Below are 57,671 nucleotides of genomic sequence, written 5' to 3'. Positions count from 1 at the left end.
TAGTGTTTGTTAATCCAGCATTTGAACAGATGACTGGTTACGCGCTTGACGATGTAACAGGCGTAAGTCCACGTTTGCTGCAAGGTGCTAATACCGATCGCCACGTCTTAGATGACTTGCGCCAACATCTAGCTGATGGCATACCATTTCACGGCGAAGCAATTAACTACCGTAAAGATGGCACAGAATTTTTTGTCGAGTGGAATATTACTCCCATTTGTAACATTAATAGCGAGATTACCCACTTTGTTGCCATCCAAAGAGACATTACTATCCGCAAGCGCATGGAACAAGAACGCGATCGCCTGCTACACCAAGAGCAAGCTTCGCGTGCTGAAGCGGAAGCAGCAAACAGAATTAAAGATGAGTTTTTAGCGATGCTTTCGCACGAACTGAGAACTCCGCTTACTCCTATCTTAGGCTGGTCGAAGCTGCTGCAATCAAATAAGCTTTCAGAATCGCAATTACAAGATGCTTTAGTCAAGATCGAGTATTATGCCAAACGCCAAACGCAATTAGTAGAAGATTTGCTCGATCTCTCGCGGATTGTACGGGGAAAATTAACTCTCAATTTAGCTCCAGTAACACTAATTGCACCGATCGCTGCTGCTTTAGAAACTGTCCGTTTGGCGGCTGAGGCTAAGTCAATTGGTATCAAAACGATGCTTGACGCGACGGTGGGGCAAGTAATGGGGGATGCTGGTAGGTTGCAACAAGTTTTTTGGAACTTACTTGCCAATGCGATTAAATTTTCTTTAGAGGGCAGTTACGTCACTGTAGAACTAGAACGAGTAGAACATTACGCCCAAATTACAGTCAAAGATAAAGGGCAAGGCATTCAGCCTGATTTTTTACCATTTGTGTTCGATCGCTTCCGGCAGGAAGATAGCTCAATTACGCGCAAATTTGGCGGTTTGGGGTTGGGATTGGCAATTTCTAGGCAAATAGTAGAAGCACACGGCGGCAAGCTATTGGCAGAAAGTCCTGGCGTAGGACAAGGTGCAACTTTTATTGTCAAGCTACCACTGCTAACAACTTCCGCTCCTGTTGCAGTAGTTAATAAACCTTTAGAAACAGCAGTAGATTTAAGCGGTATTGAAGTTTTGGTAGTAGAAGACGATCCTGGTACTCAAGAATTTGTCGTGTTTACGCTCAAACAAGCTCAAGCAAAAGTTAAGGCAGCAACATCGGCAATTGAAGCGTTGAAAGTATTGGCAACAACCAAGCCAGATGTATTGATAATTGATATTGGGATGCCGCTAATGGATGGCTATACCTTGATCCGGCAAATTAGAGCTATGAAAGAAGAACAAGGAGGACAAATACCAGCGATCGCTCTGACGGCTTATGCAGGCAAATACGACCAACAACAAGCACTGGCAGCGGGTTTTCAAATTCACGTCCCAAAACCTATCGAACCAGTTGAATTAGTTACAGTTGTAGCTAAACTTGCACGCAAGCAATAACCAAATAATTCGTAATTCGTAAATTACGGTTTCAAGCCCCTGCTCTTTCAAGTATGAGGATTAACTGGTCACTGTTAAAAGCTTTCTACTCGCTAATAGCAGCGCTAGCAGATACGTTGTCTTCAGGGAGAGCATCAGGGTTGCTAGGTAGTTCGAGGCAGTAGCCAGCACCGTAAACTGTTTTGATGTAACAAGGACGACGCGGATCTGGTTCTAACTTAGTCCGCAAGTGGCGGATGTGGACGCGAATTGTCTCAATATCGTCGTCAGGGTCGTAGCCCCAAACTTCTTTGAGGATGTCACTAGGGGATACAGTTTGACCGTGACGCTGTAATAAACAATGCAGTAGCTCAAATTCTAAATGTGTAAGCTTGATTGTTTTCTTAAACCAAATTGCTTCAAAGCGTTCGGGGACTAATGTTAAAGCACCGTAGTTAAGAATTTCGCTATGTTTTGCCGCTTGGGGAATTCTGTCAGTACGCCGCAATAATGCTCGCACTCTAGCTAGTAATTCTTCTACCTCAAAAGGCTTAGTTAGGTAGTCGTCAGCACCAGAGTTAAAACCTTCTACCTTATTTTGGGTTTGACTTAGTGCCGTCAACATTAATACAGGAATTTCTGCAGTACGATCGTCGCGACGCAAGCGCTGGCATACAGTAAAACCGTCTACCTTGGGCAACATCAGATCGAGCATAATCAAGTCTGGCAATAGTTGCAGCGCCAAAGCTTGACCTTTGATGCCATCTTCTGCCTGGCTAACTTCGTACCCAGCCATTTCCAGATTGACTGCTACTAACTCTGAGATAGCAGGATCGTCATCAATAACAAGTATCCGAGGCATTAATAATGATGTTTAACTATTAAGGATAAATAAGAACCTTTGAAGGATACAAAGATTGCTCTACTTATTATAAGGAGCATTCGCAATATAGTCTAACCATTTTCACAAAGCTAGGGAAAGATTAACGATGTAAAACCGCCTTCACTCGACAACTACAGGAAATAATCGCTAGAAGTAATAAAAGTAGCCTCTAATTTGCACTAAATATGTCAAATACTGCCTATATCCCCCCCTGGTGGTTGCAGAATGGATTATTAATGACTGTTTACACTGCTTTATATGCGAGTAAAGATTGGGAAAGCACAACTATACACCCAGAGCCGCCTTATCAAGAAACAATTTTTACAGGGGCGCAAGATGTACCGATTTTTGGCTTGGTTGCTATTCCACCCAATCCACGCGGTACGATTATCGGTACTTACGGAATTATAGGCACTTTAGACAATCAGTGGTATTTGCGTCTTTTGGGACGTAAAGCATACGCTCAAGGCTATGCAGTAGTGTTATTTGACTGGAGAGCGCATGGTAAAACTGCGTTGCTGTCGCCGACTTTGACTTCTGATGGCTTGTATGAAGGAGAAGACTTTGTTTGTATTGCTACCCAAGCAAAAGCAATGGGTTGTCCAGCAAAATTTTGGTTTACAGGGTTTTCTTTGGGCGGACAATTGGCGTTGTGGGCAGTAAAAGCAGCGCAGAGTCTAAATGCTGAAGAATTTGCTGAGATTGGGGGAGCGGCGGTTATTTGTCCGAGTTTAGATTCTATTCGCTCGCTTTCGTATCTAGATAACGATCCTTGGGGTAAGTATTTGGAACAAGCGATCGCCAAAGAACTGCAAAAGTTAGCATTGAGAATCTATGATGCTCACCCCGAACACATCGATTTAGCGGCGATTAATAGAGTCAACAGCATTTGGGGTTTCGATCGCGAGTTAGTTATCCGTCGCTTGGGTTTCCCCACTGTAGAAGCTTATTATCAAGCCAGTAGCGGCTTGCATATACTACCGTATTTAGAAAAGCCAACATTGATAATTTATGCTGCTGACGATCCGATGTTCGATCCAGCGATCGTCCCTGACTTGCAAGCTGCCTGTAAAGATAACCCAAATATTGACTTAGTATTAACTCGTTATGGCGGTCATGTCGGTTATTTAAGCAGCAATTGGGGGCAAGCTCAAGCAGGAGATCCCGATCCTTGGTGGGCGTGGAACAGAATTTTGCAATGGTGCGATCGCGTTTGAAAAAAGAATGTAGAGACGTTGCTCTGCAACGTCTAACCCATGCAAATTAGATCGGATTTGGCATAATCATGGTAAAAAAAGCAGAAGTAGATCGCCAAAGAGAACATCAAGCCAACGAACGGACTTTTTTAGCTTGGCTGCGGACTTCTATTGCTTTAATTGGTTTTGGATTTGCGATCGCACGTTTTGGTCTATTTATCCGCCAACTCCAAGCAACAGTTACTCAACACCCAGTTGCAACTCATCCTATTTTTAACTCGGAAAACTTGGGAGTTAGTTTGGTAATATTTGGCATTATAGCGATCGCTTTGGCAGCTTGGCGTTACAACCAAGTATTTTGGCAAATCGAAAGGGGAGATTATCGCCCCAATCGATTATTAGTTTGGATAATGACTGGGGTAGTAATACTCTTTGGTTTATTAAGCCTTCCCTTACTTTTATGGCGTAACAATACGCCTACTGCTGCACCTATAAAGCCGCAAAAGTCAAAAATTAATTTTCCTGACTAAACTTCTTGCCAAAGCTCCAAATATCTACCTTAAATTAAGTTTATTTGTATTAACGATTACCAGTAATTCGAGCGAGCTTAAGACAACAACAAATCTTCTATCTAATGTCAGAAGTAAATTGCCTATTAGCTTGAATAAGCTAAAAAAGTAAATAACTATCTATTGATAGAGATAGGAGGTAATATCTATGCAGAAACTACAACTCCTCAATCGCAGAAACATAGGCACGATTGGAGCAATCTGCGGTAGCTTGCTTATAAGTATACCAATTAGCTCTATAGCTCAAACAACCCCTAGCAGAGCGCTTAATCCTACACCTAGTATTTTCAAAGAACCACCTTATAATCGTAATTCTACGCCTCAACCAAGCGCCATCACGCCAACATCACCAATCCAGCAAAATTACCCCGTACAACCACCTTTACCAGAACAACAACAAAAAGCGATCGCAATAGTTACTCCAGTAGGGGGTAAAGTTGATGTTAGGCTGAAAAATAATACTAATGCTGTCATCGCTTATGAAGCAATTGAGTACACCAATCGGAGGGTTTTACCCGCTAAGGGAGAAATAGTGCTTAGAGGTTTACCTGCGCCTGTAACTATTACCCTAGTTCGTCAAGATAACGGATTTATTCAAATAATTCCTGCAAGTAGTTCTAGTTCGGGGATGTTGGATATTTCTTTAAGTGAAGCTCCTAGTTTAAACGAGCAACAAGGGACTATTAGAATTCAACAAAACGGTAATGTTTTTGTCAACTAAATGTGTTGATGAGCAGATCATTTTTCAGCGATATTATCCTTTTTAGAATTATGGGGAATTACACTAATTCCCCCATCTGCTTCCATATATGCTATTTTTACCTCTTTGAGTAGCTCTATACCTTGTTGCCTTAATTGACTCATAATTTCTTCTTCTGTTATTAGTTCTTTGGCTAGATTGCGCTCTATTAAACGACCGTTTTTTACTAATAGTAGTGGTGGAGGATTGAGGAATTTTTGCAGTAGAGGAAATTTGTAACCTAGCCAGTTGATTATATAACTCCAAAAGATTACTGTGCCTACAAGCGCTACACCTTCTGTAATTGATGTATAAGTTGTAGCCATTGCATTTTGAGCAGCTTCAGCAAAAAGCACAACTACAAGTAAATCTGTTATGCCTAACATTCCTAATTGACGAGTAGGAATAAAACGCAAAACAAAAAACAATAGTAAATAAACTATAGAACCACGAATAAAAAGTTCGAGAATAGAATTGCTGGGAACAAAAAGTTCATACCAGTTGACTGCAAACCAAGCATCCATAAATTAGTAAGTTTAGATTCTCTACTCTCTTTAATATTAGGAGATAAAACAAAATTTATAACTAGACAATGGATAGTCATTTATTAACTGTTAAACCTATAGCCTGAGATATCGAAGTTAAATTTTGCTCTACTAGCTTTTGCTGCAAACCATCCAAAATACGGCGTACCATAAATGGACCTTCATAAATCCATCCAGTGTAGACTTGGATTAGACTCGCACCAGCCGTAACTTTTTCCCACGCATCAGCAGCGGTAAATATCCCCCCAACACCAATAATTGGCAATTGTCCTTGAGTTTGAGTATAAATAAAGCGGATAACTTCTGTCGATCGCTCGCGTACTGGCAAGCCGCTAATCCCGCCTGCTTCTTCGCTTACAGATTTGCCTGTTGCAGCTATGACTTGAGTTTGCAAGTTTTCGCGGCTAATAGTTGTATTTGTGGCAATAATTCCCGCTATTTGCTGAGTTTTAGTAATAGATAGAATATCTGCGATCGCTTCCCATTCCAAATCGGGAGCAATTTTGACTAAAATCGGCTTGCGTCCTTGGTTTTCTTGTTGCAATACATCTAATATGGCACTGAGGCTAGACGCATCTTGCAAACTCCGCAATCCTGGCGTGTTGGGCGAAGATACGTTGACTACAAAATAATCTCCCCAATCTTGCAACAAACGAAAACTACCCAAATAATCGGCTGGTGCATCTTCTAAAGGTGTAACTTTAGATTTGCCTAAATTAATCCCGATAGGAATTGAACTTTTTGCTAGTTTAAATCTATTGGCTAACGCTTCTGTCATTACCGCTGCACCGCGATTGTTAAAACCCATGCGGTTTAAAGCTGCTTTATCTTGCAGCAAGCGAAATAGACGCGGTTGGGGGTTTCCTGGCTGCGCGTGCAAAGTAACTGTACCAAGTTCGGCAAAGCCAAAGCCCAAATTTGCCCAAATTCCCGCTGCAACGCCATCTTTATCAAATCCTGCAGCTAATCCTACAGGGTTGGGAAAAGATATACCCCATAATTGCTGAGTTAATAAGTCGCTGCTAACACGCAAAGACTTTTGCAGTTGAGATTTTAGCCCCTGAGCAGCCAAATTATTAGTTCGATCTAACCTTGACAAATTACTAATTGTCTGCTGCTGCAACCATTCAGGATCGCTATTTAAGCCAGAAAATAAAATAGGTCTAATTACGGATTGATAAATATCCACCGAGCAATTGTAGAAGTAGTTGAAGCTTATGATTATAACTGGCGATCGCCTCAGTTTGAATAAATCTAGCAGATAGATAATTACTAGCTTTCACTTAATTACAGTAGATTGGAAATACCAGCAAATAAACACGATTTTTGATTGCAATTTTAAGTAGCAATTATTACTGGTATGCAAAACCTGTTTTTGCTCAATTATCATAAGTTAATTTACTTATCAGATCGGGAAATGTCGTAGGTTGTAGGAGCGCAAAGCATTGCGACTACAGAACAATATTCGTAATTAATTAATGATTGCTATATATAAATTGTTTTCTTAATTCTTGAATAAAAAGAGACAATAGAAAAAACTAAGAGTTCTAAAAGAAGGGTAAAAATATTAATGAACTCGTCAAGACCGGAAATTGTTTGCGGTAGTTTATGTCATCTACCTGAAACTAAAGCTATTGTTCCTCGACTAGCATCAGACTATCCTCGTCCGCAATTGCAACGCTCTACTTGGCTCAATCTTAATGGTCTGTGGAAGTTCGCCTATGACGATGAGGGAAAATGTACCTCACCTTTAGATATTCTCCAGTGGGATCGTACTATTGAAGTCCCGTTTGCGCCTGAATCAACAAAAAGCGGAATTGGCGACACGGGTTTTCATCCTAATTGCTGGTACGATCGCGAATTTGAACTAACTAAAGGTGAAGATCGGGTACTGCTACACTTTGGCGCGGTAGATTATTGCGCCCGCGTGTGGGTAAACGGTCAGTTTGTAGCTGTGCATGAAGGCGGACATACGCCTTTTACGATTGATATTACTGCTGTCTTAAACGAAAATGGCGTGCAGCGCGTTACCCTCTGGGCGCAAGATGACCCCCAAGACTTAGCCAAACCGCGCGGCAAACAAGATTGGCAGCTAGAAACTCATAGTATTTGGTATCCGCGCACGAGTGGAATTTGGCAGACGGTATGGCTAGAGCGTGTAGGGAAAACTTATATAGATCGCATTTGTTGGACTCCCCACTTCGAGCGCTGGGAAATTGGTTTTGAAGCTTTTATCGCTGGACAACAAAACGATATTCAAGTCAATATTAAACTCAGCGTTGGCGACCAATTGCTAGTAAACGATCGCTACGATGTATTTAACGGAGAATTGCACCGCCGGATCGCTTTATCTGACCCAGGAATAGACGATTACCGCAACGAATTATTGTGGTCGCCAGAAAAGCCAACGCTAATTGATGCTCATATTCAACTATGGGACAAAAATTGTCAACTATTAGATGAAGTCCGCTCCTACACTGCGATGCGGACAGTGGGAATACAGCGCGATCGCTTTATGCTCAATGGGCGACCTTACTATTTACGCCTAGTTCTAGATCAAGGTTACTGGAGCGATACCCTAATGACTGCGCCCTCAAATGAAGCTTTGCGGCGCGATGTCGAGTTAGTAAAAGCTATGGGCTTTAATGGCGTCCGCAAGCATCAAAAAATTGAAGACCCCCGCTTTTTATATTGGGCAGATGTATTAGGATTGTTAGTCTGGGAGGAAATGCCCAGCGCTTACCGCTTCACGCCAAAAGCAGTAGAGCGCATTACCCGCGAGTGGACGGAGGTAATTAAGCGCGATGCCAGCCATCCTTGTATTGTAGTGTGGGTTCCCTTTAATGAATCTTGGGGAGTGCCTAATTTAGTTGAGACAGCGGCGCACCGCAATTATGTTTTAGCTCTGTATCACTTAACCAAAACTTTAGACCCCACAAGGCTAGTCATTAGTAACGATGGGTGGGAAAGTACCGATACAGATATTATTGCCATCCACGACTACGACAACAAACCGCAGCGGTTATATAAACGCTACGGGCAAGATGTAAAGCTAGCAGATTTATTCGATCGCCAGCGTCCAGGTGGGCGCGTTTTGACGCTTGATGGCTACCCCCATCACGGGCAACCTGTAATGCTAACAGAGTTTGGCGGTATAGCTTACGCCCGACCTTTAGATAATCTCGCAGTTGATAAAACTTGGGGCTACGTACGCTCTGCCGATATCTCCGAGCTACAACTGAGGTATGAGGCACTACTAGGAGCAGTCAACAAAATCGAGATGTTTAGCGGCTTTTGTTATACCCAGCTTACCGATACATTTCAGGAAGCTAATGGCTTATTGTATAGCGATCGCACGCCGAAGTTTCCTATAGAGGCGATCGCCGAGGCAACTAAAGGAGAGGAGGAAGATGTATTCCCAGGAACTATTAAAACCGGATGGGCGCAAGCTGACCCTATACAGTCGCTTCCCCATTGATGAGGGGATTGTTGCCCCTAGTCCTAGTAATGAAAAAGTCGCCGCAAACCCACATTTACGCTGGCATCCTTTACGGGGTGAATGGGTAGCTTATGCCAGTCACCGTCAGGGGCGGACTTTTATGCCTCCGCCTCAGTACAATCCTTTAGCACCCACTAGCGATCCAGAGTTTCCAACAGAACTGCCCCAAGGGCGCTATGACATAGCTGTATTCGATAACCGCTTTCCGTCAATGAGTATAGCGGCGCACGATCCGCCTGCATCTATTGTCGAGACATTACCAGCTAACGGGACTTGTGAGGTGGTGGTATTTACTCAAGATCCGCAAACTGCTCTTAGCTTGTTGGAAGTAGATAGACTAGATTTACTGTTGCAAGTATGGGGCGATCGCACATCTAAAGCACCGCCGCAAATTCAGTACGTTTTGCCGTTTGAAAATCGCGGCGTAGAGGTAGGGGTGACTTTACACCATCCTCACGGGCAGATATACTCTTATCCTTTTGTACCGCCAGTTCCGGCGCGGATGCTGGAGTGTCAACGGGCGTACTACCAGCAGCATAATAGTTCTTTGCTGCCAGATTTGATTCAACAGGAAATAGCTGCAAGCGAACGGGTTATTTACCTGGATGAATATGCGATCGCTTTTGTACCTGTATGCGCCCGTTACCCTTACGAAGTCTGGATTGCACCGATTGCGCCTGTTGCCACATTTAACGACCTTAGTGTAGAGCAACGTTTTGCCCTTGCCAAAGCGCTCAAAACTGTAACTCTCAAATATGACGGCTTGTGGAATCGCCCTTTTCCTTACTTGATGGCTTGGTTTCAAGCGCCGATTGATAGTAAACCGCATCCAGAATTTCAACTGCACGCCGAATTTTACCCGCCATTGCGGACAAAAGATCGGCTCAAGTACCTAGCGGGAACTGAACTTGCAGCCGGAATGTTTGCTAATGACACGCTCCCAGAAGAAAAAGCCAAGGAATTGCAAGCAGTAGTCGTCAATATTGAAACGCCTGTAAAGTTATGAATGCTGAAGTTGCTGCCAAATTAGAGTTAATTCGTCAATTTTTAGTTACAGCCGATGTTATCGGCGTGCGTTTTAAGGGTATAGATTGGTTTGCCTGGGTAACAGCGGGTGCTAGTAATGCTGTGCTGCTGACAGCAGAAACAGGAGTAGCAGAAGTATTAGTTACTGCTGCTGATGCTTGGGTATTAACTGATGAAATTGAAGCCCAGCGCTTGCAGGATGAGGAATTACCTGCATTTCAATTGCACGTCAATCCTTGGGCTGATAGTGCTGCGCGCGAAGCATTTGTACGTGAGGCTACTAATGGCGGGAAAATATGTAGCGATCGCCCAACTACTACTGAAACGCCTTTGCCTGAATTGCTTGTAAACTACAAACGGGTAATGATGCCTAGTGAAATAGAGCGCTATCGTCAGGTAGGGCAAAAAGCCAGCGCAGCAATGACAGAGGTACTATCTAACGCCAAACCTACATGGACAGAATACCAACTAGCTGGGGCGGGTGCTGAGGCATTGTGGGCGCGGGGGTTGCATCCAGCTTTGACATTGGTAGCAGGAGAAAGGCGTTTACCGCTATATCGCCACGCGACACCTAGTAGCGAGCCGATTTCTCAAGTGGCGATGATGGTATTTTGCGCTAGAGGATATGGCTTGTATGCCAATCTCACCAGGTTTGTATGTTTTGGCAAGCAAGACAAATATGCCCAATTGCACCAGCACGTTCGGGAAATTGAAGCTCAAGCTTTGGACTCGTGTAAACCTGGCGTAGCTCTGAATGCAGTCTACCAACAATTGAAACAAGCTTACGAACAACATGGGTATCCTCAAGCTATTTACCAACACCATCAAGGCGGAACTTGCGGCTATTTAGCTAGAGAAATTGTTGCCAATCCTGATACTACTGATACCATTACCGCCAATACGGCTATGGCTTGGAATCCAAGTTTACCAGGAGCAAAAGTTGAGGATACTTGCGTGCTGCTAGAAGATGGCAAATTGGAAAATCTTACTTTCGATCCAAGTTTTCCGAGTGTAGAAATTGCAGGGAGACTGCGCCCTGTTCCTTTAGAAATTGGTTAATTTATGGATTTTCAAGAGATATTTGGCACAAAGCCCGAAACCCAAGCTACTGCACCAGGAAGAGTAAATTTGCTAGGCGAACATACTGATTATAATGATGGGTTTGTATTACCGATCGCTATTCCTCAACGCACAACGGTAGAACTAGGTTTTAGCCCTGATAGCCAGCACCACTTTTATTCCCAAGAACTAGAGGAAATGGTTAGCGTTGCAACGAGCGATCGCACTCCCCAAGGTTTTGCTAGTTATATATTTGGCTGCATCCAACTTTTAGCAAAACAAGGTTACAAAATCCCGCCTGTAAACATATACGTTACATCTACCGTACCGATTGGTGTGGGCTTATCTAGCAGCGCGGCTTTGGAAGTAGCAACGCTCAAAGGATTACGCAGCCTGCTGAATTTGCCTATTGATGATGTGCAAATTGCCCAAATCGGACAACAAGCTGAAATTCAGTATGCAGGCTTAAATTGCGGCATTATGGATCAAATGGCATCTAGCCTTGCCGATACTCATGCGATGCTATTTCTAGACACTCGTACCCTCGAACGGCGCACGCTGGAATTGCCAGCAGGTGGGGAAATTTTAGTTATTGATAGTGGCGTGCATCACGAATTAGCAGCAGGTAGCGGCTACAATCAACGGCGGGCGCAATGCGAAGAGGCGGCGCGACTTTTGGGAGTAAAAGCGTTGCGGGATGTTACCGATCCTCAAGTTGCCCTAAGTTTACCAGAACCACTTTGTCGCCGCGCTCGTCATGTAATTACGGAAAACAATCGCGTGTTAGAGGCGGCGAGGGGAGTTTCGGTGACGCGCTTTGGTGAGTTGATGAATGCTTCTCATGCTAGTCAACGCGATGATTATCAGGTTTCTGTAACTGAAGTAGATGTGTTGGTGGATTTGTTGCAAAAAATTCCAGGAGTGTTTGGCGCACGTCTTACTGGTGGTGGTTTTGGTGGTGCTTGCGTTGCTTTGGTAAGGGAAAGCGCGATCGCAACTGATGTACTGAGACAGTACGGCGAATTAGGATACACGGGTAAGGTATTGGTTTAATGAGGTTGTTTTTGATGGAGGTAACGAGCGATCGCATCATCTAAGCAAGGCATTAATAAGCCTCGGTTGCTGCCAAGTACGCTGTAAGTAGGACGTTGCGCTATAAGTCCTAATTCTCGCGCGTGACAAGCGATTATTTTACTGCTATTTATACCAGCTTGTTTTGCTGCTAATTTGGCTAAATCTGCCCAAGCGATCGCTCCTTGATTTGCTAAATGCCACAAACCACACTCGCCGTCAATGAATAAGTCTAAGCTAGCGTTAACTAAATCGGGAACGTATGTAGGTGAAACGATATCATCTGTCGCAATAAAAGTATTTCCCGCTTCTAATTGGCGCAATGCTAAGGTGACGAAGTTGTATTCATCCCAAGGGCTGAAAAATGCACTGGTACGGACTACTAACGATGCAGGATTGGCTGATAGAACTTTTTCTTCGGCGATCGCTTTACTACGCCCGTACACGTTTAGAGGAGCAACAGGATCGCTTTCGGTGTAAGGAGTAGTTACACTACCATCAAATACTAAATCCGAGGAAAATGTCATTAGGGCAATTTCTCGGTTAACACAAGCGATCGCTAAATTTGCTGCACCCTCTGTATTTGCAAGTAAACAGGCATCTACTTCGCGTTCGGCATCGTCTACGCGGACATATCCAGCAGCATTTATAACTGCCCAAGGATTAAGCTCGCCTAGTGCGGCTTCTACAGATGCAGGGCTAGTAATATCTATCTGTTGGCGCGATAGCAGATAATGAAAAATTCCCCTTTCAGTGCAGGCGCGGGCAAATGCTTGTCCTAACGTTCCTGTCGCTCCGACGATAATAAGTGGTTGAGTAGGTGGTGCTTGTATTTGCTCTAAAATGTCGCCTACAGGTGGATACAAAAGCCGTTCTTCTCTATGCCACCAACCAGGTGTATTTAGTAAAGGATGGTTTGGTTCGATGTCTTGGGCTAAATTAGCGATCGCTCGTGCTAATGCTGTACGACGTGGACGAGGCGATCGCAAATCGAATACACCTGGTTCATAATACCCATCAAAGCGAGTAAGCAAGCTATTCCAATCGTAGGCTCCTAATAGCGACCAAGCAGTTATAGCACGTACATCTACTCCTGTTTGCTTTTGCTCGTTTGCTGCCTGCCACACTTCATACAACCACCGCAATTGTTCTTCGCGGGTGCAGCCAAGATGTACCTCAGTTACAGCCAAGGGCAAATTATAGCGCTGCCACGCAGCTTGGAGCAATTTACCTACTCCCATTGTATTTTGGGCGCAAACTCTGACAGCTTCTACATCAGCGTATGCTTGTTTTGCGTTACCGCCATGAACCGATTTTGGATAGCGCTCCAAACGTTCGTCAAGAAAGCGATCGCTTGTCAGGTAATGATTAATCCCCATAATATCGGGTGGGCAAGGATTATCCAAAAACCAATTTAGTTCGGCTTCTGTAATGCCAGCCGAAAGTAAGTAATCCCATGTCGGGCGATCGCGATTTAAACGTCCGCACAATAGATCGAAGCTCAACCAGCGACGTTCGTTTTCTAATTCTGCTTGATATGCCAATAGCGGCGTACTAAAAATCTGCCCCAAATCGTCAGTTTGCACCAGTTGGGCGTTGGGGTTAATTTCTCGGATTGCTTGCATAGATAGAGCGATCGCCCGACACTGATTGAGCAACGCCCGCGCGAAAGTTAAGTCATCTTTGCCGTGAGGATACCAGTGTCCGTACAAGCCGCTAAATCTAGCTGTAGTCAAAGGTTCATTTACAGGCGTGTAATAGTCGATCCAAGGATAGCGATCGGCAACCATCCGCGCAAAAGCAGCTAGTTTTTCAGGAAATTCTGGATCGACTAGACTTGTATATCTAGGACCGCTACCGTGATGCACTAAACCGACAATCGGGCGAATCCCAAGTGCTTTAAGCCGATGCAACCTTTCATCAGCCCATAACCAATTAGGTTCATCTAAGCTATTAGGAGCAGTCCGCTCCCACAATACGGGGTAACGTATAGCGCTTATTCCCAATTCGGCAAATAAATCTAAGTCTTTTAGGCGATTAGCATGACCGTTTTGTTCTAACTGGTCGCTATATTCATCACCTACTCGATTAACAGTACACTCTACACCAGCCCAGATTTCCAAAGGGAGTGATTTCAAACTCATGAGCCTCCGCTGGCAAACATCTAAAATTCTGGAACCAACTTCAAAGAATATTTTGTTCTGCTCAAGATCGCCCATAGTAACGCAGTATGAATAGACCTCTTGCATAAGTCCATAGTTTAATGGACAAGGAGGACAAGGGAGACAAGGAGGAAAAAGATAGGATTGCTAATTTACAGAGCGTTGCCTACTTTTGCAAGAAGTCTAATTTCCTATCTGCGTTCATCTGCGTTCATCTGCGTTCGTACAAAAAATCTATCCATATCCTCGTTTACAAAAAAAGGCGAAAGGGTTAACACAAATCCCTTTCACCCTTCTTTCTACACACGCCCAAGCACTTTGCTACTAACTTGCTTATACAAAGTCAAAGCCTGAGCGACAACTTGATCCATGTTGTAATACTTATAAGTTGCTAGCCTGCCGACAAAATGCACATTAGGCGTATCGTCAGCTAAAGCCTTATATTGCTTGTAAATTTCAGCATTCTCAGCACGAGGTACGGGATAGTAAGGATCGCCTTCAGCGCGGGGAAACTCATACACAATACTGGTTTTGTTGTGTTCTTGCCCCGTCAAGTATTTGAACTCAGTAACGCGAGTGTAAAGTTGATCGTTGGGATAGTTAATGACTGGCGCTACTTGATGCACCGAAGTATTATGCGTTTCGTGCTTGAACTCCAGCGAACGATAGGGCAACTTGCCATAGCGAAAATCAAAAAATTCATCAACTGGTCCCGAATAGATAGTTTCCCGACAAGAAATTGCCTTCTCAATCTCCCGATAATCAGTATTGAGCATAATCTTGATATTCGGGTGCGACAGCATATTCTCGAACATCCGCGTATAACCGTGCAAAGGCATTGCTTGGTAGCTATCGGTAAAATAGCGATCGTCGCGGTTGGTGCGAGTAGGAACGCGTGCAGTTACCGATCTATCCAACTCTGATGGATCTAGTCCCCATTGCTTGCGCGTGTAGCCACGAAAGAACTTTTCGTATAGTTCCCTGCCAACTTTGCTAACAACAACATCCTCGGAAGTTAGAATTTGGTCTTTAGGTTCGGCTACAGATGCAAAAAATTCTTCGACTTGGAATGAGTTGAGCGACAATCCGTACAGCTTGTTAATGGTGTCGAGATTGATCGGAATGGGTACGAGTTGACCGTCTACACTAGCTAAAACGCGATGTTGGTAATTGCGCCATTCGGTAAATTGCGATAAGTATTCAAAGACTTCGCGGCTGTTGGTATGGAAGATGTGGGGACCGTATTTGTGAACGAGAATGCCTGCATTGTCGTAATGGTCGTAAGCATTACCGCCAATATGCGATCGCTTATCAACTATTAGCACTTTTTTGCCCATCTGATTTGCTAGTCTTTCAGCAAGGACGCTGCCAGAAAAGCCCGCGCCTACTATCAGGTAGTCGAACAAATATTCTCTAGTAACAATGCTAGGTGGCTCAATTGTTGGCGATTGCATATTATCTTGGCGCGTTGCTAAAGATGATTCAATTAACTTCATCATTGATGCCCAACTGCGATCCCAAGAAATCTGCTCTAAAAAAGCATCAACGCGCGATCGCCACCCCGATGCTGTTAGGTCTTCCTGAATCAGCTTTTCAGCCGCAGCGACAAACTCGCTAGTATTGTCAGCGATCGCTACTAAGTTCTCTTGTCCGTAGGGACGCACGACATCGCGAATTGAGGTAGATACTACAGGCTTACCTGCAGCTAGGTATTCAGGGGTTTTAGTTGGGCTAATAAAACGGGTTGACTCGTTACGCGCAAATGGGAGCATGGCTGCATCCCATCCAGCTAAATATGTTGGTAGCTCTTGATAGTCCTTACTACCGAGGTAATGAATGTTCTCGCTTTGTGGTAATTCTGCTGGATCGATTTTTACTACTGGTCCAATCATTACCAAGTGCCAATCTGGTCTAGCAGCAGCAATTCCAGCCAATAGTTCCAGATCCATGCGCTCGTCTATTACACCATAAAAGCCTAAACGCGGATGGGGAATACTTGCTTGATCTATTGGTTCTTCTTGGGCGATTCTTGCTTGAGCAAAGTGCGCTACATCTACACTGCTAGGAAATGCGTAAACGTTAGGATGACAGTCGCGTTTGGCTTCATACAGACTTTGCCCACCTGTAAATACTAAGTCTGCACGGCGAAACAACTCAGCTTCATTATTTTTGAGGGTAGGCGATGCACCTTTAAATGCAGATAGTTCGTCCATGCAATCGTACACGATCGCTAATGGTTGCAAATGCTCGGTAAACGATAATGCCATTGGCGTGTAGTACCAGCAGATATACTGCTCGATTTGGTACTGGGCAAATAAGCCATCGATTAGTAACTTTTGGGCGCTGGCGATCGCTTCTTCACTAAGCCCTTCATTTAGGTGCGGTACAATTACCCAAACTCCGCTTTCGTGCTGGCTAATATCGAGTCTTCCTACCGGATCGTTGCTCAAGATCGGTTCTTCAATAAAAAATACTCTTCTTCCTTGAGCGCAACGGCTAAGTAAATGTTGAGGTCTTTGGAATACAAAATTCCACCGCAAATGAGATAAACAAACTAAATCTGGCGTTTGTATAAATGTTGCTGCTTGATTTTTTTGCTTAAATGCGGATTGTGATGAGTCAGATAACCCTATCAGGCTATCTTCACACATTTTCACCAATTCAACTTTGTTACTACCATTATTGTCTGTTTTTGCTTTCTGTTGCGGCATATTTTGACTCAACTATTTGTTTTCTGGTTCGAGGCTAACGAGTTTTTGTTAATGTTTTTCAGCAAAAGTTCAGTAGTTTTTAATCGAACTTATACGATGAAAATATAAGTCCATCAAAAAACTACCTGTAATTTATGCAGGTAATTTTTTATTGCTATGACATACAAAGATGTGTTTCCTGCTAATTGTGAGATTTTTTAGTTAACTATTGCTAAAAATTAGTCATATCATGAAGCATAGCGATCGCTATTCAACGATTACATCTTCCACTAGAGAGACAAATAATTATACATACAGGAATAATTGATTTGTAAAAACAGTTGATAACTTTAAACACATAGTTTATTAACCTCAACTGTCTACCATTAAGGATAAAAGTATTATTTAGACTTGAATAAAAAAGAGCTATTTCGTAAAAATAGCTCTTTATCTAATGCAAGTTAATAAATTAGTTGCCGCCAGACTGAGTAGATTTATTGTGAATATTAGTGTCTTCTGGTTTCAACTTCCATTCGCCGCTACTTGTTCTTTCGTAGCTGTCCTCAATACTATTCCAACCGACGCTAAGGGCTGCTTTTTCGCTCATTCCATCTTCTTTAGCGCTATTAAAAGCAGCCATAAAAATTTGTTGAGCGTGTTCGGGGAGTTGTCCGACATCTATAGGTAATTCAGATGGTTGATTCTGAGCCATAAAGCTAGTTATATCGTTTGAACTAAGCACCAATGTAATAAAGTATTTACAGACTTTCCTCTTTCTAAGTTATTAGACTAATCTAAAAAATAATAAGTCTTAAGCACTACTTAAAATTAATTTTCTTGGTATTTGCGGATACAAGAGTTACTAAATGCTATTGCTTCTCGCTACTGCCTTATAATAAATCATTTGGATCGCACCTTTTGAGCTTCTTCCCAAGAAATCCAGACTGCAAATAAATCCTCTTCTACAATCCCTCTTTTGCGAGAACTTATAGCATAATCTACCAAAACTTTAACTGTTGACATATAAGCATTATCAACGATTTGATGTCCATAACCAATGACTTTACCTAAGTTACCAGTCTTCTGATTAAATACATAATCGCCAATATTGAACATACCTTGACCTTAATACAATTTAACTGTAAATATCATCAATTGTATATGAGTAAAATTTAATATCTTCTCTCCTAAAGGTAGTTATAGCATCTCTAATGCTCTATCTACAGCATAGAATAATATTAGATAATGTAACCAACGCTACATTAAACTGTTATAAAGCCATCTTTAAAATTTCATTTACATATAATTGATGTAGTTTTCAAGCCGAACCAAGTGTAAACTGCAACTATTGTGTTTTCTCTCACAAACAGGGTGTAAAAATACTAACATTTATTGATTTTTAAGTTTCTTGCTAATCTTTTAAAAATAGAAAGTATTTCAATTACAAAAATTATCTCTTAGAGAGTAGCAGCTAGATATACACATTTTTTAGTTTTTGACAAGCTGCTAGAATAATACATTTTAAAAATCAAAAGTTTGATTAAAAGCAAAATAAATATAGATTATACTTAGCGTACTAATCATTAAAAGAATCGTCATAACTTTGCTCCTCGATCTCATAGCTGGAAGGAAATTGTCAAAAGGTTAGGCAATGTGAAGATGCAACATTCAGATTCTAGTGAAAACAAGGATGAAACCAGACTAGAGCAGAGTATTGAAGACGATCGCGTAGTAATTGCGATCGCCAGCCCCGAAAAGCAGGAAAAGATAGAACAGATATCAGACAAGAAAAAGCGCTCGTCGAGCAAAAAGCGTACCTGGATAGGCATTTTAGGTGCAATTTTATTACTAGCTGGTGCTGGTATTGGTTTGCGCTGGTTGCATAGCAACGCTCAAAGCGAAGGAGCAACAGGAGGGCAACCGCCAGGAGTATCCGTAGTAGTAGCACCTGTACAATTGGGGACAATTGCCCAAACCTCTGACTATGTAGCTAGCATTCAATCGCGCAAATCTGTCACGTTGCAGCCGCAGATTGATGGGCGGATAGAAGAAATATTCGTTCAGCCAGGAACGTTTGTTAAAGCTGGAGCGCCAATTATGCAGATAAATCCTGCCGAACAACAAGCAGCAGTGAGAAGTTCATCTGCTGCGGCTGATGCTAATAGAGCCGCAATTGAAAATCAACGATCTACCCTCAACTCCTTGCAAGCAGAAAGGCAATCGAGCGTCTCTAATTTAAGCTTTAGCCAAGAACAATACAAGCGCTATGCCAGCTTATATCGAGAAGGAGCAGTAACAAGGCAGCAGCTAGATGAATATACAGATAGACTGCGAGCAGCGCAGGCAAGTTTAGGACAAATTGATGCCAGAATCAAAGCCCAACAAGCAGCGATCGCCCAAGCTAGGCAAACATACGAGCAATCTTTGGCAGATGTCAAAGAGCAACAAGTCCAGTTGCAGTATTACAGAGTTACAGCCCCTTTTGGCGGCACTGTAGGCAATATTCCTGTCAAAATAGGCGATCGCGTTACAACTGAAACAAATTTAGCTAACCTTACAGAAAATCAAAATCTAGAAGTAAACATTGCCATCCCCATCGAACGCGCCCCAGACTTGCGCGTGGGTATGCCTGTAGAACTGCTAAATGCTCAAGGTGAAGTCGTCGGCACAAGCAGAGTATTTTTTATCTCTCCCAACGTCAACAACGATACCCAATCAGTATTAGTCAAAGCATCATACGCAAATGACTCAGGCAATCTACGAGCAGATCAATTTATCCGCGCTAGAGTAATTTGGGATAGAAGCCCAGGAGTATTAGTACCCACAACAGCAATTTCGCGCATAGCCGGACAAGATTTTGTCTTCGTTGCCGCAAAAAACGAAAACTCGCAAATGGTAGCGCAGCAAAAACCAGTCAAACTAGGTGAAATTCAAGGCAACAACTACCCAGTCTTAGAAGGATTAAAACCTGGAGATGAGATAGTTACATCTGGTATTCAGAAGCTATCTAATGGCGCTCCTATAGTTCCAGAGTCCTAGTAAAGACAAGGAGAATTTTACTAATTCGTAATTCGTAATTCGTAATTACAAAGAGACAAGGAGGACTACAGGGGGATCAAAACTCGATTGTTCAACTCAAAACTTAAAACTCACAACTATTTTTAAATGTTTGTTGATTTCTTCATCAAGCGCCCGATCTTTGCTACTGTCTGCTCTCTCATCATCATATTGATTGGGGCAGTTAGTTTAGTAACGCTACCAGTCGAAAACTATCCAGATGTAGCACCAACAACAATTACCGTTACTTCCAACTACACCGGAGCAAGCGCGGAAGTTGTGGAAAGTGCTGTAACGACAGTTCTAGAAAGGCAGATCAACGGTGTTGAGGGGATGGAATATTTGTCCTCTACTAGCACTAGCGACGGTGTAAGTACCGTTACAGTCACGTTTGAGCAAGGACGAAATAAAGATATTGCGGCTGTTGACGTGCAAAACCGCGTCTCTATTGCTTCTCCCCAACTACCAGCAGAAGTAAACCAAACAGGCGTAACAGTTGCTAAAGAATCGGGCAATATTCTTTTGGGGATAGGCTTATATGCCAAAGATGGGCAGTATGACAACTTATTTATTAGCAACTATGCTGATTTGTATTTGGTAGATGCCTTAAAACGTTTGCCAGGTGTGGGAAACGTGCAAATCTTTGGCGAACGGCGCTATGCTATGCGGCTGTGGCTAGATCCCAATCGGCTAGCAAGTCGCAATTTGACTGCTCAAGATGTGGTGGATGCTTTAAGAGAGCAAAACTTACAAGTAGGGGCGGGGCAAATTGGTCAGCAGCCAGCACCAGAGGGACAACAGTTCCAAATTAATTTGCAAGCTGTCAGTCGGTTGAAAGATACCGCAGAATTTGCCGATATTGTCCTCAAAACAGGCAACGATGGCACTTTAGTTAAACTCAAGGATGTTGGACGGGCAGAACTTGGAGCGCAAAGTTATAACGGTTTTCTACGTTTTAGCGGTCAAGAGGCTGTTGGTTTAGGTATTGGGCAACTTGTTGGCAGCAATGCCTTGGATGTGGCGAGGGAAGTCAAGGCAGAAATGCAAAGGTTGTCGCGTACCTTCCCGCCTGGGCTTTCGTATCAAGTTGCGTTTGATACTACCGAAGCTGTAGAAGAATCGGTAAAAGAAGTATTGATTACACTTGCGATCGCAATTGTTCTAGTCATACTTGTAATTTATCTATTTCTGCAAGATTGGCGCAGTACCTTAATTCCGTCGGTGACGATTCCTGTCTCTTTGATCGGTACTTTTGCTTTTATCAAGTTTTTCGGCTTTTCCATCAACAGTTTGACTTTGTTTGGTTTGATTCTGGCGACGGGACTTGTAGTAGATGATGGCATCGTTGTAATTGAAAATATTACGCGCCTGATCGAAGAAAAAGGCATGAACCCGTTGCGGGCGGCTTCTGAAGCAATGGCAGAAGTAACGGGGGCTGTAATTGCTACTTCTTTAGTGCTGATGGCGGTGTTTATCCCAGTAGCATTCTTCCCAGGCGTAACAGGGGAACTCTATCAACAATTTGCTCTAACGATCGCTTTTTCGATTGTTTTATCTACTTTTAACGCCTTAACGCTTACGCCTGCACTTGCAGCGCTGTTATTAGGCAGAGAAGCAAAGCCGCAAAACTTCTTTTTCAATGGCATCAATTGGCTGTTAGATAAAACCCGTCGGGCTTATGCCCGCAGTCTGCGCTTTGTTACCCGCGCTAAAGGTTGGGTAATGCTAGCATTTGCACTCTTATTAGGGGCGACGTTTTTCTTATTTCAAATCGTGCCTAGTGGATTTGTTCCTGATGAAGATCAAGGCTTCTTTGCTACTATCATTCAAGCGCCTGAAGGTGTCTCCCTAGAGTACACCAGCGACATTATGCAAAATGTGGAAAAGCAACTATTAGCTGTTCCAGAGGTTACAGGTACTTTTGCCGTTGGTAGCTTTAGTTTTGGTGGCGGTGGTGCTAATGTCGGGACAATTTTTACTACGCTCAAAACTTGGTCGCAAAGAGAGCGTTCTGTAGATGAAATTATTACCGCGCTTACAGGTCCATTTTTATCTATTCCTGGGGCAATCGTTTTGCCGATTAATCCGCCTCCAGTACAAGTAGGTAGTAGTTTAGGTGGTTTTGATTTTCAATTGCAAGATAGAGCTAGTGCTGGTTTATCAACTTTAGCTGCGGCGACTCAAGATTTGGTTGGCAAAGCTAATGCAACTGGTAAACTGGTGCGCGTCAACAGCACCTTTGCAGTAAACGCGCCGCAATTACTAATCGAAGTAGATCGCAATCGGGCAAAAGCTTTACAAGTTTCTTTAGAAGACATATTTAACACCTTGCAAACTTTCCTCGGCTCGGCTTATGTCAATGACTTTAACTTGTTCGAGCGCACTTATCGCGTGTACGTGCAAGCAGACGAGCAGTTTCGCTCCAAACCAGAAGATATTCAACTGTTGTACGTGCGATCGCAAAATCCAGACAATCCGCAGATGATCCCGTTGAGCAATTTAGTCAAGGTTACGCCCACTGTGGGACCGCAAATTATCAATCACTACAACTTATTTCGCTCTACGCAAATTACTGGTTCGCCTGCACCTGGTTCTAGTTCGGGACAAGCGATCGCTTTGATGGCACAATTAGCTGATGAAAATTTGCCTGCAGGAATGGACTACAGTTGGTCTGGTTCTTCTTTGGAGGAAATTAAGTCGGGGGGGCTTGCACCCTTGATTTTTGGTTTGGGTTTTGTGTTTGTATTTCTAGTTTTAGCGGCTCAGTACGAAAGCTATTTCGATCCTTTTATCATCCTCATGGCTGTACCCTTGGCAATTTTAGGCGCTTTGTTGGCGCAGTTGTTGCGCGGTTTGCCTAATGATATTTACTGCCAAATTGGTTTAGTCATGCTGATTGGTTTGGCTAGTAAAAATTCCATCTTGATTGTAGAGTTTGCCAATCAACTTAGAGATCGAGGCTACTCCATTACCAAAGCCGCTGTAGAAGCCTCCCAGGAGCGTTTGCGCCCGATTTTGATGACAGCGCTATCCTTTATTTTTGGTATTTTTCCCTTACTAATAGCTGAAGGCGCGGGGGCTGGCGCTCGTCGTTCTCTGGGTACGGCGGTGTTCGGCGGAATGGTTGTTTCTACTTTCCTCAGTTTGTTTATAGTTCCAGTGCTTTACATTATTATCGGCACGCTCCGCAATCGCTGGCAACACAAAATAATTCGTAATTCGTAATTCGTAATTCGTAGTTAAATATGGATTGGAGAATAATTCGTAATTAAATATGGATTATTGCTGTTTCAATTTACGAGTAGAAGTGACTAGGATTTTTCCTATTTCGTTTGCTTCTTGTAATAGTGCTTGAAATAATTCAGGCTTCACAACTTCTGACTCTAGTAAAACTTCAATCCAATACTGACTTTCACGACACTCTTTTAAAGCTATTTCTAACTTACTAATAAAATCTTTGTTGCTTTGCGCGCTCTAGGCTTCTCTGACATTTGCACCTATGCTAGTACCGCTCCTTAAAAGTTGCTTGCTCAAAGTTCTTGCTACTCCAGGTTTTTCGTCTAAAAAAGCGCAAGCTTTAACTATTCTGACAGCAAACTTTTTAGTTCTGTCAGTAATTGGAGCATTCATAAATCAATGATGTTCCTTAATTACGAATTACGAATTACGAATTATTACAAGGGGCGTTTTTTAATAATGATGGACTGACAAAATCGCCGGAGTTACCATAATCGTTGAGGGCAAATTGAACTTGCAACATTAAGCGATCGCTTTTTTGCGGTGGTGTCGCTTTGTGATAGCAATACACGTCTTCTATAAAGCCAGATCCAGCTTTGCCACAAATAGGTATTAAATTTTCCTCTCCGTAATAGTCAATTATTTCCTGGTCGGAACGCAGTTTAAATAGAGATAATAGATACTTTAGCTTTTTCTTGATATGACTGCCTCTGACATAGACGTGAGGACCATCAGATAAGCTCACATCTGTAATGTAGAAAAACATCTTTAAGCACTGGTAATCGTCTAAATCGTAGTGGAAGAAGTAAGCACCTTTATTCAAGTCGTAGTCTGTTTCGTTGACAAATAACCACCACAATCTGCTACCACTAACTACAGCATCGCCACCCATATATTTAGATGCGATCGCCAATAATTTAGGATCGCTTGCTATTGTTTTAATCGCCGGACAATTTAATAGTCCATTAAAATAATCTGCTCTGACAAATTGCTTTTTGTAGTTGGCTTCTATCTCTACTTTATCTGCATATAAAAAGCCCATATTGTATTCTGCATCACCGTAACATGGTGAGCTTCGGCTATATTCTATTATTTCTTGCAGTACGCTTTCGGGTAGTTTAATTCCTGCATAACAGCCATCTTCTTTTAGCGCTCTAACTGCTGTATCTAAATCTATATCTGCAAATATAGATTCTTCAACTTTATAGCTTGATGCTGAACTTTTAGCTAAAAAAGCTGCAAGCGATCGCACCATCCTAAATCTACCTATAACAAACATCAGCAGCCATTGAGGATTTTTAACTGCCCTTTTATAATAACGCTGGAGAACTGACTTAGTTTGCGACCAGAACCCACGATAAAATAAAGGTTGTGTTTGTTTTTTATTGATAGCTACCACTTTGTAATAACCTTAAATAGATACCGAAAATAAGACATTGGCTGCCAGCAAGCAGCTTTTATTAAGCATTTAATGCTATTTATTTTGCGTCAAGATACCTTTAGTTTAAAGTTATTGATTAACTTTAAAACTATATTACAAACTATAATATTGCTAATATCTCAACTAATATTCTATCCAACATTAATTAAACCGCAAACTTTTAGCAATAAAACTATTCTTCTGTATATTTAATAACAAAACAGTTAAATTGTAAAGATATTTTATTTAAGAATAATTTGTTGACAAATTTGACTAATTATTATATAAGATGTATAAGCAATAGCAGCTTTGCGAACGCTTGAGCAACAATTGCTTGAATAAATTTAGCTACTTTTTGACTTTACAAAAAATAGAGATGTTTTTCAGCAATTGATAGTTTGCAATCAAATACGTCGATATATACATTTACTAGCAATAGTACGTAAATAAACTAAGTATCTCTTAGGGAAGATGAAAATATAAATTATCTCCTAAGATAAATTTTCTCTAGTTCCAGTGCAGGCAAGTACGTAGTAGCAATAAATCGGCATAATAGAAATAGCATTGCTACCAACAAAAACTCAGCAGTTATGAAAGTATCTGAAGGTAAGCTCGCCCGCTCGTATAATCAAGAAGATATTCAGCAAATTTTGCAAATTGCGATCGCTCGTCAAGCTGACGATACGGAATTTTCTCACGAGCAGCTTGTAGAAATTGCCCAAGAATTAGAGATTACGCCAGAATGCTTGCAAATTGCCGAAAAAGAGTGGTCATCGCAGCAAAGCAGCATCCGCCAGCGTCAAGACTTTAATTTGTACCGTCGCAGTAGATTGCAAAAGCGATTCGGTAATTATGCGATCGCTAATTCTTTTTTCGTCTTGCTAAACTTAGCGAACGCAGGAGAGCTTACTTGGTCGATATATATTCTCCTATTTTGGGGTTTAGGAGTTGGTCTTGATGCCTGGAATACTTTTCAATCCCAAGGCGATGACTACGAAAGAGCATTCCAAAAGTGGTATCGGCAAAATCAACTCAAACAGTCAGTTTCTACTTTTGTAGACAAAATCGACAAATGGCTCAAAGCCTAAAACAGTGACCAGTGACCAGTGACCAGTGACCAGGTTTCAAATGGAGATTTGACTCCACTTAGAATAGCGCCACCTAACAGGTGCGACCAATTCTGACTCCCAAATGATATACAACAAAAAGTTTCGCGCGATCGCTAGTAACTGTTGAGATCCCCCTAGTCCCCTGATAATTACGAATTACGAATTACGAATTACGAATTATGATTCTGGCTTTGCATATTCCTAACTATGTTTGTAACTGCATTTCTAGGCATAAATCTCACCGATGCAGCTAGGATTTGATTTTTCCAACCAGGAACTACAACCGTTTGATTTTGCATTAACCCCCGATAGCCAGCTTGAGCGACTGTTGCAGCATCCATAGTTTTTTGATTGCTCACTAGCTTTGATTTTTCCATACGAGCGCGTTTTTGAAAGCCTGATGCTGTTGGTCCTGGACATAGCGCCGTCACTGTTATGCCAAAATCTTGCAATTCATTAGCAAGTGCTTCAGAAAAAGATAAAACGTAAGCTTTGCTAGCATAATAAACAGCCATCAACGGTCCTGGCTGGAAAGCGGCTGTAGAAGCAATATTTAAAACTTTTCCAGCTTTGCGCTTCACCATTTCGGGGACAAATAGTTTAGTTAAATGAGTTAGCGCCACTACATTTACTTGCAACATTTGCAATTCTGTGGCTACGTCAGTTTCCGAGAACAAGCCATAGGTAGCAAATCCAGCATTATTAACTAAAGTATCAATAGCGATCGCTTCTTGCTGCACTGCTTGAAAAATCTCTGCTGGGGATGTGGGTAAAGCTAAGTCAAGAGCAATGATTTTGATAGCAATACCAGATTCTTGCTTTAGTTCCTCTGCTACTTGTGCTAGCTTCTGTTGGCTTCTAGCCACTAATACTAAGTTATAGCGATCGCGGGCAAACAATTTAGCAATTTCTAAGCCAATACCACCAGATGCACCTGTAATTAATGCGTAGCGACTGTGAGAAAAAGCAACGCTCATTGACTTGCCTCCTGATGTTGTACTACTAACCAGCTTGCAAACCTTGCACCCCGTCGAGTTCGTCTAGGAAACTATCTATTTTTTGCTTATCTATGTTTTGCATAACTATAATATGCGCCCAATCTTCCAAAACGGCTAGCTGCCATCTTTTGATTAACTGTAATGAAGGTTTAGCAAAAACTACTGTATTGGAAAATTCGTTCAAAAGACAGGGATATCTTCGTAATTTAAGCTGTTTGTAAAGATATCGCGCATTTTCAATGCAAGTAGCAGCTTCTCTAGCAAATCCACTATAGCCTCTTGTTTTAATAGCGTGCCACAAAATCAAAGAAGAGTGACCGTTTCTAGAACCGAGAATAGTTGTATCTTTAGAGCCTATGTATTCAATCAGCGTTTCTACCTTTTCTACATAGTGCTTTTTGGTTAACACAACACCGCAAGGCAAAGGAGAACCAATAAATTTAGCCGAAATGGCAACACTATCAATAGGTTGATTGAAGTTAATTTCTGGAGCGCCTTTCAGAAAGGGTAACATCATCCCAGACAGCGCTCCGTCGCAGTGGATGTAATAATTTTGAATTTTATTTCTGTTTAAAATATCAACAACAATCTCTAAATTATCAATAGCGCCTTTAACTGTAGTCCCAATATTTAAACAAATAATTGCTGGGCGATCGCTTCTTGCCCGAATTAGTTGCTCAAAATGCTCGTAATCCATTTCCCCATTGAACTGCGAATCTGTAACCAAGTGTTCCATTCTATATAACCTGGCGGCTTTGGCGATCGAATAATGGGAATCTTGGCTAGAGTATAAAACCCCGTTGGGATATACTTCTCTCCCTAAAAAAATGCCGTAGAAGTTTCCTTCCGTACCGCCTGAAGTGACGTAACCCCAAAAATTTTCTGGTTCGATGCGATAAATGTCGGCAAAAAATGCTAAAACTTGTTGTTCAAATTGGCGCGAATGCAATCCAAAATCTGGCTCAACAAAAGGATCTCCAGCATTATTTAGCAAAAAATTGAAAAATTTCGTAAGCGTACTATAGTCGCAACTTAGATTGTATGGATAGCCTGCGTGGAGAGCCGTTCGCTGTTCTAACTGTTGCAGGAAAATTGATAGCTCGTCGGCTATGTTTTGAGAGAACATATTTTTATTCGCCTAGATTGTATTAACGGCTAATCTTTACGAAAAAAATATAATTACGCTTCCGAGACATCGCGGAATAAATAATATCGCTTAACAATAATGTCAGTATTTATGCGGTAGTTTGGCAACAAAAGTTAAGGTATCGATCTAAATAGCAATAACTTTTAATTCGAGAAAAAAGGCAAACGCCCTAAATTCATGTGGATAAATATCAGCGCACCTCCGCATTACTGCCAAGAACTTTAAGTTCTCTTCAAACTTGGGGCTTTGGTCTAACAGGTCATGTAGGCTGGATCGGTACAGCACCCGCAATTCATGCGGCTCTAGGAAGCAAAGCTATTTTAGTTTGGTTGCCTGGGGTAGTTATTTCGGTCATGCTCAACCTGCAAGTCCAACAGCTAGGCAAGCAGTGGCAAGACATCGCTGGAGGAACGCCTAACTACGCTGCAAGGCTATTAGGTTCTAACTTAGGGCGATACGTAGCGATCGCCTACTTTTTTAGTTGGGCAGCAGCGCCAGCAATATATGCAATTATTCTGACTGAATTAATTAAAGTAAACTTAGCGCCCTTGGGCATTAGCTGCCCAGAAACTTTACTCAAAATCGGGTTTACGGCGATCGCTTTTATTGTGGCGTTTAGCGGCAGTCGGGCTTTAGCAATATTACATTTATTTTTTCTGATTCCGGCGATCGCGTTTGTCTTAGCATTTTGCTTGCAAGGTATGGGGTGGGTAGCTATCAATGCGATCGTTCCTGTACCTAATACCGAGCATCTTAGCTTTGGCACGTGGGCAAAATGGTTCTTTGTTGCCACCTATTCAGTTTATGCTTGCGAAACTGCGTCTTCTTTTGTCGGCGATAGCCAACGCCCCGATAAGACATTGCAGTTTTTGACTGTGGCTGCTTGGCTAATTCCCCTAGTATTTCTGGGCGGTTCTTGGGTACTGCTATCTTTAGCTCCTAATTCAACTTCTGACAACACATTTTTAAATTTATTTCAAGCGTCTCAACCTTTTTGGGGCAATGCAGCTTCGTTTCTCGTCACGCTATTAATTTCTTTTTCCTGTTTGCTCAGTTGCGCTACTGCCGTTGCTAACTCGCCGCGCATTTTGTACCAACTTGCTCTAGATAAGCAGCTAGCGCCTGTATTTACGGTTGTTTCTCCTCAAGGAGTGCTAGCACCAGCGTTAGCTTTTACATTGCTTATTAGCTTGCTGTGTTTGGCTTGGGGCGATCTAACTCAAATTGTCTTAGTAGCAGGCACGAGTTACTTGATTTCGATTATGGGGCTGCATTTAGGATTGTGGTTGCATCGAACTTCAAAAGCAGCCCGATTCGCTGAGTTGTCACTAGCTTTTTTGCTATTAGAGGCAGTTGTCTTTGTCGTCGGCGGTTTAGCTTGGGATTGGCGCGATTTAGTCGGTGGGATGTTATTTCCAGTAGTTATATTAGTTAGCGATGCTGCCATCCGGCAACTAAAATTTCCCCCATTTCAACCTCAGTGGTGGCTCAATCTGCGCTTCGACTTTTGGGGAAATAAGTTCAAAGATGTTGTCGCGCTGCAAGCAATTGTTTTGATTATCTTGGTATGTAGCGCTACTACTATCGGCTGGTTGATTAGCAGCCAGTTGAATAACACCATCGATCAAAAGCGGATCAATCTTTTAATAATTTTGCTAGTAACGCTGTCTTTTGTGGCAATGGCGATCGCTTGCTGGACGACATTACCCCAAATTGCCGCTATTGATAAAGCTCGGCTGGAAGCAAAAAATTTATTAACTGCTGCTCTAGATACAATTCCCGACACCATTTTAGTTCTAGAAGCAAGTGGGATTATTCGCCAAATTAATCCCGCTGCAGAGGAGCTTTTTCAAACAAGTTTCCAGCACTTAATTGGGCGAAACCTGCATGATTTTTTCCCCAATTTAGTAGGGCAGCCGCAGCAATGGGAAAATCGCAGCGAACAGATCCTTAAACTGGCTCGCAGCCGGATTTTAGAATTAACTCTTTCTCAACCATCGCCGCAACAGTTTCCCGAATATGTAGCAATTTTAAGAGATATTACCGAGCGCAAGCGATCGGAAGCATCATTGCGCTCTAGCCTAGCGATCAATCGCGCCTTAGTTAATGCCATTCCTGATGTTATTTTCCGCGTTAGGGTTGATGGAATTATTATTAGCCTCAAAGCCCCAAAAAATTATTTTCCTTTGCCGATCAGCAAGGTTGTAGGCAAACACATTGAAGAAGTATTACCGCCTGAATTAGCCCATTGCGCCCGTAATTGCATTCAAAAAGCATTTTCTACTAATGAAGTGCAAATTTTTGAACATCATTTAACATTCGATGAGCGATCGCACCATTATGAGGCACGCGTTGTTGTTAGTAATGAAAACGAAGTAATGGCAATTGTCCGCAACATTACCCAACGCAAACAAGCAGAAGCAGATATGCGCCACGCTTTGGTAAAAGAGAAGGAACTAAGCGAACTAAAGTCACGCTTTGTGACTATGACTTCTCACGAATTTCGCACGCCATTAACTACAATTCTGTCTTCAGCCGAGTTAATAGAAAAGTATGGACACAAATGGGCTGAAGAGAAGAAACAGCAGCATTTAATTAGAATTCAAGTTGCTGTCAAACAAATGACCCAACTTTTAAATGATGTATTGTTAATTGGCAAGGCAGAAGCGGGAAAACTAGAGTTTAAGCCACTTCAATTAGATTTAACTAAATTTTGCAATGAGTTAGTAGATGAAATTCAAATTAGCAACCGCGATCGCCAAATTATTTTTGATAACCAGTTCGCCTTACCCCATGCTTATTTAGATGAAAAATTGCTCCGACATATTTTGAGCAATCTACTTTCAAACGCTGTGAAATATTCTCCCCAAGGCAGCCCAGTTAAGTTTGATTTGACTTGCGATGGGCAGACACTTACTTTCCGCGTTCGAGATGCTGGAATTGGTATTCCTACTGCCGATTTACCTAATTTATTTGACTCATTTCATCGCGCTAGCAATGTAGGCACGATCTCCGGTACGGGGTTGGGGCTTGCAATTGTCAAGAAGTCAGTAGACTTACACGCAGGCAAAATTGCCGTCGAAAGTGAAGTTGGAGTAGGGACAACTTTTACAGTCAATCTTCCATTTAATCAACCGATATAAGACAATGACAAAAATTTTAGTAATTGAAGACGAACAGTTAGTTAGAGAGAATATTTTAGATTTGTTAGAGGCTGAAGGGTTCGATGCTATTGGCGCGGAAAACGGTCATGTGGGCGTTACTTGGGCATGGGATCGCAAACCTGACTTAATTATTTGCGATGTGATGATGCCAGAACTCGATGGCTATGAAGTTTTAAAATTACTGCGAAAAGAGCCAATTACAGCCACAATTCCGTTTATTTTTTTGACTGCTAAAGCTGATAAAGGTGACTTGCGCCAAGGAATGCAATTAGGAGCAGATGACTATTTAACTAAACCCTTTACAGCTAGTGAATTATTATCGGCGATCGCGACAAGGTTAGAAAGGCAAGCTGCCAATGTCAGGCAATCAGAAAAAAAGTTAGAGGAATTACGCCAAAGTCTAACTAATAAACCTAAATATATCAATACTGCTGTATTTGACAATCAGTTTGCCGCGCTTAAGCAATCGCAGTTTACAGGACAATTATTAGTCAAAGGCGACCCTAAAGAATGGTCATTTTACTTTTATTTGGGGCGAATTTTGTACGCTACAGGCGGCACGCATCCGATGAGGCGCTGGCAGAGAAATGTATCGACTTATTGCCCGCAAATTAAACTAGATAAGTTAAATCTACCTACAGAGCTTTCCGGCTCGGCTTGGGAATACCAAACACTAAATTTGTGGTTGAAGCAAGAGCTAATTAACCGCGAACAAGCAAGCCAAGTAATCGGGGCAATTGTTGCTGAAGTGCTATTTGACAGTATGCAAGCGGGGCAAGCGAGTTATCAAATTAAGCCAGAAGCACCTTTAACAGCGCAATTACTATTAATCGATGCCGATGTTGCGACTTTGGCTGCTAGAAAAAGCTGGCAAGTCTGGCAAAATGCTAAATTTAGCGAGATATCGCCTAACCAAGCGCCAATTATCAAGCGCCCAGAAGACTTACAGCAAAAGACTTCTGCCGCCGCCTATCGTCAGTTAACAGTATTACTAAACGGGCAGCACAGTCTGCGCGATTTAGCCGTACTTATGAAGCGCCAAGTTATAGAAATTACTTCTTCGCTCTTACCTTATATTCAGTCAGGCGTAGTGGAGTTGGTCGATATTGTCGACCTGCCAAGTCTAATTGCTTCTCCCCCATCAACACCGCAACTTAGCTTTGAGCAACCATTAATAGCTTGTATTGATGACAGTCGCTTGGTTTGTCAAACGATGGAAAAGATTGTCACAGAGGCAGGCTATCAATTTATTGCCGTCGAAGATCCGCTTAGGGCGCTAGCAACATTATTAAATCGCAAGCCAGATTTAATCTTCTTAGATTTAGTCATGCCCAATCTCAACGGCTACGAAATCTGCGCTCGTTTGCGAAAGATTCCTAGTTTTAGCAATACACCGATTGTCATTTTAACTAGCAACATCATCGATCGCGTCCGCGCCAAAGTTGTCGGTTCTTCCGACTATATGAGCAAGCCAATCAAAGCCGAAAGTCTACTATCAACAATCTCCAAGCACCTATCATGTGCTGTAGACGAACCCCAGGAGATTGCCCTTTAAAGAAGCAAACAGCGACCAGTTCAGCAACTAAACTAATAATTCTTTAACTGGTCACTGGTCACTGGTCACTGTTTATAAAGAGCGGTTGCGGCAAGACTTCCGCTCGCTATCTAACTGCGGTTCTTGCCAAGAAAAGGCAAAGTGACTGACGCTGTTAACTTGCGGTGTAGTTTGGCGAATTGCTTGCATCTGTGCTTCTAAAGAAGGACGATTGCTAATTGTTTTGCCCCAGACTCCAGCGATCGCAGGTACAATTTGCACGTTTGCTGGTGCTTGCTGAACTACGCGCTGAACTAAAGCGGTAATGCACTTGGTATTACCGCAATTGGCATAAGACATTGCGTGCCACTCTAAACTTGGGGGAAATCGATGCCAAGGTTGCAAGCGCGAGTCGTAGCCTTGACCGATAGTTTGATTGGCATCAGGAAAAAATACCGCTCCTGCTTTAATTCCTTGTCTCTGTACGGGCCAAGCTGCTACTGCTAAAAAGTCTAATATGCCTTGAATAGCGTGAGCGACGCTTAATTGCCACAACTCCCATTGCAACCTGGGTTGTTTTTGGGCGGCACTCAGTACAGGCGCAGCAGTTGATTTTGATGCTGGCGAGGCGGCATCTACTAGGGTAGGTGATGGTGACGGAGGAGGCGAAGGTAGGGTGCGTCCTTGCCACATCGGTTCGCTTTCTTGGGGATATTGGCTATCTACGGCGGCTACATCTGCCACTGATATTGACCCTTTGCGAGAGTAACGCGCGATCAAATCTAGCCCTTTGGAGTTGTTGGCGCGTTTTAATAAAGCTTGCCTGGCTGCATCGCCATAAATCCATAAGTCTTGCACTTTGGTAATGACTGAATTAGCGCCTAACCCGCGTGGATAGCGGACGTAATCGAATAACACGCCATCTGGTCGGCGGCGCACGATTTCGTTAACTAATTTGTAATAGTCTCTTTTGGCTTGGATGTTGTAAGGATCGATAAATACTTGGCTTTCGTTGTCGACGAAATATAAACTCGTTTCTCCTTTGCCGTTTCGCGCTAACACCGACTGGCGATCGCTACGTTGTCCGTAGGAGTAGCCAAAGTTCATCATAAACATCCAAGCATATACCTTTAAGCCCCGCTGGTGTCCTTTTTGGATGGCTTGAGCCAGCAAATCTACTCTTTCTGTGCCTGGCGTACGGATTACTGAGGGCCATGCTGTCGCATTCGCTGCCGCAGGCAACAATACCTGTCCGTCGGCAAAAACTTCGATATAAACTTTGTTGTAGCCCCGATCGACAATTCGATCCATGATTTTGTCTAGCATTCCTGGCTGCAAGTCGCAAGGATACAGGCGCAACCAAATAGATTGATTTTGGGGCCAAGTCTTACTGCGGCACTGTTGAAGTTGCTGCGCGTGTCGATTTAGCAGGTCTTGATAGCGATTTTGAGCGTCTCGATCGCCTTTTAATGCAGATTGACGTAAACTTTCTTTTTCCTGCATTGCTGCTGCTGAAAACTGGCAATAAGCATTTGTTTGAGCAAAGGTTGGCTTAACTCCATTGGCGCTAATTAAGCTACCAGCGATAACAGCAGCGATCGCCCTGCGCCCAGCTAATTTTGATTTTTTAAATTGGATAGAATGGTTGGTCATGCCCAAAAGCAATAAATTAAAGACAGAAGTTATCCGCGTTCGGTAAATTTAGCGATCGCCAGAGCTAGCATAAACTACTTGCTGATTTTTGGCTGTTGCTTGCCCTAGCGATCGTTTAGCTACTCGGCAGTTTATATCTGCCAACTGCCCAAGCTCTTGTTCCAGACTGCTGAAGCTACACTTATGTTTCCCAACCATCCTTTTTAACAGTGACCAGTGACCAGTGACCAGTAACCAGTGACCAGTATTGTTCGCAAGCGAACGTCTTAAACCTGGTAACTGGTCACTGACAAACTGGTCACTGTTTTAACCACCACGCGAAAGCGAAGCTTCAACTTGTTTAAACTCTTGTTGCAAGCGTTGTTTTAGCTTTTGGGGTACTGGACGATTGGGATAAGAACTATAATGCCCAGCTAGAGAGTTTAAAGCTGTCCGCATAGTAGTAAAGGAATTGAGGGCGGCAACTGATGAGTCTCTTTGATAACGAGCAGCAAATTCATTAATTGTCTCTCGCGCTACTGCTTGAGCTTCAACTTTATTGGGGTCATCTTCTGGTAAATCTAGGGCAGTTCTCAAAGTATTGACTACGCTTAAGGTATCTTGGCGATAATCTCCTGAAAGCGAACTTGAGCCATTTGCCGAACAGCCCATTAAGCCTATGACTACAACCAAAACTAAAGCAAGCAGACGTGACCAGTAGCGCTTCATAATATTTTTAGTAAAAGTAGACACTAAATCAACGTCTATCCTATCTTGGATTTGCACATTGGGGATCGTTTTATTGACACTCCCCATGCGTGAACGCAGGGGATTCTTCTCTCACGGACACTTACCTAGACTAATATTGCTATTAGCCCCCAATAGTACGTCTCCAGAAGCAATTTGACTCACGGGCTGTCCGACCGCAAGAATACCACGTTGCAAGATTACCTGAGCAGCGGCTACATCCCTATTGGTTGTGTAGCCACAGCTAACACAACGATGCACTCTCTCACTCAAGTCTTTTTTACCTGTATGCGTTTGACAATTAGGGCAGATTTGACTTGTGTAGTCTTTGTTTACTTTGAGAAAAAACACATCCCGTTTCCAGCAAATATGAGACAAGATATTGAAAAATTGTCCGTATGCTGCATCAAGCGTATGTTTACCAAATAGCCCTTTTGCCCAAGCTTTGAAGTTAATATCCTCAACAAATATTGCTCCAGCTTTGTCGCATAAATTATGGGCTAACTTAAAATGCCAATCTTTACGGGTATCATTGATTCTTTGATGGATTTTAGCTATTTTATTTTGAAGTTTTAGCCAATTACTAGAACCTTTTTTCTTATGCTTTAGTCTTCGTTGCAGTAATTTCAACTCGCGGTGAAGTGCATTAAAAAATCGAGGTCTAGAAACTAATTCTCCGTCGCTAGTAGCTATGTATTTGTCTAGCCCAATATCTACTCCTAAAAAATGCCCGTGAACTGGAACGTCTGGCACTTGCACGCCTAATTGATAAGTAAGCTGGGCGTAATAACCAGAAGCACGTTTTATTAACCTCATTTGCTTGAGAGTAAAACCCTCTGGCAACGGGCGAGACATTCTCATCCTTACCCAACCAATTTTAGGCAGCTTCACTCTCCCTGATTCAACTGCGTTTTGTTTTACATCTGGATAGACAAAAGAACGCATTTTTTTCTTGAATCTAGGGAAGCCGTGACCGCGCTCCCACATCGATACAAACGCTGCCTCTAGTTGACGCAATGTTTGCTGTAAAACATGGATGTGTGGCTTAGTTAGGTCAGTTATATTTTTCTTAGCTGAAGTTAGCGCCTTGCATTGGCTGTAATAAGTTGGTCTGGGTGTATCAGCAGGAAGTATATATTCAGATACTAGAGAACAAGCATTAACAGGTGATTTACGAGAATTAACCCAATCCTTTCGTTCGCGCAACGCATAGTTATAGACTTTCTTGCAGGTAGATAGCCATGCATCAAAAGTCTTGATTTGTTGCATTGAAGGTTTAAGCTTGTACTCGTAGTTTACTGTTATGCTCATAACAGTATTATAATATAATGAATAAATTATAGGTACTTTATTCACGGCGATTTTAATCGCCTGCCGCTAACCCCCATAAATGAATTTAGGGCGCGAGTTTTCGGGATAGAATCCTCTATCCCGAAAACTCGCTTGGCTTGAGCGCGGCGACGCACTCGGTCAGTGACCAGTGAGCAGTTGTTTCTTTAGTTAGGCGGTCAATTTATGCTATAAAACTACAGTATTCCTACCGATAAACAGGGAAATTAAAATAAAGTATAAAAAGTGCTTAAGATAAAAGCTAAATTTATACATTGCGCCCTTCATATTCATGCAGAGGTTCCGTCGTGGGCATTGTTGTTGAAAACGTATCCAAAAAATTTGGCAGTTTCCAAGCAGTAGATCGAGTTAGTCTAGAAATTGAAAGTGGATCGCTAGTTGCCTTGTTAGGACCATCGGGGTCGGGTAAATCTACTTTGCTCAGGCTGATAGCAGGCTTAGAAATGCCAGATAGTGGCAAAATTTGGCTTACGGGCAAAGATGCTACACAGCAAAGCGTGCAAGAACGCAATATTGGCTTTGTCTTTCAACATTATGCTTTGTTCAAGCACATGAGCGTGCGCGAAAATATCGCCTTTGGTTTAGATATTCGTAAGACAGGCAAAGCCAAAGTTAAATCGCGGGTCAACGAACTATTAGAATTAGTTCAGCTTACAGGACTTGGCGATCGCTATCCATCCCAACTTTCCGGCGGTCAAAGGCAAAGGGTAGCTTTAGCCAGAGCGCTAGCAGTACAGCCGCAAGTATTATTACTAGACGAACCTTTTGGCGCTCTTGATGCCAAAGTCCGCAAAGACTTACGCGCCTGGCTGCGAAGGCTGCACGATGAAGTTCACGTTACTACAGTATTTGTCACCCACGACCAAGAAGAAGCAATGGAAGTGTCTGACGAATTGGTAGTAATGAATAAAGGCAAAGTCGAACAAATAGGAACCCCAGCCCAAATCTACGACCATCCAGCCACAGCATTTGTGATGAGTTTTATTGGTCCGGTCAACGTATTACCTAGCTCATCGCGCATTTTTCAGGGCAATGGGTTTGACTCCGCTCATCCGGAAATGTTTTTGCGTCCTCAAGATGTAGTTATTGAACGAGAACAAAACGGTAGCACTGTACCAGCTAGAGTTAGTCGACTAATTCATTTAGGCTGGGAAATTCAGGCAGAACTAACGTTAGACGACGGGCAAGTAGTTACAGCGCACCTAACGCGCGATAGATTCGACCAACTAAATTTGGAACCCGAACAAAGAGTTTACGTCAAGCCCAAAGAAGCTAAATCGTTTCCGTTGTACTATTCAATTTAATTTAGTTGCAATTCTGTAAAAGATTAAAACATGATCGATTGGCTTGACTCGTCTATCCGCCGATGGACATCATTAGGAAAATTTTTAGCTTTAGCGTCTTTATGTTGCTTGCTAGTTGTTAGCTGCACTCGTCCCAATACCCAACAAACAACTACACCAAACGCAGCAGGTAGTAGTCGCTTAACTGTAGGTACGACTTTAAGACCGCGCACATTGGACCCTGCCGATAATTACGAACTTGCAGGCAATAATGTGATGACAAGTTTGAGCGATCGCCTTTACACTTACAAAATCGGTACGGACGAACTAGAACCCCAACTTGCCACTGCTTTACCAAAAGTTAGTCCAGACGGGCTTAATTATATAATTCCCCTGCGTCAAGGCGTTATTTTCCACGATGACACGCCTTTTAATGCCGAAGCAATGGCATTTTCTCTCAACCGATTTATCCAAAATGGCGGCAAACCAGCAGCACTATTATCTGATGTTGTTGAGTCGGTGACAGCATCGGGAGATTACGAACTCACGATTAAGCTCAAAAATGCTTTTGCAGCCTTTCCTTCTCTGCTAGCTTTTCCAGGAATGTGCGCGATTTCGCCCAAAGCTTATGAAATTGGTGCTGGCAAATTTAAACCTAATATTTTTGTCGGTACAGGTCCTTACAAATTAGTGCAATTTACGCCACAATTAGTCAGGATGGATGCTTTTCCTAAGTATTGGGGGACAAAACCACCAAGCCCAGGAATTGACTTCCAAATTCTTACCAGTTCTGCCAATTTATACAATACTTTCCGTACAGGTGGAGTAGATATTGCTTACCAAACCTTCGATCCCGAACAAGTAGAAAGCCTGAAACAACAAGCAACCAAAAACGGCTGGCAAGCACTAGAAGAACAAAGTAATGTAGTGACACACATGATGCTAAATGTCAAGCAAAAGCCGCTAGATAATGTGGTAGTTAGACAGGCATTAGCAGCAGCGATAGATCGCTCAATCATCACCGAGCGCGTGTATAAAAAGCAAGCAGAGGCGCTCTACAGCATGATTCCCAGTACCGTGAGCGGCTATCAACCGACATTTCAAACTCAGTACGGCGATGGCAATGTAGCCAGAGCAAAAGAACTGTTAGCGCAAGCAGGATATAACGCCACTAATCCATTAAGGTTAGAAGTATTTTATCCAGCTAACTCACTCACTAGAGAACAAATTGCTAGCACATTGAGAGAGTACGCCAGCCAAAGACTAGAAGGCATAGTGCAAATTCAGCCGCAAGCGGAAGAATCGACGACATTTTTTGCCAATATTGGTAAAGGACTTTATCAAATTGCCTTACTTGACTGGTATCCAGACTTCGGCGATCCTGATAACTACATTCAACCATTTTTAAGTTGTACCAAAGGCAGCGCCGCTGCTGGTTGTACAGAAGGAGCAAGTCAGAGCCAAGGATCGTTTTATTATAGCGATCGCATGAACAAACTAATCGCCCAGCAACGCCAAGAACAAAATCCCCAAGCCAGACAAAAAATTATTGGCGAAATTCAACAATTAGTAGCAACAGATGTACCCGCCGTTCCCTTAGTCCAAAGTAAAGACTATGCTTTCGGGCAAAAAGGATTGCAAGGCTTACAAATAGATCCGATCCTCAAGCTCCCTCTTTGGCAAATCAAAAAAGGATAAGTATGTCTAGATCCAAATCTCTGCAATACTATGTCCTCGTGCGCTTATTATTAGCACCTTTAATGTTGCTAACAATTACCACAGTAGTATTTTTGCTCCTGCGAGCGACACCAGGAGATCCAGTTGATGCCGTACTTGGAGTCCGCGCCCCCGAAAGCGTTAAGCAAGAGTACCGCGAACGTTTAGGATTATTAGACCCCTTGTGGCTGCAATATATTCGTTACTTAGGAAATCTGCTGCGCCTAGACCTTGGAACCTCCATTACTAGCCAAGGGGAAGTAGTTTGGGATACGATTGGGCAATATTTTCCCGCCACTGTAGAACTAGCTGTCTGTAGTATGGCAGTTGCTTTGTTAGTTGGTATCGGTGTCGGCGTACTTTCTGCTTCTCGCCCCAACTCTTTTTTAGATGTAGGTGGGCGATTGTTTGGAATTATTACTTACGCCCTACCTTTATTTTGGGTAGGAATGCTCGTTCAGTTAATTTTCTCAGTACAGCTAGGCTGGTTTCCTTTAGGCACTCGCTTTCCTTCATTTTTAGTCCCGCCACTAGGTCCTACAGGTTTATACACTATAGACAGCTTACTTAGTGGCAACTTGGGTTACTTTTTCACAGCTTTGTACTACTTATTTTTGCCTAGTGTTACTCTGGGGGTTCTCCTCAGCGGCATATTTGAGCGCATTGTCCGCGTCAACCTCAAGCAAACTCTTAAAGCTGATTACGTAGAAGCAGCCCGCGCTAGAGGTATTGGCGAACGGAAAATAATCATCTCCCACGCCTTGAAAAATGCCTTGATTCCGGTAATTACAATTTTGGGACTAACATTTGCTTCCTTACTAGGTGGGGCAGTATTAACAGAAGTAACATTTTCTTGGCCAGGTTTAGCAAATCGCTTGTATGAAGCAATCTCATTACGCGACTATCCTACAGTACAGGGGATTTTAGTATTTTTCGCCGCTATAGTAGTGTTCGCTAGTATTGCGATCGACATTTTGAATGCTTATATAGATCCCCGCATTCGTTACTAAATCTACTATTTGAACGTGGTGGCACTCTATTATTGGCATCTGTTCCCACACGCTCGTCCGTGAATGCGATAGACTCAAGTTAGAGACGAATCGCCCTCGATTCGCTCTCAAAAACTTCTTAGAAAATCTAATTTCTCAGGAAGTGGGTATCCGCCCGCTTTTTTTATGGCGTAAAATGGCTCACCCTTTGATCCCCCAAATAATTGAATTAGCGACACCAGTAGCCGAACAACTGCAACTAGAGGTAGTTGGCGCAGTTTTTCACACCAATCAAAACCCGCCCATCTTGCGCGTAGATATTCGCAATCCTCAGCAAGATACGGGGTTAGATGACTGCGAACGCATGAGTAGAGCGCTAGAAGCCACTCTTGACGAGGCAAACATTATTGCCGATGCCTATGTATTAGAAATATCTAGTCCAGGGATTTCCCGTCAATTAACAAGCGATCGCGAATTTATATCCTTCAAAGGGTTTGCTGTTATCGTCGCCACGTCCGAACCTTTCGACGGACAGCAAGAATGGACAGGACAACTAATTCGCCGCGACGACAACTTTGTGTACCTCAATCAAAAAGGTCGAGCGATCGCTATCCCCCGTTCCCTAATTAGCAAAGTCCAACTCAACGAACGCCGTTAAAAAACAGTGACCAGTTACCAGTGACCAGTTACCAGCTACCAAAACTCAACTGCTAACTATTAAATCTCTCCCTGCTCCCCATTCATTCCCTACAGAGGTCTACGTTATGTCAATGGTCAGTCTTCCTGGACTTCAAGAATTAATAGATAGTATTAGTCGCGATCGCAATTTACCCAAACACGCTGTCCAAGCAGCTTTACGAGAAGCCTTGCTTAAAGGTTACGAACGCTATCGCCGCGCTCAAAATTTAGATAAACGTACTTTTGATGAAGAATACTTTGACAACTTTGAAGTAGAACTAGATGTAGACGATGAAGGCTTTCGCGTGCTTTCGACTAAAACTATCGTCGAAGAAGTTAACGATCCCGATCACCAAATTGCTCTGCGCGAAGTGCAAGAATTTGAAGCAGAGGCACAACTAGGCAGCGAAGTTATCCTCGATGTTACCCCCGAACAACGCGACTTCGGACGCATGGCAGCAATGCAAACCAAGCAGGTGTTAGCGCAAAAACTGCGGGATCAGCAACGTCAAATGATCCAAGAGGAATTTCAAGACCTCGAAAGCACTGTGCTTCAAGCTAGAGTGCTGAGATTTGAACGGCAATCGGTAATTATGGCAGTAAATAGCGGCTTCGGTCAACCAGAAGTAGAAGCCGAACTACCCAAGCGCGAACAGTTACCCAACGACAACTATCGCGCCAATGCAACTTTCAAAGTCTATCTCAAAAAAGTCAGCCAAGGTCAGCAACGCGGTCCGCAGCTATTAGTTTCCCGCGCGGATGCAGGTTTGGTAGTATATTTATTCGCCAACGAAGTCCCAGAAATTGAAGATGAGGTCGTTAGAATTGTCGCTGTAGCTAGAGAAGCCAATCCGCCATCGCGTTATGTTGGTCCTCGGACAAAAATTGCTGTAGATACCTTAGAAAGAGATGTAGACCCAGTAGGAGCGTGCATTGGAGCTAGAGGTTCGCGGATTCAGGTAGTAGTAAACGAATTGCGTGGCGAAAAAATCGACGTAATTCGTTGGTCGCCCGATCCCGCAACATACATTGCCAATGCTTTAAGTCCAGCGCGAGTAGATGAAGTGCGCCTAATGAATCCAGACAACCGCCAAACACACGTATTAGTTGCCGAAGATCAGCTTAGTTTAGCTATTGGTAAAGAAGGGCAAAACGTCCGACTAGCAGCGCGTTTGACTGGTTGGAAAATCGATATCAAAGACCGTGAAAAATACGATCGCGCTGCCGAAGATACCAAGTTTGCCGAACTAGCAGCACAATACCAAGCACAAGCCGAAGCCGAAGCCGCAGAAGCCGCAGCAGCAGATGCGGAAGCTGAATCAGACTACGAAGACTACGAAGAAGACTACGAAACCGAGCAAGAAACAGAGCCAACCGATCTTCCAGTTTGATTAGTCAAAAACGGGGGGAGACAAAAAGTCTCTAGCTACTACCAGCAACACCCTCAAGCTATAATAACGATCTCCCTCCTGCTCCCCCTTGACACCATCCCCAATAACTCAAAATTCAAAATTCACTGGCTCAAAACTACTAAATGAAACCCAACTACCGCCGTTGTATTAGCTGTCGGCGGCTAGCATTGAAACAAGAATTTTGGCAAATTGTGCGCCTCTATCCATCAGGGAAGCTACAATTAGATCGGGGCATGGGACGATCTGCTTATATTTGTCCGCAAGTTGATTGCTTGCAAGCGGCGCAAAAGAAAAATCGATTGGGGCGAAGTCTTCGTACATCGATACCGCCAGCAATTTATGATACATTGTGGCAACGTCTAAACTAGAGAGCAATCTGCCTGGGCAACCAAATTTACAAACCCACAAACTAATCCTGACATTTGTTGATGACACGAAACAACTTGGCACTTCTGGCAAAATCTAATTGCTTGTCAATGTCTGTTAACTACTTTCATAGTAGGTTAGTGCCAAAATAGTAAAATAGAAAAAATTAGTAAATAATCCAGCGTTAAAATCAACAATTTTTAAGAAGGTTAGTGCAAGAACTAAAAAGAAACCATGCATACACAAGCATCCCTATAACTTGGCTGCCAAAACGACGGCTAGAGGCTAAAAATATGTCCGCTAAGGCAAAATTTTGGCTAAAAGTATGGCAGCAACAAGTGACAGCGCGAGGCGTTATCCCCAGCAAACCAAAACCCAGTCGTCAAGCGGGTGACAATTGCGATCGGGTGTGCCTTTCAAGCAACGAAAAACATCTCTCTTTCTTTGTTGGAGGCACGGGCAAAAATTTGAACGGCAACCAATAACACAGGACTTAACTGAATGGAAATGTCACAAAACCAGGCGACCATTCACACCCAACCGTCAAGTAAAGAGGAAGAGTGGATGAACAACGGCAAAGTCAGAATATACGATTTATCAAAGGAATTGAATTTGGATAACAAAGATATATTATCCATTTGCGACCAGCTAAATATTGCAGTCAAAAGTCATAGCAGCACGATCTCAGAAAGCGAGGCAGAGCGCATTCGTTCGGCAGCAGAAAAACAAATGAAGCAGCCTGCAAGCGTTGCCTCTGCGCGGAAAGAATCAGCAGTTCATGCCAAAAACATACCAGCAGCTAATATCAATAGACCAAAACCCGCCCCCAACAAGCAACAAATCTTAGAAATTCGCAAACCCAAAATTGTAGAACGCGCCAACCAAGACGGCTCGGAGCCGCAAATTGCTAATAGCTCAGAATCTCAATTAAAAGCCCCAAGCCAGCCGCGTCCTCATAACCCACCTCCAGCACCAATCAAACCAGCACAACCCAATCGCTCGATTAGCCCAAATGCTGCGCCAAAAGAAGCATTAGAAACTCAAAGTGCAGCGCCAGACAATCGAGTAGCACCAATAAGGGAAAGAGAGCGTGAAATTGCCCAGCCTCCGCAACCAATTGCCCCACCCAATCGTCCAGCAGTGGCAAAAGTAGCCCAAAACGTGCAGTTGAACATTGGCGATCGCCCGATCCTGAGAAAACACCAGCAGCAAAATGCTCCTGAGAGCGCAGTAGGAACAAGAACAGAGACACCAGAGCGCCCAACACGTCGCCCTCCTGGTAGTCCAATTGGTACGAGAACAGATGCACCAGTAGGCAGAGGTCAACCAGGGACAGAAACAAATAGACCAAAAGTAGGTCGCGTTTTAGAACCAATAAGTCCAAAACCAGTCCGCCCCAAAGCTCCAAGTATTGAAACGGAAATTGGCGCGATTGATGAGGATATCGACGGCGATAGACTTATTGACGAAACAGAAGAACTCCTGCAACGCCCGACTTTACCTCGCCCAGTCAAAGGTGGCGTGAAGAAATGGCAGGAAGAGGAAATTGATGAAGGGCAAGATTCAATCAAACCTGGCAAAGCCGCAGCTAAACTCAAGCGCCTCAAACCGATTATCGATCTAGAAGAGGAAGAGGAATTAGCAGACGAGCTAGGAATTGATGCCCCCGTTCAAGTTAGTTTATCTGTTGCCCGTCCACCCAAACAAAGAGCGCCCAAACAAGCGCAGCAATCAAGTCCAGCCGCACCAACTACTGCAGCAGTTAAAAGCAAAAAAACTAGCTCGCGCAGTGATAACCGCCGCCGTAGCGAACCAGAGCAAAAACGCGATCGCCCAGAGAAAATTATAGTTACAGGCACGATGACAGTCCAAGAACTAGCTAATGAATTAGCAGTTCCAGATACAGATATTGTCAAAATCCTGTTTATCAAGGGCATGGCGGTGAATATTACCCAAAACTTGGATATTCCCACCGTGATCATGGTTGCTGGAGAATTAGGCGTAGAAGTCGAAACTGCCGAACCAGAAGCGGAAGCTCGCAAAGTTACCGAAATGGTCGAGGCAGAGGATTTAGAACACCTGCAACGCCGTCCACCTGTAGTTACGATTATGGGACACGTAGATCACGGTAAGACTACCCTGCTAGACTCGATTCGCAAAACCAAAGTCGCTCAAGGCGAAGCAGGCGGCATTACTCAGCATATCGGTGCTTACCACGTCGATATCGAACACGACGGCAAGCCACAGCAAATCGTTTTCCTCGATACACCAGGTCACGAAGCATTTACAGCCATGCGGGCGCGGGGTGCAAGAGTAACAGATATTGCTGTATTAGTAGTAGCTGCAGATGACGGCGTACGTCCGCAAACAATTGAAGCAATCAGTCACGCGCAAGCAGCGGAAGTGCCAATTGTAGTTGCTATCAATAAAATAGACAAAGAAGGCGCTCAACCAGACCGAGTTAAGCAAGAACTCACTCAATACGGCTTGACACCGGAAGAATGGGGCGGCGAAACCATCATGACACCTGTAAGCGCGATCAAAGGCGAGAATCTAGATACCTTGCTAGAGATGCTTTTGTTAGTAGCAGAAGTAGAAGAACTGTCGGCTAACCCAGATCGTCTGGCAAAAGGAACTGTAGTAGAAGCTCACCTCGATAAAGCTAAAGGTTCTGTAGCGACATTGCTAGTTCAAAATGGCACGTTAAGAGTAGGCGATGTTTTAGTTGCTGGCTCTGCCTTTGGTAAGGTTCGGGCAATGGTTGACGATAGAGGACAGCGCGTAGATGCCGCTAGCCCATCCTTTGCTGTAGAAGTGTTGGGATTGAGCGAAGTACCCGCTGCAGGCGATGAGTTCGATGTATTCGAGAATGAAAAAGAAGCGCGAGCGATCGCCTCAGATAGAGCCGACAAACAACGTCAATCTCGCTTGATGCAAGGACGCGCCACCTTAACAACGCTTTCGGCTCAAGCTCAAGAAGGCGAACTCAAAGAACTCAACTTAATTGTCAAAGCCGACGTTCAAGGTTCTTTAGAAGCGATCGTCAGTTCGCTACGCCAACTACCTCAAAACGAAGTGCAAATCCGCTTGCTATTAGCCGCTCCTGGGGAAATAACTGAAACAGATATTGACTTAGCCGCAGCTAGTAATGCTGTAATCGTGGGCTTCAATACTACCCTGGCTAGCGGAGCTAGACAAGCCGCCGATGAGGCAGGTGTAGATGTCCGAGAATACAATATCATCTACAAACTCTTAGAAGACATCCAGGGAGCTTTAGAAGGGCTGCTAGAGCCAGAGTTGGTAGAAGAACCCCTCGGTCAAACCGAAGTACGTGCTGTGTTTACAGTTGGTCGCGGTGCTGTTGCTGGTTGCTACGTGCTGTCAGGCAAGCTAGTCCGCAACTGCAAAGTGCGCGTCAATCGAGGCGGCAAAGTTGTGTTTGAAGGTAGTCTTGATTCGCTCAAACGCATGAAAGAAGACGTGCGTGAAGTCAATGCAGGCTACGAATGCGGTATCGGAATCGATAAATTCAATGACTGGGCGGAAGGCGATATTATTGATGCCTATCAAATGGTCACGAAGCGTCGTACCCTTACTCTCGTAGCCAAATAAAGCAGGTTAAAGGGTAAAAGATTATTTAAGTAATCTTTTGCCCTACTGCTCATTTTTTCCCCCTAGAGAGGCTGTTAATTTTTTTCCTAGATTGTCAAACTGTTATTAACAGACAAATTTGCAGGCAGAAGTAGACAATAATAACTAAAGAAAGACTATTGTCTCATTCTCTAACTCATCACACACGCAAAAATCAGGACTGAAGACATATGGCTGTTTTCTTGACTGCTGGCGATCGCCAATCTTCTTCCAAAAATCACATTTGGGAGCAGCTAAGAGCGGCAATCTCCGCTAGTTCGGGCTTCCAACGCTGGCAACATGAAAGTTTTAGCTTAGATCGTCAACTGCAAAACTTGAGCTTAGATCGTCAAGTCCAGCGCTACTTGCGCGAAACTTTGGAAACCCTAGCTTACTAAATAGAAATGCGCCGGAGTAAATCGGGCAATCCTCTTTCAAATTGGCGCAGTTGACGGTAAGCACGCTCTAAGCGATCGCCGTCAACTATAACTTCTGCTGCCGGATAATTTTCAATTACCTCGATTAGACTGATATTGCGATCGCTATTAGCGCTACCCTCTGGGTAATCTTGGGCAGCAGATAAAACTAATGCTGCCCGCAACGCTTGTCTATCGGCTCGGCGAGAAGGCGTATGAATAGCTTGACTAATTTCATCAAGGACAATATTACCAACAGGACTATTTAACACCCGATCTAGTAAGACTGGATTGACGGTTACTGATTCTGTTAAATAGCGGCGGATTACCTTGGGATCTTGTCTTGCTAAAGCTAAATTTACCCGCAGCGATGAAGAAAGTTCGCCCTTCTGAGCAAAAGTAGACATTTCCTCTACAGAAATTGATTGCCGGAAAATACGGTACGTCAACACCACTTTCTCCGCAGCTAAAGCACTACCGCTAGATAAAGCGATCGCTAAAGTAGTTGTTAAGCATAAAGCACTACGAAATAGTCGTGGTAATAAACCCATTTTCGATCCATTGAACTTACTGATAGTCAAGACGATAACTAAGAGTTATTAGTTGCTCCTCTGGCTATAGCAATAACTTAAAGGCAATGGAACTTAAGCTAGAACGTGGCAGTAAAGTAAACTATCCTGGGCTTGTGTCTGCTCTAATCGTGCAAAAACTCGATTGTCATTTCTTATTTTTAAGAAAAGTAAAAACCTTTTGCCTTTTTGCCGAATCAACGTACTTTAATTCAAGACCAGATACTTATTAAATCAACAAGCAAAATGGTTAAATCGGGTTCTCGCCGTAGTCAAGCTCAAATTAGCACTTCTAAAATATCTGTACGGGCGTTAGCTAGCGCTGCCTTACTTATTGGTGGGATCGTCCCGCTTGCCAGTGCGATCGCTTCTACGCCCAAACTTGCTCAAGTTACAGTGCCTACTGTACCAACAACAACGCCAACGGCAACACCCAGTCCGGTTGTAGTCCCGACAACAACGCCCACAGCAACCCCCAGTCCAGTTGTCGTACCAACATCATCTCCATCTCCAACGCCTAGCCCCACACCGACAGCATCTCCAACGCCTACAGCAACGCCTAGTCCAGTTGTCGTACCGACATCATCTCCATCTCCAACGCCTAGCCCCACACCGACAGCATCTCCAACGCCTACAGCAACGCCTAGTCCAGTTGTCGTACCGACATCATCTCCATCTCCAACGCCCAGCCCCGCACCAACCTCATCCCCAACACCAACGCCCAGTCCTACATCAACTCCTACAACTAATCAAGCGCCTACTACTGGCACAGTTCTTTACGTCGATCCAGTAAATGGCGCAGACAATCAAAGTGCTGGTAGTTCAGCCCAAGCGCCTTACAAAACTATTTCCTACGCCCTTAGTACAGCAGGTGCAGGAACAACAATTCAGCTAGCTCCTGGTGTCTATACCGCCAACACTGGGGAGGTATTTCCCCTAACGATTAAGCAAGGTGTAACGCTCAGAGGCGATGAGGCTACCAAAGGTCAAACTAGAGTAATTGTTGGCGGTGGAACTTATGTCAGCCCTACCTTTGCCCGTCAAAACGTTACTATCAGAACTGAAACAGGTAGTACCGTTAATGGCGTAACGATCGCTAACCCGAATACGCGCGGAACCGGATTGTGGATTGAATCAGCAAATTCTACAGTTACAAACAACACTTTCACAAGCAACAACCGAGACGGTGTTTTTATTACTGGAACTGCTAATCCCACAGTTGAAAATAATGTATTTACTCAAAACAGTGGTAACGGCATTTCTATTGCTCGAACCGCCCAAGGACAAATTCGCAACAATTTATTTTTAGATACTGGTTTTGGCTTGGCTGTAGGTGGTAGTTCTACTCCCTCGATTACTGGAAACCAAATTTACCAAAATAGAGCAGGGCTATTTATTTCTGACTCTGCTCGTCCGACGCTACGTAGTAATACGATTGAAAATAGCAAACAGGATGGTGTTGTTGCTACAGCTAGCGCTCAACCCGATCTCGGTACATCAGAAAATCAAGGTAGCAATTTCATTCGCAACAATACTCGGTACGATGTCTACAACTCTACCCGCGCCAATACTATTAGCGCTGTTGGCAATGATATCGACCAGCAAAAAATCTCTGGAAATGTAACTTTTGTCGCTGCTACTGTACCAAGACCCACAATTAGGCAAGGTACGTTCCGTGATATTCAGGGTTATTGGGCGCAACCTTATATCGAAGCGCTTGTTGCTCAAGATATTATTGCTGGTTTTCCTGATGGCTCTTTTAGACCGACCGATCCAGTTACTCGCGCTCAGTTTGCGACGATTATTAGCAAAGCTTTCAATCCTCAATCGCAAAAACCAGCGCAGCAGTTTAAGGATGTTAATCAAAAATTCTGGGCTTATCAAGCAATTCAAACTGCCTATCGCGGCGGGTTTGTAGCTGGTTATCCAGGCGGGTTATTTCAACCACAGCAAGCAATTCCTAGAGTGCAATCGCTAGTTTCTCTAGCTAATGGTTTGGGCTTAAAGGCTAACAATCCTGGCGTGCTATCTGTGTACGCTGATGCTGCCCAGATTCCCCAATATGCTAACGATCCTGTTGCAGCGGCGACAACACGGCAATTGGTAGTTAATTACCCCTTACCTACACAATTAAACCCTAACCGAGATGCTACTCGCGCTGAAGTTGCAGCTTTTGTTTATCAAGCATTAGTTAACACTGGGCGCGTTCAGCCGATCGCTTCTCCTTTTGTTGTCCGAGTTCCTTAGACAACGCCGTAATTTAAAATGCCAGAGCTTCTAATTAGAGGCTCTGGCATTCTATGTTTGTTTTTATTATATTCAGGGTCTATATATATTTGACCCCTTTGAAACAGTTGCTTTTTATAGTCAGGGTCTTTAAATTAGCTGACCCCGTTTCAACCATCTTTAGTTTGTCAGCAATACTGGACTTATGTAATTTTCCTAATAATTTCTTTATCTTTTCGATCTCTAGTTGAAGTTTGCTTAAGCTTGTTAAACAAATGCGATCGCTATCATCTTTATGAACGTTTATCTGCTCCTTTATCCCAACGAAATAAAAACACCATTAAAGTAATAATACCTACTTGCAGGGCAAGGTTGACAAATTGATTGTTGTCGTTGTTGCCTGCGGCTATTTGGGCTAAAAAAACCATTGCGCCAATAAATCCAGAAGCACCGAAAGCTATATAGACAAACTTTCTCAAGCCTCGGTAAGGTGCTTGAGCTTCTGCTTTCAAGCGAGCGTACTGTTCGGGAGTAAAACGGCGATCGCCAGAATTTTGTGGATTTTGCTTTACCATAGTTTTCCTGTTATATTAATAGATTGTCATGCCGATGTGGCTCAGTGGTAGAGCAATTGATTCGTAATCAATAGGTCGCGGGTTCAAATCCCGCCATCGGCTTTATAAAATCCCCTCGATATCAAGCATTTTTGGTACAAGTTATCAAACTTTAAGTTTAAAATAACTCTCTTATCCTGACTGAATTTTGTCATTTTGACTATCGTTTGACTATCATCAAAGTCATGATACAGTAGAACTGTTGAGTAAATAGTCAAAAATGCAATCAGTTAAAAAATCTAAGGGTAGTGTTGGATTAGAGGTGTTTCGCGGTCGCTTGCGCTTGCGCTTGCCTCGATCGCTTTTTAATGGCAAGCAAACTTACTTAAGCTTAGGAATTGATGATACTAAGCTTAATCGTAAGCTTGCCGAACAGAAAATAAGCCAGATAGAACTAGACATTCTAAGTGATAACTTCGATTTTACATTAGCTAAATACAAACCACAAACTCATTTAGCAATTGTAGAAGCGATCGCACCTAAGCAAGACAATCTCAACAGGTTATGGCAGGAATATTGTAACTTTAAAAAGCCTAATTGCGCTCCTGGAACTTGGAAACACGGATATTTAGCTCAAACTAGATATTTAGAAAAATGTCCTCATAAGCTTTTAGCAGATGCTCAAAAAATTTATGCTTGGATTGTAGAAAATATACCAGCCGATAGCGCTAAAAGGTTATTAATCCAACTATCCGCTTGCTGTAATTGGGCTATCAAAAATAAGCTTATCACTGCAAATCCATTTGATGAATTGACTAAGGAGATTAAAATCAAAAAAATTAGCACTGAGGATAACGATATTAATCCCTTCAATAAAGAAGAGAGAGATGCAATTATTGCAGCATTTAAAGCTAATCGTTACTACAAGCATTACGCTCCTTACGTGCAATTTTTATTCTTTACAGGCGCAAGACCTTCAGAAGTAATAGCGTTGCAGTGGAAACATATTAGCAGCAAGTCTATTAGTTTTGAGCAAGCGGTAGTTGATAGCGTTAATGGATTGGTGCTTAAAGAAGGACTTAAAACTCAAAATAAGCGCTTATTCCCTGTTAATGCTCAACTGCTAAATTTAATTGATGAAATTAAAAGCGATCGCCCTAATATCAATCCTAACGATTTAGTATTTCCTAGTCCTGAAGGTAAATGGATTGACACTCACAACTTTAGAAATCGTGCTTGGAAAGCAATTATGAACTCACTTGGCATTGAGTATCGTAAACCTTATCAAACCCGCCATACATTCGTTACTATGGCATATGAAGCTGATGTAAGTATTCCACAAATTGCTAGGTGGGTTGGTAACTCTCCTGAAGTAATTATGAAGTGTTACGCAGGAAAGATTAGGAAAGTTGCTGTGCCTGAATTGTAAAACCATCCCTTAACCGCTATAAAAAAACTCCCCTTTCTGTAACCTCTAAATAATTGCCATCCGTAGCCATTGCGGTAATAGACGATCTTGGCAAGGTTTCCTTGCTAGTCCAACTTGACGTTACCCAATGCCTCAAGTGTGGAAGGGCGATGCGATATCACCAGAACTAGCACAATTGCAAGATTGCATCTCTAACCAGTCGGCAAGTTCTAACAGTTGAGCTACATCAGTCTTAGTTAAGGAAAGCATTGTTAAGTAGTTGCAGGAGTTTCGGCATCTCTATTTAAAGTTATCTCGATCGTCTTATGCTTACAAAAAATCCATCGTTGCCTAGCTTCTGCATTGCTAAATAGCTATCCATAGAAGACGTGACAACATACCCTGCCTCGACGCAACTATCGCTAAATTCTTCTAGCAACTCCTCAGTAAAGTTTCTCAAAAACTCATTAGGCATGCTTTCAATTAAATTCTCAGTGGCACTAGCGAAACCCCAGGGTTTATTGCGGTCGGCAAGCGCCTTATTGATTGTTGCTGTACCAGAACTTTAGAAAGTTTCAAAGCGCTCGCCATCATCAGTTAAGTAGATTTACACTTAACTCAACTGTATAAATACCGATCGCGATCGTCTCTTCATATTTAAATCTTTAATTAATAACTTGAAGCGGAAAAGTAGCTTTCAAGTCATACCTGTATTAAATGCGATCGCATCCATAATGTAACGCGATCCCTTAAATAAAAGCAGCCTTTTGAGCCAGACAACTATCCTGTCAGCCGTAGAATTACGGATACAGGCTTTTTTTGCTGGAAAAGATCGGTAGATTCCTAGATGAATAAACTTGGAATTAATTTTAAAAAATTAACATAGCCAATCTCAAGTTTTATATTTCAGTCGAGCGCATATTAGGCTAAAAAGCCAGAAATACAAGTTACTCATTTACAAATAGGAGTAGTTACATACATGGTCGCCACTTCAACGCATAAATTTATTATTCCTAAAAAGGAGCTAGATTTAACAAACAAGCACTGGGCAAAACAACAATTTCCGCAAAAGAACGCTCACTACGGTTTTACAGATTTCTTCCATTTTCACTCCGAGCAAGGAGTAGTTACCGATTGGAATGAAAGCCGCAACCTATTTGCCAGCGAAGACTTCATTATTGGTTTAATCGAAGGCTTAGAAGAGGAAGTTGGTTCCGCCTCCAGCGTAGTTATGTATAACATCGGCTACCAATGGGGAATGAGAGACGCTAAATTCTTCCAGCAGTGGTTTGAAAAAGAGTATGGCAAAAGCATCCGCGAAGTTAACTCATTATTCATGCTAGAAGCTTGGTGGTGGCCCTTCACAGCACAAGGCTGGGGTAACTGGGAAGTAGACATGAGCGAATATAAAAATGGCTTTATGTTTGTCAACATCTTTGATTCAGCAGTAGCGCGGACTCTAGGCGATGTGGGCAAACCAGTCTGTCATATTTATGCGGGTTTATTTGCAGGCTTCTTTACTGACTTAGTAAGAAAATCTCTAAGCTGCATTGAAATTCAGTGCTACTCAATGGGAGAGACTTACTGTAAATTCCTGTTAGGTAGTAAAGACCGCATCGACGCTGCTAACTTCTGGCACAACGAAGGCGCAACAGCCAAAGATATCGAAAAGCGTCTGCGTCATGGGGAACTATTGCGATGAGCAATTTGGCTTCCTTATCCTGCCTTAAGGTAGCGGAATTTTTTAAGCTGTGCAATTGGCAATTATTACCGCAAGCCAAGCCTAGCTTGCAACAGTTAGCTCCACCAAAAACTACAGTATTGCCGCAAGTTAAACCTGTTGCCTCATCTTGCCTAACAGTCAAAGAATTTTTCGCGTTGTGCAATTGGCAACTATTGCCGCAAGCATTGCCCAACTTGCAGCACTTAGACCAAACCTCAAGTGCTAGTTTGCAACAAGTATCGCCGTCTTGCTTGAGCGTAGAAGAATTTTTCAATTTGTGCAATTGGCAACTCTTGCCCCTAAACAACTGCTACTTGCCACCCCAAGTAGAGCAAATCAACACAACGACATTGACATTACCAGTGCAAGAGTTTTTTCAGTTCATACCTTGGGATGGTAGCCCAGAAATCGGCTCCCTACCGCAACCGACTGTAATGCTAGAACCGATTGCTCAAGAACGTGCGCCCACATTTAACGATCTATCTAACCTATTTTAGAGCCGACAAATATGCACCCAAATATTCAAACATTACTTTATGGAGCAGAAGCACGCTATCTCAAGCGAGGAGAAATCGAAGCATATAAAAGCTATACAACTTCTCTCGCCCAGCGCCTAGAAGCCTACGAACTGCTCAGAGATGGCGAAATAAATATCTTTCAACCGATCGCCGACAAACTGCTGCGAACCTACCCCGAACAGCAACAAATGCTGGAAAAGTCTCTAAAAAACTGGATCTCAGCGCTCCGTCACTGCGCTATGGCAATGCTACTAGATAATCCAGAATTTTTGCAAAGACGAGTTTTAGAGTGGCTCACAGACGCAGTTCAAGCACATCAGACACGCGCAATTGATACATCTTTATACCAGTTATTGCCAGCGCAAATGCAGCAAATACTAACCAAAGACCAACTAGCTTTGTTGCAACCATTCTTGAACCAAGCAGCAACGACAATGTTAGCCACAGAAAATTTAGCTCAATTGCCAGGATAATTTAACCCCTTAAATCGGTGGAGATGTATTTATGATTGCTATAGGTGATTTACTTAAAGACCAACGTTTACCAGGCAACTACTTTGCCCACGACGCTTATATAACAGGTGATTTTGAAGCAGGACTGATCGAAAACCGTCAAGGCGATCGCTTGCTGGCACTACCTCATACTTTTGTTGAAGGTATTTATGCTGGTTTAGAACAAGAACTCGGACAAGCTAGCGGCGTTGTGCTGTTCAACTGCGGGCGGTGGTGGGGAAAAAACTTTTATACCCGCTTTGTAGAAGAAGTTAGTAGCTACTACAAAAAGCCTGTAGCCGAAATGGAAATGGTTGAGTTTATCCAATGCTTGAAACAATGCTGGAAAACTCACGGCTGGGGTACTTTTGCCCTCGATATGGATCGCTACCAGCAAGGCTTTTTAGTCGTCAAAAACTGCAACTCGCCCTTTGCTGCTGCTGCACCTCAAAGCGATCGCCCCGCCTGTTTTCTGGAAGCTGGAATTCTCAGCGCTTTCTTTAGCCAACTAACCGGACGGCAATTGCACTGCATACAAACAGCTTGCGAGTCTATGGGGGCTGATTGCAACTACTTTATCTTAGGTCTATCCGAGCGCCTCAATGCTGTAGATGGTTGGCTCAAAGAAAAACAAGACCATCAAGCAATTGTAGAGCGGTTAGCGCGATCGCAATCTACCAGCAATTAATAGCTATTGCCAATTACTCACCAATCCTAAAATGCCTAAGATTATTAAGCTAGAACCCATCAACCAAGAAACAGTTGTCCAGACTAATGCCAATATTCTGTCAGCTTTATTGGAAAACGAACTCGATGTTTTGTCCGAGTGCAATGGGCGCGGGATGTGTTCTACCTGCCACGTTTTTATCAAAAGTGGAATGGAAAGCCTTTCGCCAATTAACCGCCGCGAACAACGGACTTTAGAGGTAATTACTACAACTCAAACCAATTCTCGTCTGGCTTGCCAAGCGCGAGTTATGGGTGAGGGTGTTGTTGTTGAACTGCCTGCAGGAACTTATGTCAGCGCCATTGATGATATCGAATCGTTAATTGGTCGCCGCGCCGAACAAGCTATTCTGCACCCACTCAATGGCAAGGTTTTAGTAGAAGTTGGCAAGTTAATTACTCGTTCGATGATTACTCAGTTGGAAGATACTCGCACTCAAGTAGGACAGTATCTTTCGCAAACTACAGACGCTTAAACACAAATATTTTTACTGACAAAGAACTAAAAAATGTTAAAACAACTAGCCCGCCTCAGTGTAGAAGCCGATGGACGCTACGCCACTGCCACAGAACTCCAGTTTCTCAAAGACTACCTTGATTCTGTAGATAAGCGCATCAGTGCTTACGAGAAAATCCAAGCGATGGAATCGCAAATTGTCAGCAAGATTGATGAAACTAGACGTGCTGCTGAACCTGAATTGTTTGCTAAGACTTCTCAAGTTGACGGCACATTGGTATGCAAACGCGATTTTACTAATATTTTGCGTTATTCGGCAGCCGCATTATTATTCGACGATTGCGATCGCGTACCTGATAACTATTTACTTTGGTACAAAACGATTGTGCGGACTTTTAAGTACGATCGCGCTGCTGGCGTAACTTATAAAGTTGTGCAAGATGTAACCAAACAGTATCTAACTCCCCAAGAATCAGCTTTATTTAGTCCGATTTTAGAGCTTAACCAAGTCGTTCTCGGTCAATAGTTTCGAGCGCAGCAATTAATTAAAAAGAGATACTTTGTCCTATGTCAGAAAATTTAACTGCAAATCCTAAAAGTCACGCCTGGTTAGATATTGTTGAAACTCTGTCGGTGGTTGGTTCTGTTGGTGGTTCAATCGCTGCGGCTGTTACTAACCAAGTTGCATTAGCTTCTATTCCTTTATCTGTGTCTGTGATGCTCAATTTGGTAAATCGCCGGATGCAGCTAGAAGCAATGACTAAAAATCAGCAAAGCGCGATCGCTCAGTTGATTCAAGAAGATGTCAAAACTTTAGCTAAAGTTGATGCTAATAGCGAGCAAATTAAAGGTTTACAGCAATTAACGTTTGACTACAAGCAAGTTAGAAGCAACGTGCAGCAAAACGCCGAGCGCATCCAAAATAACTACAATGCGATCGCCCAAATTGTGCAACAGCAAGCGGAAACTGAAGCAAGACTTATTCATATCAACGCCCAAATCGAGCAATTGCTGCAAGATAGTAGCAGTTTTGCTAGCAGCATCCCCGAACACGCCGAACTGTTGCAAAGCAATCAAATAGCGATCGCCGAACTGTTGCAAAATAAAGCCGAACACGGAACTAAATTTAAGCAACTGACCGCCGATTTGGCAGAAATTCAAGAAATTATCCCAGTTTTAGTTGAGGGTAATAGTAATTTGATGGACTACAGACGACTTCAAGACTTATATGAAGAACAGTTAGAAGTTGTCAAGAAAGTAGATTGCTTGCGAGAAATTGAAACTCAAACTCAAGCTATTTGGGTTTCACCTGATAAAGCTGATAGCTATTACCAGCGAGGTCTGAACTATCAAGGAATCGGTAACAAAGAAGGTAGTATTGTTGATTTTACTGAAGCTATTCGCATCGATCCGAATCACGCCAAATCATACTATAGTCGCGGCTTAGTCAACTCAGAAATGGGTAATAAACAGCAAGCAGTTCAAGACTTGCGTACAGCAGCAAAACTATTTTTTGAGGAAGGAGATATTGCTAACTATCAAGTAGCCAGAGACTTGAGCAAGCAATTACACTCTATAAACTCTCAATCTGAAGACGATTTTGAGCAAGTAACTGTCGGAAGTTTATTTGCATAAATACTTTTAGTTAATTTCACCGCACAAACTTATGTTAATGCACGCTAAAGACCAAGTTTTTCAAGTTACTTTAGTTGATTGCCAAGGAGAACAAATTACAATTGATGTTCCTGGCGACGAGTATATATTAGATGCAGCAGAACAACAAAATATAGCCATACCTGCCGCTTGTCGCGCTGGTGCTTGTGTTGTTTGTACTGGTAAAGTATTGTCAGGTTCAGTTGACCAGTCGGATCACTCTTTCTTGCGAGATAAAGAACTCAAAGCAGGTTTTGTGCTTACTTGTAGAGCTTATCCTACTTCTGATTGCACGATCTTAACTCACCAAGAAGAAGAGCTATTTGAACTCCAATAATTTATCTGCTGCAATTTTTCTATAATAGCACGATTGAAACTACACAAACAGTTATGACTATTGCTGCTAAGTTCAGCGATTGCCGATATTAAGTATAACAATTAGCAACGCGCGTTTTAGTATGAATGAGCCTATTAAACAAGTGCAGCAATTATCGCAATCTAAATACCGAGTTTTAGAATTAGTAGGACACGGGCAGTTTGGCAGAGTTTATCGTGCTATTCATCAACCTAGTGGCAA

48 protein-coding genes, 1 tRNA gene and 1 pseudogene (2 of these 50 only partly in view) are annotated in these 57,671 nt (G+C 42.9%); 34 read left to right on the top strand and 16 right to left on the bottom strand.

Translation table 11 applies throughout. The annotated features are described in order from the left end of the window. Positions 1-1,466, top strand: the 3' portion of a protein-coding gene (locus UH38_RS15530; RefSeq protein ID WP_082065405.1) for a hybrid sensor histidine kinase/response regulator. It extends 250 nt beyond the left edge of the window; only the last 1,466 of its 1,716 coding nucleotides appear in the window; the start codon falls outside the window, past its left edge; the stop codon is at positions 1,464-1,466. 85 nt (positions 1,467-1,551) lie between these two features. Here UH38_RS15530 and UH38_RS15525 read toward each other — a convergent pair whose 3' ends face one another. Further along, positions 1,552-2,307 carry a response regulator transcription factor gene (locus UH38_RS15525; RefSeq protein ID WP_045055575.1) on the bottom strand — a complete coding sequence of 252 codons (756 nt, stop codon included), beginning with the start codon at positions 2,305-2,307 and terminating at the stop codon, positions 1,552-1,554. Positions 2,308-2,513: 206 nt separating this feature from the next. Here UH38_RS15525 and UH38_RS15520 point away from each other — a divergent pair, with 206 nt between their 5' ends. From UH38_RS15520 to UH38_RS15510, 3 genes are all read left to right on the top strand, one after another. Then, a complete protein-coding gene (locus tag UH38_RS15520) occupies positions 2,514-3,545 on the top strand; it encodes a YheT family hydrolase (protein WP_045055574.1) in 1,032 nt (343 codons plus the stop codon). Positions 3,546-3,613: 68 nt separating this feature from the next. Further along, on the top strand, positions 3,614-4,054 hold the full coding sequence (locus tag UH38_RS15515; protein ID WP_045055573.1) for a YidH family protein: 441 nt from the start codon (positions 3,614-3,616) through the stop codon (positions 4,052-4,054). 187 nt (positions 4,055-4,241) lie between these two features. Then, positions 4,242-4,814, top strand: coding sequence for a hypothetical protein (locus UH38_RS15510; RefSeq protein WP_045055572.1), 573 nt, complete (start codon positions 4,242-4,244; stop codon positions 4,812-4,814). 17 nt (positions 4,815-4,831) lie between these two features. On the opposite strand, the gene UH38_RS15505 is transcribed toward UH38_RS15510, so the two are convergent. Together UH38_RS15505 and UH38_RS15500 are read right to left on the bottom strand one after the other, a co-directional pair. After that, the gene (locus tag UH38_RS15505; protein ID WP_045055571.1) at positions 4,832-5,356 is read right to left on the bottom strand and encodes a DUF421 domain-containing protein; all 525 of its coding nucleotides are present in this window, start codon (positions 5,354-5,356) and stop codon (positions 4,832-4,834) included. Positions 5,357-5,432: 76 nt separating this feature from the next. Beyond that, positions 5,433-6,566, bottom strand: coding sequence for a quinone-dependent dihydroorotate dehydrogenase (locus tag UH38_RS15500; protein WP_045055570.1), 1,134 nt, complete (start codon positions 6,564-6,566; stop codon positions 5,433-5,435). A gap of 381 nt (positions 6,567-6,947) precedes the next feature. Here UH38_RS15500 and UH38_RS15495 point away from each other — a divergent pair, with 381 nt between their 5' ends. Genes UH38_RS15495 through galK form a run of 4 tightly spaced genes read left to right on the top strand, consistent with a single transcriptional unit; the run spans position 6,948 to position 12,014 of the window. Then, positions 6,948-8,855, top strand: coding sequence for a glycoside hydrolase family 2 protein (locus tag UH38_RS15495; RefSeq protein WP_082065404.1), 1,908 nt, complete (start codon positions 6,948-6,950; stop codon positions 8,853-8,855). After that, positions 8,788-9,882 carry a galactose-1-phosphate uridylyltransferase gene (galT, locus tag UH38_RS15490; RefSeq protein WP_045055569.1) on the top strand — a complete coding sequence of 365 codons (1,095 nt, stop codon included), beginning with the start codon at positions 8,788-8,790 and terminating at the stop codon, positions 9,880-9,882. Before UH38_RS15495 ends, galT begins: the two co-directional genes overlap by 68 nt. Next, on the top strand, positions 9,879-10,961 hold the full coding sequence (locus UH38_RS15485; protein WP_045055568.1) for a M24 family metallopeptidase: 1,083 nt from the start codon (positions 9,879-9,881) through the stop codon (positions 10,959-10,961). The genes galT and UH38_RS15485 overlap by 4 nt, the downstream gene beginning before the upstream one ends. Before the next feature lie 3 nt (positions 10,962-10,964). Next, complete coding sequence (gene galK, locus UH38_RS15480; protein WP_045055567.1) at positions 10,965-12,014, top strand: galactokinase; 1,050 nt, start codon at positions 10,965-10,967, stop codon at positions 12,012-12,014. Here the strand turns inward: galK and UH38_RS15475 are convergent. The 4 genes from UH38_RS15475 to UH38_RS15460 form a co-directional block, all read right to left on the bottom strand. Further along, on the bottom strand, positions 12,011-14,176 hold the full coding sequence (locus UH38_RS15475) for a family 1 glycosylhydrolase (protein WP_045055566.1): 2,166 nt from the start codon (positions 14,174-14,176) through the stop codon (positions 12,011-12,013). The genes galK and UH38_RS15475 overlap by 4 nt on opposite strands. Positions 14,177-14,493: 317 nt before the next feature. Beyond that, the gene (glf, locus tag UH38_RS15470; RefSeq protein WP_045055565.1) at positions 14,494-16,905 is read right to left on the bottom strand and encodes a UDP-galactopyranose mutase; all 2,412 of its coding nucleotides are present in this window, start codon (positions 16,903-16,905) and stop codon (positions 14,494-14,496) included. A gap of 448 nt (positions 16,906-17,353) precedes the next feature. Continuing rightward, on the bottom strand, positions 17,354-17,596 hold the full coding sequence (locus tag UH38_RS15465; RefSeq protein WP_045055564.1) for a ChaB family protein: 243 nt from the start codon (positions 17,594-17,596) through the stop codon (positions 17,354-17,356). A gap of 188 nt (positions 17,597-17,784) precedes the next feature. Then, positions 17,785-18,000 carry a hypothetical protein gene (locus UH38_RS15460; protein WP_045055563.1) on the bottom strand — a complete coding sequence of 72 codons (216 nt, stop codon included), beginning with the start codon at positions 17,998-18,000 and terminating at the stop codon, positions 17,785-17,787. Positions 18,001-18,543: 543 nt separating this feature from the next. On the opposite strand from UH38_RS15460, the gene UH38_RS15455 reads away from it, so the two are divergent. Together UH38_RS15455 and UH38_RS15450 are read left to right on the top strand one after the other, a co-directional pair. Continuing rightward, entirely contained in the window at positions 18,544-19,923 is a 1,380-nt protein-coding gene (locus UH38_RS15455) for an efflux RND transporter periplasmic adaptor subunit (protein ID WP_082065403.1), read from the top strand. A gap of 126 nt (positions 19,924-20,049) precedes the next feature. Beyond that, the gene (locus tag UH38_RS15450) at positions 20,050-23,166 is read left to right on the top strand and encodes an efflux RND transporter permease subunit (RefSeq protein ID WP_045055562.1); all 3,117 of its coding nucleotides are present in this window, start codon (positions 20,050-20,052) and stop codon (positions 23,164-23,166) included. A gap of 54 nt (positions 23,167-23,220) precedes the next feature. On the opposite strand, the pseudogene UH38_RS27680 reads toward UH38_RS15450, so the two are convergent. Both UH38_RS27680 and UH38_RS15440 read right to left on the bottom strand, forming a co-directional pair. Further along, positions 23,221-23,571 (bottom strand): annotated as a pseudogene (locus tag UH38_RS27680) (four helix bundle protein). A 34-nt stretch (positions 23,572-23,605) separates the two neighbouring features. Further along, positions 23,606-24,577 (bottom strand): phytanoyl-CoA dioxygenase family protein, encoded by a 972-nt coding sequence (locus UH38_RS15440; RefSeq protein ID WP_052672405.1) that lies wholly within the window; start codon positions 24,575-24,577, stop codon positions 23,606-23,608. Positions 24,578-25,188: 611 nt separating this feature from the next. Between UH38_RS15440 and UH38_RS15435 the strand changes: the two genes are divergently transcribed. Continuing rightward, the gene (locus UH38_RS15435) at positions 25,189-25,686 is read left to right on the top strand and encodes a 2TM domain-containing protein (RefSeq protein WP_045055561.1); all 498 of its coding nucleotides are present in this window, start codon (positions 25,189-25,191) and stop codon (positions 25,684-25,686) included. Between the two features lie 191 nt (positions 25,687-25,877). Here UH38_RS15435 and UH38_RS15430 read toward each other — a convergent pair whose 3' ends face one another. After that, complete coding sequence (locus UH38_RS15430; RefSeq protein ID WP_045055560.1) at positions 25,878-26,684, bottom strand: SDR family NAD(P)-dependent oxidoreductase; 807 nt, start codon at positions 26,682-26,684, stop codon at positions 25,878-25,880. Positions 26,685-26,709: 25 nt separating this feature from the next. Beyond that, positions 26,710-27,831 carry a histidine decarboxylase gene (locus tag UH38_RS15425; RefSeq protein WP_045055559.1) on the bottom strand — a complete coding sequence of 374 codons (1,122 nt, stop codon included), beginning with the start codon at positions 27,829-27,831 and terminating at the stop codon, positions 26,710-26,712. A gap of 200 nt (positions 27,832-28,031) precedes the next feature. Between UH38_RS15425 and UH38_RS15420 the strand changes: the two genes are divergently transcribed. Then, positions 28,032-30,995 (top strand): ATP-binding protein, encoded by a 2,964-nt coding sequence (locus UH38_RS15420; protein ID WP_052672404.1) that lies wholly within the window; start codon positions 28,032-28,034, stop codon positions 30,993-30,995. A 4-nt stretch (positions 30,996-30,999) separates the two neighbouring features. After that, on the top strand, positions 31,000-32,571 hold the full coding sequence (locus tag UH38_RS15415; protein WP_052672403.1) for a response regulator: 1,572 nt from the start codon (positions 31,000-31,002) through the stop codon (positions 32,569-32,571). Between the two features lie 72 nt (positions 32,572-32,643). On the opposite strand, the gene UH38_RS15410 is transcribed toward UH38_RS15415, so the two are convergent. From UH38_RS15410 to UH38_RS15400, 3 genes are all read right to left on the bottom strand, one after another. Continuing rightward, on the bottom strand, positions 32,644-34,203 hold the full coding sequence (locus tag UH38_RS15410; RefSeq protein WP_082065402.1) for a family 10 glycosylhydrolase: 1,560 nt from the start codon (positions 34,201-34,203) through the stop codon (positions 32,644-32,646). Between the two features lie 306 nt (positions 34,204-34,509). Next, complete coding sequence (psb27, locus tag UH38_RS15405; protein ID WP_045055585.1) at positions 34,510-34,911, bottom strand: photosystem II protein Psb27; 402 nt, start codon at positions 34,909-34,911, stop codon at positions 34,510-34,512. 111 nt (positions 34,912-35,022) lie between these two features. Beyond that, a complete protein-coding gene (locus tag UH38_RS15400) occupies positions 35,023-36,240 on the bottom strand; it encodes an RNA-guided endonuclease InsQ/TnpB family protein (RefSeq protein WP_045055557.1) in 1,218 nt (405 codons plus the stop codon). 326 nt (positions 36,241-36,566) lie between these two features. On the opposite strand from UH38_RS15400, the gene UH38_RS15395 reads away from it, so the two are divergent. From UH38_RS15395 to UH38_RS15355, 9 genes are all read left to right on the top strand, one after another. Then, positions 36,567-37,583, top strand: coding sequence for a sulfate/molybdate ABC transporter ATP-binding protein (locus UH38_RS15395; RefSeq protein WP_045055556.1), 1,017 nt, complete (start codon positions 36,567-36,569; stop codon positions 37,581-37,583). A 30-nt stretch (positions 37,584-37,613) separates the two neighbouring features. After that, the gene (locus UH38_RS15390; RefSeq protein ID WP_045055555.1) at positions 37,614-39,260 is read left to right on the top strand and encodes an ABC transporter substrate-binding protein; all 1,647 of its coding nucleotides are present in this window, start codon (positions 37,614-37,616) and stop codon (positions 39,258-39,260) included. 2 nt (positions 39,261-39,262) lie between these two features. Further along, positions 39,263-40,288 (top strand): ABC transporter permease, encoded by a 1,026-nt coding sequence (locus UH38_RS15385; RefSeq protein ID WP_045055554.1) that lies wholly within the window; start codon positions 39,263-39,265, stop codon positions 40,286-40,288. A 175-nt stretch (positions 40,289-40,463) separates the two neighbouring features. Continuing rightward, a complete protein-coding gene (rimP, locus tag UH38_RS15380) occupies positions 40,464-40,925 on the top strand; it encodes a ribosome maturation factor RimP (protein ID WP_045055553.1) in 462 nt (153 codons plus the stop codon). Positions 40,926-41,031: 106 nt separating this feature from the next. Then, entirely contained in the window at positions 41,032-42,336 is a 1,305-nt protein-coding gene (gene nusA, locus UH38_RS15375) for a transcription termination factor NusA (protein ID WP_072044932.1), read from the top strand. A gap of 143 nt (positions 42,337-42,479) precedes the next feature. Then, positions 42,480-42,725 carry a YlxR family protein gene (locus UH38_RS25480; protein ID WP_072044931.1) on the top strand — a complete coding sequence of 82 codons (246 nt, stop codon included), beginning with the start codon at positions 42,480-42,482 and terminating at the stop codon, positions 42,723-42,725. Between the two features lie 291 nt (positions 42,726-43,016). Beyond that, positions 43,017-43,208 (top strand): hypothetical protein, encoded by a 192-nt coding sequence (locus UH38_RS15365; RefSeq protein ID WP_045055550.1) that lies wholly within the window; start codon positions 43,017-43,019, stop codon positions 43,206-43,208. 79 nt (positions 43,209-43,287) lie between these two features. Next, positions 43,288-46,335 carry a translation initiation factor IF-2 gene (gene infB, locus UH38_RS15360; protein WP_045055549.1) on the top strand — a complete coding sequence of 1,016 codons (3,048 nt, stop codon included), beginning with the start codon at positions 43,288-43,290 and terminating at the stop codon, positions 46,333-46,335. Positions 46,336-46,544: 209 nt separating this feature from the next. Then, positions 46,545-46,751 (top strand): hypothetical protein, encoded by a 207-nt coding sequence (locus UH38_RS15355; protein ID WP_045055548.1) that lies wholly within the window; start codon positions 46,545-46,547, stop codon positions 46,749-46,751. Here the strand turns inward: UH38_RS15355 and UH38_RS15350 are convergent. Continuing rightward, positions 46,748-47,320 carry an alpha/beta hydrolase gene (locus UH38_RS15350; RefSeq protein ID WP_045055547.1) on the bottom strand — a complete coding sequence of 191 codons (573 nt, stop codon included), beginning with the start codon at positions 47,318-47,320 and terminating at the stop codon, positions 46,748-46,750. The two genes, UH38_RS15355 and UH38_RS15350, sit on opposite strands and share 4 nt — an antisense overlap. A 264-nt stretch (positions 47,321-47,584) precedes the next feature. On the opposite strand from UH38_RS15350, the gene UH38_RS25915 reads away from it, so the two are divergent. Continuing rightward, a complete protein-coding gene (locus UH38_RS25915) occupies positions 47,585-49,585 on the top strand; it encodes a DUF1565 domain-containing protein (RefSeq protein ID WP_052672402.1) in 2,001 nt (666 codons plus the stop codon). Between the two features lie 272 nt (positions 49,586-49,857). Here the strand turns inward: UH38_RS25915 and UH38_RS15340 are convergent, their stop codons facing one another. After that, entirely contained in the window at positions 49,858-50,139 is a 282-nt protein-coding gene (locus UH38_RS15340; RefSeq protein ID WP_045055546.1) for a DUF3493 domain-containing protein, read from the bottom strand. A 30-nt stretch (positions 50,140-50,169) separates the two neighbouring features. Here UH38_RS15340 and UH38_RS15335 point away from each other — a divergent pair. From UH38_RS15335 to UH38_RS15285, 11 genes are all read left to right on the top strand, one after another. Next, a tRNA-Thr gene (locus tag UH38_RS15335) sits at positions 50,170-50,241 on the top strand. Between the two features lie 157 nt (positions 50,242-50,398). Continuing rightward, positions 50,399-51,547 carry a site-specific integrase gene (locus tag UH38_RS15330; protein WP_045055545.1) on the top strand — a complete coding sequence of 383 codons (1,149 nt, stop codon included), beginning with the start codon at positions 50,399-50,401 and terminating at the stop codon, positions 51,545-51,547. A 958-nt stretch (positions 51,548-52,505) separates the two neighbouring features. Continuing rightward, on the top strand, positions 52,506-53,228 hold the full coding sequence (locus UH38_RS15325; protein WP_045055544.1) for a V4R domain-containing protein: 723 nt from the start codon (positions 52,506-52,508) through the stop codon (positions 53,226-53,228). Further along, a complete protein-coding gene (locus tag UH38_RS15320; RefSeq protein ID WP_045055543.1) occupies positions 53,225-53,746 on the top strand; it encodes a hypothetical protein in 522 nt (173 codons plus the stop codon). Before UH38_RS15325 ends, UH38_RS15320 begins: the two co-directional genes overlap by 4 nt. A gap of 11 nt (positions 53,747-53,757) precedes the next feature. Then, entirely contained in the window at positions 53,758-54,240 is a 483-nt protein-coding gene (locus tag UH38_RS15315; RefSeq protein WP_045055542.1) for a globin family protein, read from the top strand. Positions 54,241-54,271: 31 nt separating this feature from the next. Next, positions 54,272-54,946, top strand: a complete 675-nt coding sequence (locus tag UH38_RS15310) for a V4R domain-containing protein (RefSeq protein ID WP_045055541.1) — start codon at positions 54,272-54,274, stop codon at positions 54,944-54,946. A gap of 31 nt (positions 54,947-54,977) precedes the next feature. Then, on the top strand, positions 54,978-55,460 hold the full coding sequence (locus tag UH38_RS15305; protein ID WP_045055540.1) for a 2Fe-2S iron-sulfur cluster-binding protein: 483 nt from the start codon (positions 54,978-54,980) through the stop codon (positions 55,458-55,460). A gap of 33 nt (positions 55,461-55,493) precedes the next feature. Then, on the top strand, positions 55,494-55,967 hold the full coding sequence (locus tag UH38_RS15300; protein ID WP_045055539.1) for a globin family protein: 474 nt from the start codon (positions 55,494-55,496) through the stop codon (positions 55,965-55,967). 41 nt (positions 55,968-56,008) lie between these two features. Next, on the top strand, positions 56,009-57,076 hold the full coding sequence (locus UH38_RS24890; protein ID WP_052672401.1) for a tetratricopeptide repeat protein: 1,068 nt from the start codon (positions 56,009-56,011) through the stop codon (positions 57,074-57,076). A gap of 31 nt (positions 57,077-57,107) precedes the next feature. Then, on the top strand, positions 57,108-57,431 hold the full coding sequence (locus UH38_RS15290; protein WP_082065401.1) for a 2Fe-2S iron-sulfur cluster-binding protein: 324 nt from the start codon (positions 57,108-57,110) through the stop codon (positions 57,429-57,431). Between the two features lie 121 nt (positions 57,432-57,552). Then, positions 57,553-57,671, top strand: partial view of a serine/threonine-protein kinase gene (locus tag UH38_RS15285; protein ID WP_045055538.1) — the 5' end (the start) only. Its footprint extends 763 nt past the window's final position; 119 of the gene's 882 nt are visible here — the first part of the coding sequence; it begins with the start codon at positions 57,553-57,555; its stop codon lies beyond the right edge, outside the window.

The organism is Aliterella atlantica CENA595 (assembly GCF_000952155.1).
Classification (GTDB): domain Bacteria; phylum Cyanobacteriota; class Cyanobacteriia; order Cyanobacteriales; family Chroococcidiopsidaceae; genus Aliterella; species Aliterella atlantica.
The sequence above is the reverse complement of the archived record's forward strand: the minus strand, read 5'-3'. Positions and strand labels throughout refer to the sequence as shown.

Bases quoted from the DNA above. Each gene is read 5' to 3' on its own strand.
- UH38_RS15525 (WP_045055575.1), bottom strand. From the start codon at position 2,307: ATGCCTCGGATACTTGTTATTGATGACGATCCTGCTATCTCAGAGTTA.
- UH38_RS15520 (WP_045055574.1), top strand. From the start codon at position 2,514: ATGTCAAATACTGCCTATATCCCCCCCTGGTGGTTGCAGAATGGATTA.
- UH38_RS15515 (WP_045055573.1), top strand. From the start codon at position 3,614: ATGGTAAAAAAAGCAGAAGTAGATCGCCAAAGAGAACATCAAGCCAAC.
- UH38_RS15510 (WP_045055572.1), top strand. From the start codon at position 4,242: ATGCAGAAACTACAACTCCTCAATCGCAGAAACATAGGCACGATTGGA.
- UH38_RS15505 (WP_045055571.1), bottom strand. From the start codon at position 5,356: ATGGATGCTTGGTTTGCAGTCAACTGGTATGAACTTTTTGTTCCCAGC.
- UH38_RS15495 (WP_082065404.1), top strand. From the start codon at position 6,948: ATGAACTCGTCAAGACCGGAAATTGTTTGCGGTAGTTTATGTCATCTA.
- galT (WP_045055569.1), top strand. From the start codon at position 8,788: ATGTATTCCCAGGAACTATTAAAACCGGATGGGCGCAAGCTGACCCTA.
- UH38_RS15485 (WP_045055568.1), top strand. From the start codon at position 9,879: ATGAATGCTGAAGTTGCTGCCAAATTAGAGTTAATTCGTCAATTTTTA.
- galK (WP_045055567.1), top strand. From the start codon at position 10,965: ATGGATTTTCAAGAGATATTTGGCACAAAGCCCGAAACCCAAGCTACT.
- UH38_RS15475 (WP_045055566.1), bottom strand. From the start codon at position 14,176: ATGAGTTTGAAATCACTCCCTTTGGAAATCTGGGCTGGTGTAGAGTGT.
- glf (WP_045055565.1), bottom strand. From the start codon at position 16,905: ATGCCGCAACAGAAAGCAAAAACAGACAATAATGGTAGTAACAAAGTT.
- UH38_RS15465 (WP_045055564.1), bottom strand. From the start codon at position 17,596: ATGGCTCAGAATCAACCATCTGAATTACCTATAGATGTCGGACAACTC.
- UH38_RS15460 (WP_045055563.1), bottom strand. From the start codon at position 18,000: ATGTTCAATATTGGCGATTATGTATTTAATCAGAAGACTGGTAACTTA.
- UH38_RS15455 (WP_082065403.1), top strand. From the start codon at position 18,544: ATGCAACATTCAGATTCTAGTGAAAACAAGGATGAAACCAGACTAGAG.
- UH38_RS15450 (WP_045055562.1), top strand. From the start codon at position 20,050: ATGTTTGTTGATTTCTTCATCAAGCGCCCGATCTTTGCTACTGTCTGC.
- UH38_RS15435 (WP_045055561.1), top strand. From the start codon at position 25,189: ATGAAAGTATCTGAAGGTAAGCTCGCCCGCTCGTATAATCAAGAAGAT.
- UH38_RS15430 (WP_045055560.1), bottom strand. From the start codon at position 26,684: ATGAGCGTTGCTTTTTCTCACAGTCGCTACGCATTAATTACAGGTGCA.
- UH38_RS15425 (WP_045055559.1), bottom strand. From the start codon at position 27,831: ATGTTCTCTCAAAACATAGCCGACGAGCTATCAATTTTCCTGCAACAG.
- UH38_RS15415 (WP_052672403.1), top strand. From the start codon at position 31,000: ATGACAAAAATTTTAGTAATTGAAGACGAACAGTTAGTTAGAGAGAAT.
- UH38_RS15410 (WP_082065402.1), bottom strand. From the start codon at position 34,203: ATGACCAACCATTCTATCCAATTTAAAAAATCAAAATTAGCTGGGCGC.
- psb27 (WP_045055585.1), bottom strand. From the start codon at position 34,911: ATGAAGCGCTACTGGTCACGTCTGCTTGCTTTAGTTTTGGTTGTAGTC.
- UH38_RS15400 (WP_045055557.1), bottom strand. From the start codon at position 36,240: ATGAGCATAACAGTAAACTACGAGTACAAGCTTAAACCTTCAATGCAA.
- UH38_RS15390 (WP_045055555.1), top strand. From the start codon at position 37,614: ATGATCGATTGGCTTGACTCGTCTATCCGCCGATGGACATCATTAGGA.
- UH38_RS15385 (WP_045055554.1), top strand. From the start codon at position 39,263: ATGTCTAGATCCAAATCTCTGCAATACTATGTCCTCGTGCGCTTATTA.
- rimP (WP_045055553.1), top strand. From the start codon at position 40,464: ATGGCTCACCCTTTGATCCCCCAAATAATTGAATTAGCGACACCAGTA.
- nusA (WP_072044932.1), top strand. From the start codon at position 41,032: ATGTCAATGGTCAGTCTTCCTGGACTTCAAGAATTAATAGATAGTATT.
- UH38_RS25480 (WP_072044931.1), top strand. From the start codon at position 42,480: ATGAAACCCAACTACCGCCGTTGTATTAGCTGTCGGCGGCTAGCATTG.
- UH38_RS15365 (WP_045055550.1), top strand. From the start codon at position 43,017: ATGTCCGCTAAGGCAAAATTTTGGCTAAAAGTATGGCAGCAACAAGTG.
- infB (WP_045055549.1), top strand. From the start codon at position 43,288: ATGAACAACGGCAAAGTCAGAATATACGATTTATCAAAGGAATTGAAT.
- UH38_RS15355 (WP_045055548.1), top strand. From the start codon at position 46,545: ATGGCTGTTTTCTTGACTGCTGGCGATCGCCAATCTTCTTCCAAAAAT.
- UH38_RS15350 (WP_045055547.1), bottom strand. From the start codon at position 47,320: ATGGGTTTATTACCACGACTATTTCGTAGTGCTTTATGCTTAACAACT.
- UH38_RS25915 (WP_052672402.1), top strand. From the start codon at position 47,585: ATGGTTAAATCGGGTTCTCGCCGTAGTCAAGCTCAAATTAGCACTTCT.
- UH38_RS15340 (WP_045055546.1), bottom strand. From the start codon at position 50,139: ATGGTAAAGCAAAATCCACAAAATTCTGGCGATCGCCGTTTTACTCCC.
- UH38_RS15330 (WP_045055545.1), top strand. From the start codon at position 50,399: ATGCAATCAGTTAAAAAATCTAAGGGTAGTGTTGGATTAGAGGTGTTT.
- UH38_RS15325 (WP_045055544.1), top strand. From the start codon at position 52,506: ATGGTCGCCACTTCAACGCATAAATTTATTATTCCTAAAAAGGAGCTA.
- UH38_RS15320 (WP_045055543.1), top strand. From the start codon at position 53,225: ATGAGCAATTTGGCTTCCTTATCCTGCCTTAAGGTAGCGGAATTTTTT.
- UH38_RS15315 (WP_045055542.1), top strand. From the start codon at position 53,758: ATGCACCCAAATATTCAAACATTACTTTATGGAGCAGAAGCACGCTAT.
- UH38_RS15310 (WP_045055541.1), top strand. From the start codon at position 54,272: ATGATTGCTATAGGTGATTTACTTAAAGACCAACGTTTACCAGGCAAC.
- UH38_RS15305 (WP_045055540.1), top strand. From the start codon at position 54,978: ATGCCTAAGATTATTAAGCTAGAACCCATCAACCAAGAAACAGTTGTC.
- UH38_RS15300 (WP_045055539.1), top strand. From the start codon at position 55,494: ATGTTAAAACAACTAGCCCGCCTCAGTGTAGAAGCCGATGGACGCTAC.
- UH38_RS24890 (WP_052672401.1), top strand. From the start codon at position 56,009: ATGTCAGAAAATTTAACTGCAAATCCTAAAAGTCACGCCTGGTTAGAT.
- UH38_RS15290 (WP_082065401.1), top strand. From the start codon at position 57,108: ATGTTAATGCACGCTAAAGACCAAGTTTTTCAAGTTACTTTAGTTGAT.